The following is a 57,671-nucleotide window of genomic DNA, read 5'->3' as shown; positions in this document are numbered from 1 at the left end:
CATCCTTGGCCAGGAACGCAGCTTCAATGTATTCGACCTTTTCTCCAGCTAACAAACGCTTAAATATCTCCATACAGTGCGCATGACTGTCGGGATGAATGATATCCAACAACGAGAGATCTGGGATTTCTTTCTCATTATACCCAAGAGTTTCTCGCCAGGCACGGTTAACATATACAAACGTACCATCTGGTTTAACGCTCTGAATAAGGTCATTTACGTTCTCCCACAAGTCTCGATACTTCTCTTCGTTTTCCCTTAGCTCCTCCTCCGCCTTCCTGAGCTCGGCGCTTTCAATAATCTCCCATTTACCTGCACGCTGTATGAGAGCGAATTGGTGGTTTTTGACTACATCCAGGACTTTAAATAGATTGCACTTTTCAAGGGAATAGGTGCAGATTGCGAGCATTTTATATTTACCTATAACATTGTTTACCACTTCTTCATAATCAGCAAAACTCTTCCAGTCCTTTTTCTCAAGCCAGAAAGTATTGCCTGTGAGGCGGAGACCGTCAAACCCTTTCTTTATGGCTTCCTTCTCCTTTTTGACCCAGCCCTGTAATACCCTATCCTGTTCGAATTTTCCTGCTTTGGTATACCACTGGCTGTAATCAAGTATTTCTATCTGACCTTTTTTGATATACTTATCCAGGTCTTTTACAGCCTTTCTTAACGATTCCTTTGTTTCTTCAACATTTAGAGGCTCTGAAGTAACCCACATGCAAAATTCATTATTTTCTAATCCCGCTTTAAAATACGGCACCAGAATATCAATTAAATCATTTTTGGTCTGGTAAAATTGGCAGAAGTGTGTACCCCAGGGCTTATTGCCTAAAATATCAATTCCTGTTTTTCTTGCTTCCATTTTTAATTCCCTTCCAAATCCTTTCTTTGGTAGGCAAAGCCATCAGCTAAACCTCGTTAGAAATTTAATTATAACTTATTACTACAAAACAATCTATTATTTTTATTTAATAGAAAATTTTTGACATTGACAACAATATTTTCCATGATATAATTGTCTATGGAGGCACTAATATGATAAAAACTGAAGATGTCGTCAATCGCAAGTTAAACAAAAGAGATATTATGGAACAAATTATCCCATGGTTGTCTGAACGTGAATCTATTATTATCGTTGGTTCCAGACAGGTGGGAAAAAGCTGCCTTATGTTTCTTCTGGCCCAGTATTTACTTAAGACTAAAATAGCAAATCTTGAAAATATAGCTTTTTTCGACTTAGAATCTTCTGCCGACCTGGAAATCTGTAATAGCGGTGTTTCAGCTTTATTAGAACATTTGCGCCTGGCCGGGAAAAAATTTCATTCAAAACGTATTCTTTATCTGTTCATTGACGAAATTCAGTATTTGGACAATCCATCTCAACTGGTAAAACTTCTTGTTGACCACCACCCTGAAATAAAAATAATCGCTTCGGGTTCCTCATCTACCGGATTACGGAAAAAATTCAAGGACACTCTGCCCGGTAGGAAACAGGAATTTCATCTACAGTCTCTTGCATTCAAAGAATTTCTCAATTTTAGGCAGGAGCATCAGTTATCGGAACTCACCGAAAAATTTTGTTTGCGAAATATCTTTGGGAAAAGGATGCCAGAGCCTCCTGCGATACAACCTTTTCTACAGAGACTGATACCGCTTTTTGAAGAATATACTGTTTACGGTGGTCACCCAGCCGTGGTTATGGCCGATTCAGCAGATATTAAGCAGAAACGCCTTCAGAGTATTATCAATGATTATCTGCGCAAGGATATTCACACCCTATTTGATATAGATCATCTGGGCTCTTTTACTCAGTTGATTAAGATTCTGGCCGGTCAAATAGGCAGCCTGACGGTCTATTCTGAACTTACTACTCCCCTTGGAATCACATATCGCACCCTGCAGAGGTATCTGGATATCCTTTCGGTTACATTCGTAGTTGACTTGATACCGCCGTATTTTTCTAATGTGAAGAAAAGAGTTATTAAATCACCTAAAACATATTTTTATGATACAGGCATACGCAATGCACTTATTAATCAGTTCCTTCCGTTATCGGATCGGATAGATAAAGGTCATCTGGTTGAAAACGTAATATTCCAACTACTGGCAGGACTTCAAGATATAGCCAACCCCGTATCCTTTTGGAGGACTTACAGTGGTACCGAAATAGACTTTTTAATCAGGGATATGGCTATTGAAGTTAAATATCAACCGCTTAAATCGGCAAAGGTTCCCAGAGCAATGAAAAGTGGCATGAGTCAGATAAATGCTAAAAATACATTGGTTGTTACAAAAGATTTCCTTGACAGCCGACAGTTAAACGATACTCAAGCCCTGTTTATTCCAGCCTGTTTATTATCCCGGTAAAAACTGGGAAATCCGTGATCATCTGATATTATTGACACACAAAGGAATGTTTGTATACTAATAGAAAAGTAACTATTGATAAAATGTGAGGCTCAGGTAATGGAAACAAAAGAGCTAGGTGAAAACGATTCTTTTTATTCAGGCATAGATCTAATAAGCGACCCTATACATAATTACATCAAATTTACTTCTCCAACTGAGGAAGATAAAACAGAGATTACAGAACGTGATATTATTGATAATCCGTGGGTACAGCGGCTCAGACGCATACATCAACTTCAAAGCGCATTCTGGGTTTTTCCTTCAGCTGAGCACAGCAGATTTCAGCATTCACTTGGAACAATGCATGTAGCAGGCAGGTTTGCCCTGCATCTATATCCGTCAATAAAAAAAGTCTGTCCGGATTGCCCGTCAAGTAATTACCTAGAAGAGCTGATGAGACTTGCAGGCCTGCTTCATGATATAGGGCATGGACCATTCGGACATTTTTTTGATGACAATTATCTCAAACAATTTAATGTTTCCCATGAGACAATATCAAAGACAATAATAAAAGCAAAGCTAGCCTCATTATTAAAGAAAATCAAAAGAAGTCCATCCGGAGATTTTGCTAAAGGTGAGGTTATTGACCCTTTGTACATATCTTTTCTTATTGAAAAGCCTAAAAAAGACAGAACTCGCTCATCTTTCCCAAAGTGGCTTAAATTCTTACTACCTCTTTTTAGTGGAATATATACTGTAGATAATCTTGACTATGTATTAAGAGATTCGTATATAACAGGCTTTTCCAGAGGCATTATTGATCTTGAACGCATTCTGCACTATACATTTATATCATCAAAAGGTTTAACGCTTCATGGAGCTGGGAAGACAGCATTGCTCAATTTTGTTAATGCCAGATTGAGTCTTTATTCTGCTGTTTATTACCACAGAGCTACAAGGTCCATAGATCTGTGTTTAAAGGATATATTCTCTGAAACAATGAAAGTGGTCTTTGAAAATAAAAATCCTATAAATCATCTCAATGATTATTTATATCTTACAGAATGGTCATTGTTTGCGAGTGTAGATAAATGGAAATACAGCCTAAATCAAAGTATCTGCCGGCTTGGCAGAGAATGGGAGAAGATTCTTATGAGACAAAGGCAGTGGAAAATGGTTTATGAGAAATTTGAAAGATTAAAGGATACAGAAAATTATGCAGATATTTTCTATTCAGATGTTGAAAGATTGGAAGCGAAAATAAAGGAAAACCTCTCTCCTGATAAGATAGATTTTCGCATAGATATTCCTGCCCTTGATCCAATGCCTGATAATCCCATGGCTATGGGAGACAAACAGATTTTCTTATACGAGCTTGCGTCTGGAAAGGTCCAGAAAGAAACGTTAAAGGAGCTATTTGAATTTGTGCCTTCCAGAGTCTACCTCTGCAGGATATACGCTCATGACTATAGACATAAAAAGAAACTAGTCAGAGCATTTGAAGAAATATTCAGAACAAGGGAAGCTCTGTCTACAAATATCTAGTAGGGGTCAAGCGTGCTTGACCCGTTAATTTAATTGTCTTCTATTATTTTACTGACAACATGCGGAGGAGCTTTGTCATATCTTTCAAACCGCATAGACTCTGTTGCTCGTCCCTGTGATAGTGATCTCAGCTGTGTAGCGTAACCGAAAAGTTCCATAAGCGGAACCTCAGCCTTTATTAACTGGCTCTTAGCCTTTTTTTCTATCAGGATTATCTTACCTCTTCTTGATGTTATATCAGACATGATTGAACCAAAATACTCTTCCGGAGTAGATATATCTACTGTCATAATCGGCTCAACAAGCCTTGGACCTGCCTTCATAAACGCACTTTTGAATGCATAGTACCCGGCTACCTTAAAAGCTATTTCAGAAGAGTCAACTTCGTGAAATCTTCCGTCAAATAATCTTACTTTTACATCAATTACAGGATATCCCGCAAAAATTCCTGCTTCCATTGCCTCAATACAGCCCTTTTCAACAGCAGGAATAAATTCTCTTGGAATAGCTCCCTGCTTGATATCATTAATAAATTCGAACCCTTCACCTCTCTTTGCAGGAATTAGTTCTATGTGTACTTCTGCAAATTGCCCTCTTCCACCAGTTTGCTTCTGATGTTTGTATTTTTCTTCCTGAATATTGGTTATTGTCTCCTTGAAAGCAACTTTAGGCTTGCCTACATTCGCAGACACTTTAAACTCCCTCTTTAATCTATCTACCAGGATCTCAAGATGCAGTTCACCCATACCAGAAAGAATAGTTTGGGATGTCTCTTCATTAAAAAAGAAATTAAATGTCGGGTCCTCATTAGATAATTTTCTTATGGAATCCGAAAGTTTCTCTTGCTCAATCTTGTTCTTTGCTTCAATTGCCACTGAAATTACAGGTGTTGGAAATTCTATGTTCTCGAGAAAAAGATTAGAATTTTGTTTACATATTGTATCTCCAGTAGTAATGTTCATTGGCCCGATTATTGCTCCTATATCTCCTGCGCTGAGACTATTCACAGCTTCTTTTTTATTAGCGTGCATCTTTACAATACGGGATATTCTTTCTTTCTTTGATGACCCTGCCTTGAAAACATATTCACCTTGTTTTATTGAACCCGAATATATTCTGCAATAAACAAGTTTTCCAATATGAGGGTCAACAGCAATCTTAAAAGCGAGCCCCAATAAATCCTTTTTTTCTCCGAAACTGAACAGGCTCTTTTCTCCTGAATCACTATCTATAACTTCTACAGGGGGGGCCTCTTCTGGACTTGGCAGGTAATCGACAACAGCTTCCATAAGCCTCCTGACTCCCTTGTTCTTGAAAGCTGCGCCGCACAGCACAGGGAATATCTCGGATTTTATAGTTGCTTTGTTAAGAGAATTCTTAATTTCCTCTATTGTAATGGGCTGATTTTCAATATATTTATTCATGAGACTGTCATCTGTGTCAGCAAGTTTTTCTATTAGCTCATTTCTATATTTCTTCGTCATCTTTACATAGTCTTCTGGAATTTCTCGTTCTTTCGGCTCTTCCATAGCGTCTTCCGGATTGAAGAAAAATGCCTTTTCTTCCACAATATCTATAATGCCATGAAAATTATCTTCCTTTCCAATAGGCAACTGAATTGGCACATAGTTAACTCCAAGTTTCTTGTCTATCATCTCAAGTACAGCAAAAAAATCTGCTCCAATTCTATCCATTTTATTAATAAAGACAATCTTGGGAATTTTATATTTTTCCGACTGCCTCCATACAGTTTCAGTTTGCGGCTCTACACCGCCAACTGCGCAAAATATTGCTACTGCACCATCTAAAACCCTTAGACTTCGTTCTACCTCTGCAGTGAAATCTACATGCCCTGGAGTGTCAATGATATTAATATGATGCTTACGCCAGATACATGTTGTGGCCGCAGACGTGATTGTTATTCCCCTCTCTCTTTCCTGTTCCATCCAGTCCATTGTAGCAGCCCCGTCATGAACTTCGCCTATGCGATGTATCCTGCCTGCAAAGAATAGCATTCTTTCTGTTGTTGTCGTTTTACCCGCATCAATATGAGCCATAATGCCGATATTTCTTATCTTTTTAACATCTCCAATTTGCATTACTTCTTCCTATGCTATTAAGTAAGTTACCCTAAATCAGGACACATATCGAGGGGAAACATATCAATTACAGCATGCTATGTCAAGCACAATAAAAGGGACAGATAAATCACACGTCCTGTGACTTACTCTGTCCCTTTAACCATATAAAAAATTTTTATTCGCTTTTCTCTTCTTCCTTTTTCTCCTCTGGTTTTACTTCCTCAGCAGCTGGCTTTTCCTTCTCTTCCTCCTTCTCCTTTTTAGCCGCAATATCATCTTTAATAGAACTGACACCAGCAGCAACAGCAGCTATGCCGCCAAGAACTAATATTGCTGGAACAGTAGCAGCAAGACCTTTCAGAAAAAGCAACCACCATATTTTTAATCCCAGAGCTCCAAGTACTATAGCAGCTATTCCTCCAATTAAACTCCACATATTTCTACACCTCCTTCCAAAGTTAATTTTTCAAACGTTTATCTAATTCTAATTAAGTTTAAAAAAAATACAAGCCCTTTTTTCAAATTATTAAAACAATCCAACAGTTTTCCCTGTACTGTCAATATCTACCTTTGTACCAGCAGGGGTAGTCGGAAGTCCTGGCATTGTTCGCATGTCTCCAAGTAGAGGGTAAAGAAAACCTGCTCCTGCAGATAGTCTAATGTCTTTTATTGGAACTGTGAAACCTTTTGGTCTTCCCTTTAATTTTGGATCATGAGAAAGTGAAAGATGTGTCTTTGCCATACAGATAGGTAGTTTATCAAGCCCATTTTTTTCATACATACGGATCTTCTTTCTAACCACAGGAGAAATATCTATCCCATCAGCTCCGTAAATCTTTTTTGCAATGATAGTCATCTTCTCTTCTATTGATTGTTCTAAATCATATAGAAATTTAAAATTACTGGGTTTCTCTGCAACTTCAACAACTTTCTTTGCAAGTTCTTCTCCTCCCTTACCTCCTTCAGCCCACACAGTACTCTCAACCGCATCTTCCGCGCCAGCCCCTTTAGCTATTTCTCTTATTAATTCTATTTCTTTATCTGTATCAGTAGTGAATCTATTCACAGCAACTACTACAGGAATTCCAAACAATTTTATATTTTCAATATGTTTCTCCAGATTACAAGCTCCACGCTCAATAGCATCCAGATTTTCTTTGATTAATCCCTCATCAAGCGGTTTTCCAGCAACAACTGTAAAATCACCGCTGTGCATCTTAAGTGCCCTAACAGTACATACTATTACAGCCGCATCGGGAATTAGTTTACTATAACGGCATTTGATGTTAAGAAATTTTTCTGCTCCGCAATCTGCTCCAAATCCACTCTCTGTTACTACATAATCAGCAAGTTTTAATCCTATTTTGTCAGCCAGTATAGAACTATTGCCGTGTGCAATATTTGCAAATGGACCTGCATGCACAAACACAGGCGTATTCTCTAATGTCTGCATTAAAGTTGGCTTTATCGCGTCTTTCATCAGAACAGTCATTGCGCCTGCGCATTTAAGATCTTCCGCTGTTACAGGCTCCTCATCTCTCGTGTAACCAATTACTATTCTGCCCAACCTTTTCCTTAAATCTTTTAAGCCTGTTGTTAAAGCAAGGATTGCCATAACTTCTGAAGCTACAGTTATATCAAAACCGGTTTCCCTAGGAACTCCATCTATCTTGCCGCCCAGGCCTATTACAATATTTCTCAGAGCTCTATCGCTGATATCAACAACACGGCGCCATGTAATACTAAATGGATCTATATTTAATGGATTCTTTTTCTGAAGAGAGTTGTCAATAAATGCTGCAAGAAGGTTATGAGCTACTCCTACAGCGTGTATATCCCCTGTAAGATGAAGATTGAAATCCTCCATAGGTACAACTTGTGAATATCCTCCGCCTGCTGCACCACCTTTAATTCCAAATGTGGGACCCATTGAAGGCTGTCTTATTGCAGTAATTGTCTTTTTGCCTATTCTGTTGAGTGCCATACTCAGGCCAATAGTTGTAACAGTTTTTCCTTCACCAAGAGGAGTAGGAGTAATGGCTGTTACATCAATATACTTACCATTTGATTGTGTATGTAACCTATCCTGGACTTCAAGAATAATTTTTGCCTTGTACTTACCATACAATTCTAGTTCATCATCTTTTAGCCCAATATTTTTGGCAATCTCCTGAATTGGTTTAAGTTTTGCGGCTTGTGCAATTTCTAAATCTGTCATCATAGTTAATACTCCTTTTTGAGAGAGTGTATCTTTAACATAACTATATTTCTCAAATTATATTGCCTTAATTTGTAATATCTTGCGTTTTTCTAAAAGTTCTCGCAATTATGAGATTTGGCAGTATAATATACAGATTATGTCTCATAATAATCAAGGCAAAAGATTAATCCGCCAACTGAGGGGTATTGACGTATTTTGCATCGCTGCTGGCGCAATGATTAGTTCAGGACTGTTTATCCTTCCTGGACTGATCTATGCTAAAGTTGGTCCAGCAGTGATTCTAGTCTATATTCTGGCAGGCATACTCATTCTACCAGCGTTATTTTCTGAGGCTGAATTGACTACAGCTATGCCTAAAGCCGGCGGCGATTACTTCTTTATTGAGCGAAGTATGGGCTCAGCGGCAGGCACAATGGGTGGATTCGCCAGTTGGTTTTCGCTCAGTCTTAAAAGCGCGTTCTCATTAGTTGGCATTGGTGTATTTGCAACATTGATCAACCCAAATATCACAGATTGGCAGATTAAACTCATTGCTGTAGGATTCTGTGTGTTTTTTATAATTCTCAACCTGACAAGCGTTAAATTCACAGGAAGGTTTCAGGTTTTCTTTGTAATTCTGCTCATCGGTTTATTGGTTTTATATATATCTCGCGGAACAATGTTTATTGATGTCAACAGATACACTCCTTTTATGCTGTCTGACAAGCACGCGCTGTTTGCAGCAGCCGGTATGGTCTTTATATCGTTTTGTGGATTGACAAAGGTTGCAAGTGTTGCAGAAGAGGTAAAGAATCCAACAAAGAACATCCCGTACGGAATGATACTGGCATTTTGCGTTGTACTGCTTCTTTATGGTTTAGCAATTTTTGTAACAGTGGGCTTGCTCGACAAGCATGAACTGGCGCATTCCCTGACTCCAATATCAACTGGGGGATATAAAATATTTGGTAAAATTGGCAGCTTGGTTATGGCAATCGCTGCAATACTTGCTTTTATTACTACTGCCAACGCGGGTATACTGGCTGCATCACGTTTTCCTATGGCAATGAGTCGTGATCATCTTCTGCCAGGATTTCTTGCAAACATAAACAAACGATCTAACACACCACATTTTTCTATAATATTTACAGGAATTTTCATGATAATAGTGATGCTTTTTCTAAATCTTGAAAATCTTGTAAAAGTAGCCTCCACCATGCAGCTCGTATTATTTATATTTGCGTTCCTAGCATGCATTGTTATGCGTGAAAGCAAAATTCTGAATTATAAGCCAACATTCCGCTCGCCATTGTATCCCTGGTTACAAATAGCAGGAATCATCTGTTATGGGTTTCTAATATATAAGATGGGAACTATAGCAATCCTTGGAACGGGAAGCTTTATCCTTTCCTGTATTTTATGGCATAGGATTTATGTTCGCAAGATATCCATGCGCAAGTCCGCTCTAATACATATTGTTGAGCGTATAACTGCCAAAGAGATTGCAGGTGATTCATTAGGAGCTGAGCTACGCGAAGTTCTAAAAGAACGGGACAAAATAATAGAAGACAGATTTGACGAATTAGTAAAAAGATGCAAAGTAATTGATATAACAAAACAAGTTACACTTAAAGAATTCTTCGCAATTATTGCAGAAAAACTCGCTAGCAGATTAAACATGGACGCAAAGCAAGTGCTCGATTCTTTAATTGCGCGGGAGAAAACTTCAACAACAGTAATAAAGCCAGGATTGGCAATTCCACATATAATTATTGACGGCAAGCACAAATTCGAACTGGTTATAGTAAGATGTGAAGCTGGCATTAACTTTATAGAATCGTCAACTCCTGTTTATGCTGTATTCATATTAGTTGGCACACGTGATGAAAGGAATTTTCATCTGCGCGCTTTATCAGCAATTGCACAAATTACTCAAGATGCAAACTTTGACAAAGACTGGTTACATGCTAAAAGTATCGAAGGACTACGAGATATTATGCTTCTTGGAAAAAGGCACCGTGAATGAAAGAAGCTGAAAGAAACCGGCGGAGAGAGAGGGATTTGAACCCTCGAACCCTTTCAGGTTACACGCTTTCCAAGCGTGCGCGCTAAGCCAGGCTACGCGATCTCTCCATTGCGGCATGCCTGAGAGGATTTGAACCTCCGACCTTTGGGTCCGCAACCCAACGCTCTATCCAACTGAGCTACAGGCACATGTTAGTTTGAGGATAAAAGATTAGAAAAGCTTATGTTCTGTTAATTTTGAAACAAGTTTATCTACAACTTCTGAAGATGTCCCATCCAGAATTTCACCTTCATGTTTTGTCTGTGGAGTGAATATTTTAACTACCTGAGTAGGAGAACCATCCAGCCCTATCTTGTCCTTATCAACATCCAAGTCCTCAGCGCTCCAAACATGAATCTGCTTTTTCCTTGCCATAAGAAGCCCCTTCATCGAAGCATAACGTGGTTCATTAATCTCTTTTGTAACTGTCACCGCGCATGGAAGCTTTACCTCTACAACCTCAAAAGAATTCTCTAATGCTCTCTCAGCCCTTAATATATTGTCATTAATCTCTATTTTTCGGGCATATGTTATTTGCGCTATACCGAGCTGTTCTGCAACACCAGGTCCAACCTGGGCAGTATCACCATCTATAGCCTGTTTACCAAATAATACAATGTCAAACTTCCCTATTTTATTTATGGCTTGAGCCAATGTGTATGATGTAGCAAGTGTATCTGAACCAGCAAATGCTCTATCGCAAATAAGTATCGCTTCATCTGCACCCATTGCCAGAGCAGATTTAAGCGCAGCCTCTACCTGTGGAGGCCCCATGCTGATAACAGTGACCTTGCCTCCATATTTTTCTCTTAACTTAAGAGCTTCCTCAATTGCGTTCTCATCAAAGGGATTTATAACATTCTTTATCCCTTCTCTAATCATTGTGTTTGTCTGGGAATCTATTTTAACATTGTTTATCTCTTCAGTATCAGGAACTTGTTTTATACAAACAATGAACTGCATGATTTAACGTCCCTTTAATAAAAAGTTTGCAATAACACTGCGTTGGATTTCAGAGGTGCCTTCTATTATTTCAAACAGTTTGGCTTCTCTCATATACCTCTGCACAGGATATTCCTTCATATATCCGTATCCGCCAAAAACCTGCACAGCTTTTGTAGATACGTGCATAGCAACTTCTGAAGCCTTTAGTTTTCCCATTGAAGCATATTTTTCAAAAGGCTGATTCTGGTCCTTAAGCCATGCTGATTTATAAAGTATCAATTTTACTGCCTCAATCTCTGTTGCCATATCAGCCAAAATATGTTGAATCGCCTGAAAAGAGGCTATCGGCTTTCCAAATTGCACTCTTTCCTTTGCGTATTTGAGAGCGGCTTCGAACGCTGCCTCAGCAATGCCAAGCGCGCCTATGCCAACTCCGATTCTGCCTGCATCAAATGTTTCCATTGCAACTCGAAAACCACGTCTTTCTTTTAATAATAGATTTTCTTTTGGCACCTTACAATCATCAAAAACAAGTTCTACATTCGGAAGTGCACTGAACCCCATCTTGTTAAACTTTTGCCCTATTGTAAATCCAGGAGTGTCTTCCTCGACTATGAACGCACTCAGACCGCGAGGCCCCTGAGCCGGATGTGTACTTGCAATAATAATATAGATGCTTGCTTCTCCACCATTCGTATTAAAGATCTTTCTGCCATTTATTATATATTGATCTCCTTCAAGCTTTGCGGTTGTCTTGACGTTTCCAGCGTCAGAGCCTGCTTCCGGCTCAGTGAGAGCAAACGCTGCGAGCTTATCCTTTGCCAGAGACGGCAGATATTTTTTCTTTTGCTCTTCTGTGCCAAAAGTCATCAGTGGATACACACAAAGCAAATTAGCTCCAAAAATAAGACCTGTTGTTCCACATGCTTTTGAAATCTCCTCAGCAACAAGAGCCCATGTTAAAAAACCCATGCCAAGACCGCCATATTCCTCAGGGATAACAAGCCCAAGTAAATCCATATTGGCCAAAAGATCAATGTTCTCTTTCGGGAATTCACCTTTTTCGTCAACCTCCTCTGCTCTTGGAGCTATTTTTTCTTTACAAACTTTCTTAACTTCCTCAAGCATCATCTGCTGTTCTTCTGTTAAACTAAAATCCATATGTCTATCTCCTTAGGTTAATTATTCCTATCCTGCCAAGTCATTGCGAGTGTTAGCGTTGTAATGGGTTATGCCTCCAATTTTCTTTACCACGGAACTTCTCCATAATCTGTCCAGCTATTTGTTATGGGATTAAAGCTCATTATTCTTGTCATATCTTCATCAGGATGTTGCCAACTACTTACTATCGCAATAACTTCATTCCCACTGTTACGATAGAAACTTATGCCGCTAAACTCATATCCGTTATATTGAGGCAAAGAGTAAGTGCCACTATTTTTTACAGCATCAATATAATACTCATATTGACGTTGAGAAGTGCTTTTAATTCGCAAACAACCATTAGACAAAGCGTGATAAGAGCCATAATAAGGAGGTATATGACCTATCCTCTCTAAGGTTATTATTCCATCTGGTCTAGCAAGACCATAATCAGCCCGTGCATAATAAGAAGTAGCTCTTGCATAAACTAAATTGGGACAAACTGTAAGACCAATTCCACGATATGAGAATAAACTTGTACCTAAATAAACCCCATTTTTACAATACATAGCATAAGTACCATGAGAAGTACCATGTGCCGCTAAATAACATATATCATTGCCCCATTTCCATGCACCTTGTACTCCTCCACTAGCGTACGCCCATCCCTCTTCATAGCACTGTCCATCATAAACATAACCACCTATATGGTCAGTATAACTCCATACTCCACCAGAAAGAAGCCAAATGCGCGCTTTAAAATAATATCTGTTTTCGCCATCGACGTTTATCTCTTTACCTAATTTAGTTATTTTACCATAAGGTTCATTACCTGTGGTTTGTATAGAGCTTGTCCCTCTATCACTCCAATCCCCTTCACCCCAGTCTGGCTCATAGATCTCATTCCAACTATCACCATCATAATACCATTTATCACTTAAGTAATTACCACGTAAAGGCAACAACTCTGGACACTCTATATCTATTAGCTCATAATTTGGATGTTTATAAATCATAGGCGGTTCATAGGCATTTTTATGGATAAAGGCAAAACTACCATTCCAATATCCGCAATCTAATCCTGTGCTACTGTCAAAAAACGTTACTTTTAAAGATTTTACCTCTGATTTCAAGCCTGCTGGGTTTTCAACGAAGACTTTTGCTTCATATATTCCAGGTTCTGGTTTATCTGGGTCTTTAAAATTAAATTCTACCTTATATCTGAATCCTGCTGGTGCTGGTATCTGATTTGCATAAGGCTTTAAACATCTAGTCTCTTTTGCTTCTTCAAGATTACTCCATTTCTTTGTTACATAGCCAAAATCATCAGATTCATACCCCCAGTATTCTAATTCATCTTCATCATAAGTGGCTGATTGATTTTTATCCCTTTTAAAAACTGCTATCTTTACTTCACTTGTTGCAGGAAGATATTCGTTGTCAACTTTACCTTCGATGTAAACCTTGCCATATTTCAATATATCCAGTTCTATTACACTTCCACCTGCTGAGTGCTGTCTCCAGTCAGTGTCTTCATTGTCCCAATCTCCTTCCGGCCTTTCAGGAAGCGTTGAAAGATTTATGTCTTTTGATTCTAAAACTCGGACTAAGTCAAGGACTGGTTCTGTATCATCAAGGAATCCTAAAAGAGTTTTACAATCATTCTCCGCTAAAGTGGCTCCTTCGTTTGAATGATATGTATAAATCCTCTTCATTTCCTTCCATGGAATTCCCACTCCATCGGCTCTCTGGCTGGCTACAGGAACTACCATATCTCCACCTATCGCATTGACTCCAATATGAATATATGGAATTGCAGAATACTGCCCGTAAACGCAGTAATATTTCGGACCGCCAGGAACAGAACTATTTAGCTGATTTAAAAATTCACATCCGGGTACCAAATCGCTTACTGCGTCTCCCTGAATATCAATATCTGCTAAATCAGGAAGATTAACGCGTGTGTTTTTTATACCTGAAACATAGGAAGTAAAAGTGGATTTTCTGATGCCTATCTTAATCTTTGGCGGCCATAATGAGGCTCCCTCAATCTTTGGAATTAGAATTTTTGATAGTCTTGGAATATAGAATGTAGATGCAATTGCCTTGGCTATAAGCTGAGTTCCCACATATCCACCATGCGCCGCTGCAGCAAGAGGAGAGCCTAAATGAGGAGTGCCCACGGTTATCAGCTTCGCCACATTTTCATCCCCATACTGTTTCAAAAACTGCCTTGCAGACAATCCTCCCAGACTGTGGCAAATCATGTTTACCTTTGGCTTTTCACTGTCAACTGTATAAGTCCCAATTATTGGAGTGGATTCCTTATCAAGAAAAGATAATCTGTCATTAACACCATCTGGAACACGTTTGTGCAGCCAATAGTAAACCTTATTAGCTCCACCCGGATCATTTATATCCCTCAAGCCTCTGTCCACATAACAGTCTCCCGCTTTGTATGTATCTACGGAGTTGTTCTTGCCTACCACCGGTTCATCAGCTTCATTGAAGAATTGAATAGATTCTAGATACGGACTAACTTTATTACCAAAACTGTGTCCATACTTCTCTCCCCTATAATAGAAATCAAAATGATGAGTTTTAAGGTTATCTACTACCTTTTGCCATGTTTCCGGCGAACCTGCTGCAAAACCGTGAAGGAATAATACAGGACAAGGACGGTAAACATCCAGATTATCCTCCCAAGCAGTTTCCGTTGTGTATAATTGGTCTGCCTCTATTGAAAAAGATGTGAACAAAAACATCGTACACAATAATATTATTAGAAAATTAAATCTCTTATTTCTCATCTTTCTCTCCCGTATTTAATATTCCTTTGAATAATCTTTAAGCAATACCGTTTCTTTTTCGTCTCCAATTTTGGAGAAAGTTATGCCTAAACTTTCTCCAACCATTTTGAGTCCATCAGGTGAAAATTTTCCATATGAGGGAATACTTTTAAAACCTGTCTTCATTCTCTTTCCTTGCATATCGAGAAATCTTCCCACAGTGTTTATATACCCACCATCAGGCGACCAATCACATGGATAACAATTTGCTTTGAACTCGGCTTTTTTATTCGTTCCATCAACATTTACTGTCCAGAAATCTATTTTATCTTTTTCTCTGTGATATCCTATTTTCTCTCCGCTTGGATGCCAGATGCCATGTGTAGCATTTTCAACCAATAATCTGTCATTTTCTCCATCTACATCTATCAGTCTTAAATCGTCTTTCTTGCATACATATTTTCCTTCATGTGTTCTTACATCACTAGAAACACCGTAAAGTATTCTTTTGCCATCCGGGGAAAATTTGGGGATGCCACCAGCTACAGGCAGTTTTTTTAATATCTTTCCGTCTGCGCTTAAAAGATGCAACGTCCCCGAATTAAAACATATCCATTTCCCGTCTTTAGAACAATCTATCTTAAAAGATTCCATTTTATATGGAAATCTCTTTGCTTTTCCGTTCTCGTCAACAAAATACTCATACTTAGACTTTATCTGATCTACCTTTGAAAAATATTTTTTAATTATCTCTTCTTTTTTCGTCTCTACATTCATCTTGTAGATATAATAATCGTTTCCCACCCATAAATCTCCGCTCTTGCTCACCGCAGCCAGCCAGCCATAACGATACTTGTGATGACTTATATGTTTTATGTACACGATATGTTTTGAATCAGGCATCCAGCAGGGACTATGATAACTTACATAATCACATCCTTTTAGCCTTTTTGCGTAAGAAGGTATAGTTACAGCTAAACATATTGTGAGTATAAATAGTAATAAACTAATTTTTTTCATAACTGCTTTCCCGGATCAAATGCGTCATTAGGAATATCAACATTTATTTCAATGTTACTGTATGTTTGAATAACCTGCATCCCTTCTAACGCAGGTGTTTCAATTACTTTCTTTGGAACCCAGATACCGTCAATCTCTACAGCTTCAACTACCTCAAATCCGCTTATATATTCATCATCATTGTCATAAAAAGACATTCCTACGATAATCTCTTTGGGATAATCTATTTTTAACTTTATCTTGGAATAGGTATCATTGGCATTCTCAGGGACTGCTGTTATTTCTCCTATGCCACTCATTCCATCTATTGTCTCACTGGTTACGTCATGAGATTCAAAAAACAGTTCTGTATCACCGTATGCTTCAAACTCAATTCCAAGCCCCTCTGCTTCAAAAGTATTTACTTCGTCTATATCTCCTGTGTTTGGATCTACATCGTATATGCTTGTATCATCCATTATTAATATACTCAGCTTGTTTGTCATATCTGAATCTTCATAAGTATATAACTTCGTTTTTGAAGGGTCTTTGTAAAAACACCTTACATACTGCGTCTCAAGAACAGGCTCTGAATTTAACAACGATTCAACAGTATAGTCTGTCTTCATACTGGTAATTGAGTCGTGATTATTCTTTACTGCCTGCAAAAGATCTTCCGCTGTCAATATCTTTATCTCAAAACTAAATTCCTTCGTTGCTAGATTCCCTGCCTTGTCTTTCACCTCTATATTTACTGTTACTCCGCCTTCTGTGAGTTCTTCTGTAGGTTTGTACGAAATACCTTCATCTGTAATTATACTGCTTGCTGTTACATCTACTGCGTTTACCAACATCTTTACTGTGGTTTTATCTATACCTGATTTATCATCAGAATATTTTACTGAGATTTTTGGCGTTGTGTAGTAGATTGTGGAAGCGTCTTTTGGAGATAAATCAGTTATGCTTGGCGGTGTTGTGTCTGTTTCCACTCTAAATGTTGAGCTTGCACTTGCTTCATTTTCCGCTCTATCCTTTACCTCAATAGAAACTGTATGAATTCCGTCTTCAAGCGCTGTTTCTGGTGTATAACTTAGTTCCCCTGTTACCTCATCATAAGCTGAAGTCACTTCTGCATCATCAAGTTTCAATATGATTGTCTCTTTGCCAATCCCGCTTGTAGCATCCGACAACACTGCTGAGATCTCTGGCTGGTTGTTGTTAATTAAAGCGTTATCTTCTGGTAATAGAGCTGAAATTACAGGGGAGGTGTTATCTAACACGAATGTTATCTCTTTAGACTCTGCTTTGTAGCCTTTTCTCATGTGTGATCTGTATGCTATTGCTTTGAGCTTGTGCTCTCCATCTTGTTGAACTGAAATGTCTATTTTAAATGTATGAATTCCTGTTCTATGCCACCAGCGCCATGTTCTGTAGCTTCCAGCTAAACTATTATCTAAATATAAGTCTATTATTCCTGCTCTGCCCTGCCATGCTACTTTTACATCTAAGCTTGACCCGCTTATGTATGAATTGTCTTCAGGGGAAGTTATCTTGACTAATATTAGCGGTTTTTTGGGTCTTAATCTGAAGTTTAATGTGTATGTTCTTCCTGCTCTCACATATATCCATTTAGAACTTGAGTAATATCCATTTGCTGATGCGCTTACTCTATATATTCTTCCCCAGAACCATACATTAATATTTTTTATTACATACTGCCCATTTGCATTTGTACTGGCTCTGTAACTGCCTGCTCGGACTGCTGCGCCGGATATGGCTTGATTTGTTAGGGAATTTGTTACTCTGCCTTGGATTGTTGCTGTTTTGGGCGGAAGCGGACGACGATTTCTGGACCACGGCCAACTATATGCAGGAGTTACACTGGTTAAGATTACTGAAAATATTAATAAGAATATTGAAAGTTTTTTCATAACTATTGTCTCCTTGAAATTTTAGAAATCATCATTATTCAAATTTCTTTACAACTAAAGCTGAATTATGACCGCCAAAACCAAATGAATTTGACATCGCATATTGAACCTTGCATTCTCTCGCAGTATTAGGCACATAATCAAGATCACATTCAGGATCCGGATTTTCATAGTTTATAGTTGGAGTAATAATGCCATGCTTTATGCTTAAGACACATGTTATCAATTCAACCCCTCCACTCGCTCCTAAAAGATGACCCGTCATAGATTTCGTTGAACTCACAGGTATGTTTTTTGCATACTTGCCGAATACAGTTTTAATAGCCTTTGTCTCACATCTGTCATTGAAAGGGGTTGAAGTGCCATGTGCATTAATGTAATCAATATCTTCAGGATTTAGCGTCGCATCGTCCAAAGCCAATTTCATTGCTTGCGCAGCTCCCTCACCCTCAGGAGATGGAGATGTTATATGATATGCATCAGCAGTCATACCAAAACCTGCTAATTCTGCATAAATGTATGCACCTCTCCTTGTTGCATGATCCAAATCTTCAAGAAGCAGAATACCTGCTCCTTCCCCAATTACAAAACCATCTCTATCCCTGTCAAATGGTCTGCTTGCTTTCTCAGGCTTATCATTTCTTGTAGAAAGAGCCTTCATCTTACAGAAGCCGGCAACACCAATAGGAGTTATTGCAGTCTCTGTTCCCCCTGCTATCATTATATCTGCTTCTCCTCTTTGAATAATCCTAAAAGCCTCTCCTATTGCATGAGAGCCGGAAGCGCACGCAGTAGCAATCGCAAAATTCGGACCTTTAAGACCAAATTGAATTGCAACTTGTCCACTAGCCATGTCTATTATCAACATCGGAATAAGAAAAGGAGATACCCTTGAAGGGCCTTTCTGCAAGAGCACATTGTGCTGATCTTCAATTACCTTTAATCCGCCAATCCCAGAACCTATAAGAACACCTATTCTGCTCTTATCCTCTTTATCTGTATCTAATCCACTATTCTCTAAAGCCATTTTACTACAGGCAACAGCAAATTGCACAAAACGATCCATCCTTTTTATATCTTTTTGGCTAAGATACATAGAAGAATCAAAATCTTTAATCTGTCCAGCTATCTTGCTATCAAAATCTGATGGATCAAACAAGCTGATGCGATCTACCCCGCTCTTTCCATCGCATATGTTTTTCCAAAAAATATCAGGATTATTACCAACAGGCGTTACCGCCCCTATACCTGTTATAACAACCCTATTTTTCTCCATGACTATAACCGAAATGCTCTTATTGGACGTGCTTATCTATGTAGTTTGTCGCATCGACAACTGTAACAATCTTTTCTGCATCTTCATCGGGTATTTCAATGTCAAATTCCTCTTCAAGTGCCATAACAAGTTCTACTGTATCTAATGAATCTGCGCCTAAATCATCAACAAAAGATGCCTCATTAGTAACCTCTTCCGGCTTTACACCAAGCTGTTCAACAATAATCTCTTTCACTCTTTTTTCACTTGACATACTCAATCTCCTCCTTTTTTTGAAAACTTCAAGTTACCATTCCACCGTCTACATTAATTACCTGTCCTGTGATGTAATTTGCTTCATCAGAGACAAGAAATAAAACAAGATTTGCAACATCAGTGGGTAAGCCAAATCTACCTAGAGGAATATTGCCCAGCATTTTTTGTTTTGTATCTTCTTTAAGCACTTCTGTCATTCTTGTGCTTATAAAACCAGGTGCTATAGCATTAACAGTTATTCCTCTTGAGCCGAATTCTTTGGCAGCGGACTTGGTTAGGGCAATTACACCTGCTTTAGAGGCAGCATAATTCGCCTGCCCAGCATTGCCTATTAATCCTATAATGGATGCCATGTTTACTATTTTGCCTTTTCTTTGCTTTAACATAACTTTTGCAGCCGCTTTAATACAGTTAAATGTCCCCTTAAGATTTATTGCTAACACCTTATCCCAGTCCTCATCCTTCATGCGTAAAATAAAGTTGTCCCTGGTTATTCCAGCATTGTTGATGAGTATATCCAGGCTTCCTAATTTGTCAATCGTTTTTTCTATAATGTTTGCAGCTTCCTCTGGCATAGAAACATCAGCTTTTATAACCAGCGTTTCTCTTCCCATTTTTCTTATCTCGGCTGCTGTTTGTTCTGCAAGTTCAAGATCTATATCGGAAACTACAACATTTGCGCCCTCCTTTGCCAGACTACACGCTATTTCCTTTCCAATACCCTGAGCTGAACCAGTTACAACTGCTGTTTTTCCACCAAGCTTCATGCTTCCTCCCAATTTCTTAATTCATCGCTGGCATTATAGTTATTGGCTATTGATTGTCAAGTTATTATGTGACAAACGTCACATCTCCATAACTATAGAACCTGTACTCCTTTTTAATTGCCTCTTTGTATGTCTTTGTTATAAGTTTTCTGCCCGCAAAAGCATGTATTAAAATTAATAGCGTTGACTTTGGAAGATGAAAGTTTGTAATAATAGCGTTCACTACTTTAAATTTATATCCGGGATATATAAAAAGGTCTGTCCATGCTGAAAGATTTTTCTTTGGATTATCAGCATCAAAATTCACTGATTCAAGAACTCTCACACTTGTTGTTCCAACTGCTATTATTCTCTTTTGCTCCTGTATAGCTTTTTTTACTGTGAAAAATGCCTCTTTTGTTATCTCATAGTATTCTGACTGCATCCTGTGTTTTTCTATTTCTGTCTCCGTAACAGGCTTGAATGTGTCAACGCTCACATGAAGTGTTACCTCAGCAATTTGAATTCCCTTTTCTTTAATCTTTTTTAACAAACTCTTTGTAAAATGCAGTCCTGCAGTTGGCGCAGCAATAGATCCGGCTTCTTTAGCATAAACTGTCTGATATCTTCTGGTGTCATAGGATTTGATACTTGCCCTTTTTATATATGGAGGAAGAGGAACCTGGCCAATTTTAGATATAATTTCCATGAAATTACCTGTGAAACTGAACTTAATCCTTACTACACCGTCATTATTCTTTTCTATGACTTCGGCAGAAAGATTCTTACTGCAATTAATAATTGTTCCTATCTTTAGCCTTTTTGACGGCTTTGCAAGTACATTCCATATATTATTACCCAAATCTCTGATTAGCAGTATTTCTATGCGAGCTCCTGTGGCTTCTTTTATCCCTCTCAATCTGGCATGTATCACCTTTGTGTTGTTTATGACTAACAAATCATCTTTGGAAAGATAATCAACTATATTAGAAAAAGACCTATGAGTAATATCTCCAGTTTCTCTGTTAATAATCATTAACCTGGATTTGTCACGTTGAGAGGCAGGATATTGCGCAACCAGTTTCTCCGGAAGAGAATAATCAAAAAGAGAAATATGCATTTAAAACATTCTTTTTAGATCAAGGTTAGGATAATAATGCTGCAGAATCTGCTCACAGCTATATCCTTTAAGAGCCATTCCGTGTGCCCCCCACTGGCATAACCCTACACAATGGCCCCATCCGTTTCCTTTGAACTTCACTCTAAACCATCCGACTTTAACTCTAAAATTACTACTTCTAACTATCTCAGACCCAACAAGCATTCTAAATTTAGCTACATTCAATACTTGCGATTTTCCATATTTATCTTCTATGAAAATCCTATAAGGTTTGCCTTTTTCAAGTCTTATCTTTTTTATTTTACCTATCTTGAACCCTTTTTTGCTCAGAATTTTTCCGAGTTTTCTCCTTCCCATTGATTTTTTCCATTTATAATGAGGTGAGTCCTTACAGAACTTGCAATCAACGCCCTCTATGGAATCCAACGCCTTTTCCCATATATTGTCCGCATTGATCGTATTACCGCCGCATGTTGAATGAAAATAAGTGGGAACCAGTTTCTTATTGTCATACAGGCACATTTTTTCTGTTAAATACACAGCCATATTAGAGTTGCTGCTCTCGGAACATACACCTTTATACATCTGAGATTTTGCCTCTGAACATAAGTCATACTCTTTGCTCGGGCCAGCCATGTGATAAAGCGCATATGTGCGTGCTACAACCGCCTGTGCTTTTAAGGCCTCCATAGGCCATGCGGAAAACATCTCGGACGGGACAACACTCTTTAAATAGCTCTCTATATCAACATAATTGACTACGAGAAGCTGTTTTTGGTGAACACTTATTCTAATATCCCCTCTATACGCTCTGTTATTCACTGATATGGGGAAGCCTTTTGATATAAAATCTAATGTTTTGTATTCGTCTCTTCCAAACCTTACGGCATTATTTTTGCGTTTTAAAACGATTTCTTCCAATCTCTTTTCTCTTTTCAAGACATTATCCCCCGCTTTTATAACAACAGGTCCTTGAGAAGAAAGTGTGAGCGAAGTGCTGGATTTAAAGATCAATACTCTCACAATTTTAGATTGAGCAAATCCGCAGGTACTGGCTAATAGCAAGAATGAAAATAAGAAAATCTGGAATATTGAACAAGGGGTTTCAACCCCTTGTTTAAGCATTTTTGTCATTGCTCCACTCAATTGTTCTTTTTAGTCCTTCATCCAAATCAATTTCTGCTTCAAAACCCAGCTCAGCTTTAGCCAATGCAGGATCGCCTTTAGAATCTATTATATTCCCCTCTGGTAAAGGCAGATATTCTCTGGATGAATCAGTTTTCATAAACTTGGAAATCTTATTATGAAGCTCTGCTATTGATATAGACTTGCCTGTGCAAATATTATATGCAACCCCTTTTGAATCAGACTGTTTTTCCATTGCAAGAATGTTTGCATTTACTATATTCCCAACATAAATCATATCCCGCGTTTGCATTCCGTCACCCTGCAATTGAGAAGAGCCAGTTTTACGAATTTGATTGATTACAATAGTCACTCCTCCTGGATGAGGAAGATCAGGATTTTGACGCGGTCCAAACACATTAAAATACCTTAAAGACACAGTATCGATGTCGTATAATTCTGCAAACAACCTCATATAGTTTTCTCCTGTTACTTTTTCTAAAGCATATGGAGATGCAGGAGCTACCGGCATTGTCTCCTTTACAGGAAGAATTTTAGCATACCCGTAAACAGAAGCGCTTGAAGAAAATATCACTCGCCTTACCTTGTGCCTTACTGCAGTCTCCAACAGTCTGATCGTAGTCATTATATTTAATTCTGCGCTCCATGATGGTTTCTCAAGACTTTTGTTTATAGATGTGTTTGCAGCTAAATGAAAGATGTATTCCTTGCCCCCAGTAACCTTTTGTAAGACATCAGGATTAAGAATATCTTCGTTAAGTAAGTTAATCTTTTTAGCAACTGATTCAAGATTCTCCAGATTTCCATGCGATAGATTGTCAATAACTGTTACTTCATGGCCTAATTCAACAAGCTTCTCAGTTAAATGAGACCCTATAAATCCTCCACCTCCTGTAACAAGTACCCTGGCCATTCTTTATTTCTCCTGTATCTTTCAGTTTTGCTTATATGATAAAATTCAGTTATGTATTCTACATCGTGAAACAAGTTTGTGCAAAGAGTTTATATTGTGTATACTTCAAAAAGAATGATGAGTAAGAGAAAATACCTTTCGTGGGAACTTGTTTTCCTCATACTTGTTCTTGCCCTGCATTGTTTCATATTTGAAGACGGGCTTGGTGGAAATGATGGCTGGGGGCATTTTGCAAATCTTGAATCTATTATTGAAGATAGAGACCTTGACCTCGGCAACAATATGTATGGCTGGAATGGGAATGGAACTCAATACTGCGAGAAAACAGGAAGATGGGTAACTGGTTATCCCCTTGGCATGACTCTTCTTGACGCGCCTTTTTATTTAGTTTCGCAAGTTGTGGCAAAATTCATTAAATTCAATCCCCCTTCCTTCAATAATACCCCACGCACACTACCTTATAAGGGACTGAGTTCCCGAAAATTCCTGAATATATTGTCTGTAATCCTTGCTCACAACATATATGCAATTCTCGCTATGTTAATTCTATTTAAGATTCTTATTGAATTAAATTTCCCAAGAGATATCAGCCTGTTTACAACACTTGTATGCTTTTTTGCAAGCCCTCTCCTTTATTATGCAACAAACGGTTTCAGCCACGCAGGAAGCACCTTCTTAGTCACGCTGTCTTTTTATGTGTTCATAATATTGCAGAAAAAGATAGCCAAAGGAGGAAAAAGTACGTTCTTAACATTTGCACTTGGACTTTGTGTTGCCCTTTCCGCATGGACAAGATATGTAAATGGCTTGCTATTCTTACCATATCTTTTTGCGCTTATTCTCTGTTATAAAGGATTGAGAATATCAGCAATCATAAAGAATATAGCTATTTATACAGCTCCTCTGGTTGTAGTGTTTTTTCTCTCCATATATCAGTGCCATACGCAGTTTGGCTCATGGTTTGAGGCAGGATACGGCGGTTATGGGTGGATAAGCATACTAAAAATACCTCCGCCTGTTATAAACCTTTTGTTTTCGGTTGATCACGGCTTTTTGCTGTGGTTCCCGTGTTTTACACTTTCCTTTATCGGGCTTGCATTTCTTATTAAACATAGAGATAAAAAGTTATCTTTAGCAGGTATAATAGCTCTGGTTAATTTCTTATTAATAGCTCTTATTTATGGACTGAGAACAGAATATAATGCTGGTGGATGCTATGCGCAGAGATATTTAACATGCACAATTCCATTTTTAGGACTCGGCTTATGCGCATTCCTGAATAGATATAAAAAAATCCGTTTAACCAAAACCATTGTAGGTCTCTCAGCTATATATTCATACTGTCTTTTTTTGCTGACAAAGGCGAATCTGGTATATTATAATAAGCAGTGTAACTCATACGAGGGACAGTATATATGGGACTATTTGTATATATTCAGGGAGCATATTCCTTTCAAAACTGTCATAGAAAGAATATGGCACAGTTCATTTGTGTTACCCCTTATGGGCAAATATATCTGGATATTTATGGCGATAGTAATTGTGGGCAGCATATTGACCTGGACGTACTGGAAGTATAAGATACATTGCAGGGAGCAAAGGCTATGAAGCTATCAGTTGTTATTCCATGCTATAATGAAAAGGATACTATCAGAGAGATCGTAAAAAGAGTAGATGCGCTAAACATTAATAAAGAGATTATAATTGTGGACAATGTATCCACTGATGGAACACGTGAAATACTTAAAGAGCTGGTTTCTCAATATGCAAATCTCAGGGTTTTCTTCCATAAACAGCATAAGGGTAAGGGAGCTGCGCTTAGAACAGGATTTAAATATGTTGATGGAGACATTATAGTTGTGCAGGATGCTGATCTGGAGTATTCTCCGCAGGAATATTGCAAATTACTAAAACAGATAAATAACGGCGCTGTGATTGTATACGGCTCAAGAATCAAGGGCAGAAACAAGATGATGTATTTTCAGTATTATCTGGGGAATATATTAGTAAGCCTGATAGCAAATATTCTTTACCTCCCATTCGTTACAGATGTATTAACATGCTACAAAATGTTCAGAAAAGAGGTGCTGAATAATATTAATTTAAGATGTTTTGGATTTGAGTTCTGTACGGAATTCACTGCAAAAGTCAGAAAAAAAGGATATAAAATCTGTGAAGTGCCGATCAAGTACAATCCTCGCACATATGAAGAAGGCAAAAAAATAAAGAAAAAAGATGGAGTGATAGCAATTTGGTCTCTTCTGAAATATCGTTTCGTAGATTAATTACCGGACTAACCTCCCAGAATCAGAATAAAAATTTATTACTGATAATAATTCTTATTCTTGGGGCTTTATTGCGTATAAGTGTGTTTGGATTAGGAGATTTTCATGGAGATGAAGCCTTATACAGTTTTAGAGGAGCTGAGATTGCTCTTAGAGGAGACTGGTTCTTTCAAGCTGAAGATGTTGATAAGCCCCCTTTACTTCCTTATCTTGCAGCATTATCTTTCAGAATATTCGGATTCGGAGATAACACTGCCAGACTTCCGAATTTCTTTGCAAGCCTGATTAGCATCTGGCTTGTTTATCAAATATGCTGCAAATGTTTTGATAAAAACACCGGACTAATAGCCGCCTTTCTTATGGCAATTTCTCCGTATAACATACTTTACGGGTCAACGGTTTTTGAAGACACTCTGTTTGCCTGCCTGCTTCTTTTCTCTATATATTTTCTGTGTATCTATAGGGAATTCTGGGCTGGAATTTTTCTTGGCCTGTGTTTTTGCGCAAAACAATTCGGCGTTCTTGCCATGCCGATTATTGGAGCATTTTTCATAATATTAAGATATATGAAATGGGTGCAAACAAAGCATTCTGAATTTAGTTTTTATATAAAGAAGCCTTTAATGAAACTTATTTTTGGGTTCTCTATAGTGTTTGCAGTCCTGCTTATATGGGCAGTATTCTTTGAAGATCCAAGGCTTGGTATTATATTTCAGGTAAACGCAACAGGTGGAGTTTTTAAAATTATGGCTGGAGAATTTACATCAAGACTTTTTCACTGGCTAAGTTTATTTTCAAAGTTTACTAACAGCTCAGTAGTGAATGTGTTCTTTCTTATCAGTGCTCCTGCATTAATTGCTTACGAAATTATGAATCTCAAAAACAAGCACAGATTTGAGAATATCATAAGCTTATGTGTGGCTGGATATATCGTACTTATGCTTGGAACTTTCAGCTTGTTCAGGTTTGGATTCTCTCCTCATTATCTGATATTTATTATCCCTTTCGTATTCATATTGTTAGCCAGATATCTATCTCTGCTTTTGCAATTTTTCACTAAAACAAAATACTCTGCTTTGGCAGCAATATTTGCTCTTAGTTTGGGACTTGTCTTGCTTATTAATCTTCTTTCAGGAACACTGGACGGCATGAAGAATCTGAAACTTGGTGCAAGATGGGATAATGAAGACGGGTTTCAAAATGCAGTAGAATATTTTTCTGCAAACGCAGAGAAATCTTCAACCATTTATTATACCAGGTCATTATGGCCAAACGCACATTACTACTTCTTTGATAAAGGCTTTAAGATTAGACCAGTGGAGTTCAGCAACGATATACCTATTGGGAAGTTCTCAGAGGAGATATGGGACCGTGTAGATGAGGGAGTTTATTTACTGCTTGAACATACAGGTCAGATTAAGAAAGTTCAGGATGCATTCACTAAAAATCCCCAAATGACGTATTATGAAATTAGCAATGTTTATAATGCTTATGGACATAAAAAATTAAATTTCAAATTATATAAAGTAAATCTCAAACCATCTATAACCCTTGCTTCTGCAAATATTAATTCATACAAAAATTCTAAAAAACTTGAAACTTATCTGAAATCAATATTTGCAAGAACGTGGCGCAATCCCAAAGAGTTCCAGATAACATTGGCATCCGGGAACAAACTTGATTTAAACGAAGGAAAGCTGGGAGATATTATCTGCGCTGCCTCTGGAATAAAACTTGGCAGGAAATTTAAAGGATTAATAAGGCTTATATGGAAAGATGCCCGCGTAAATCCGGAGGCTCTTTTCTTATATCATAAACTTGTACCTGCGCAGAGCAATAATATATATGCAGAGGTCTCTATTGAGGATATTACAAATCATATTTTAAGTACAAATAAGCAGGTAAGCGCTTGTCAGCTAACTGGTTCCGGAAAAAATCTGAGATTAGATGGCACTGCGCATTTATTAGGCAGAGATATTAATTTTCAGATGAGCGGAACACTTAATATCAAGGATGGGGCTGCTGTAGAGATAACTCTGGTAAATGCAAGACTTGGTAATATAAAAATTCCTTCATGGTCACTGCCTTTGATATCAAAAAAACTAAATCCTTTATTTAATTTAAAGAGCCTATTTCTAGGAGTTCCCCTAAGACATGTTAGTATTGAAAAATCAAAGATTGTGTTTGGGACATGAATACAAAATTCATAAGCAAGCTTAGGGACGTCTGGAACAATAGGGATTGGAATGTTCCATTAATTGCAATCATATTGCTTGGTGTGGCGTTCAGGCTGAGTGTGTTTTCAACTCATGATTTTCATTGTGATGAAGGGTTGCACGGCTCCTATATTTTAGATATTGCAACAAAAGGCGACTGGCTCTTTCGTTCAACTGATGTGGACAGACCTCCTGTTTTCTTCTATGTAACAGCTCCATTTGTTAAAGTTTTAGGCAATCATGTTAATGTTCTCAGACTTCCGAATCTCATGGGAAGTATAGCCGGCATATTCTTAATATATCTTATCTGCATAAGACTTTTTAATAGAGAAACTGCTCTCTGGGCATCATTTCTGCTCGCTGTCTCTCCTTACAATATCGTATTTGGTCCAACAGTATTTATAGATGTGCTTATGTCGTTTTTTATTTTGTGGAGTTTCTATCTTTTATGCATTGATAAAGCCTTTTTATCAGGTATTGTTTTTGGCCTGGCGCTTGGCACGAAACAACCTGCTGTTATGGCTATTCCAGTATTTATATGTTTTTCAATATTGCTTTTTTGGAAGAGCAACAACGCTTTTAATATAAAACCGTATCTAAAAAAATATTCTAAGTGGATCTATGGCTGCCTAATTATCCTAGCGCTGGTTTTTGCATGGTCTGCTCTATGCCAGAGGCCAAGATTCGGGATGCTGGGAAAGGCATATTCACACCAGAGCGGCGTGTTTACACTTGATCTTGGAAGTTTCCTTGAGCGAATCAGGCAATGGTGGCAGTATATAAAACTTACGTTCAACTCCATACCCTTAAATATCCTGTTTATCCTGTCAATCCCTTTACTCATTTATAACTCTATAAGACTTTTCTTTAATATTAAATTTAGAAGGAAATTTAAGATTATTGCCGATATTATTCTGACACTTTTTGTATATACCCACATACTTCTTTTTGTTGTGTTTCAATTCAAAGTATATGACAGATACCTGCTTCTAATATCCCCTTTTATGATCATAGTGCTTGCCAGAATCCTGAATTATATTATCAAACCTCCTGTAATGAGAAACAAGTTTATAAGAACAAGTTTTATTTTAGTAATAATATTATCAGGTCTTTGCTCCACAAAGAATATCGGGAAATTGGACATGGGAGCAGTTTATTCAAAAAGTGATGGTATGAGTGATGTATCTGTATATCTAAAGGATAACGTACTCCCGAATAGTATTATTTATTTCACGCGGGAGGTTCCATGGGAGATGTGGTATTACTGCTATGGTAAAGAATGGCGCATGAAAACACTCCTGTACGGAGGTATTGAAAAATTCGCGGAAGATACACGCGACAAGTTTTATAACGGCATCTATGTCGTTGCATACAAAGATGCCCTGAATATGATACCCATGCTCAATGATACGCTGAAGAAGGATTGGAAAACAGCATGGTATCAAGCCGCTTCTGCGCATAAAATATACAAAAGAGGAGACGAGCAATTTGGTGTGTATAGGGTTGTTTTGAGAAAAGATATTGAAATCGAGGATATCAAAAAGGAATTAGATGCATCTAAAATACAGGAATTATTAGAATATAGATTTAAGAGTAGAATCTCTTCTGATGTCAATTTAAACATGCGCATAAATCCATCACGGAATTTCAGAAATGGCTATTTTGATGAGATAGTTATAATGACTGATAATCTAAGGTTGAAACGCGGTATAAATGCAAAGATTCGTCTCAACTGGAGCAAGGTCAAACTTAATATGGATGATCTACTGTTTCATTCTACTATTAGTGTGGAATCAGGCAATGCTCAGCAGCCAAAATTAATAATATCTAAAGATTGTTTCAGGGAATTTCTGAAAAAGAAATTAAAAAAGATATATGCGCAACAGGTTAATTTTGAGGATAATAATGTCATTATAGGGGGCAGGACAAAATTCATAAAAGAACTGCACATCAAGACGATATGTGAGCTTGGAACAGAAGATGAAAAGAGATTTATATTCCGGATCAAGGACATCGTCTTAGAAAATACTTATTTGCCTGATTATCTTATAAGACTTATCAATAAAAAAGCTAAAGCAAAACAAGTTTGGGAACTTCCTCAACTTATAAAGGCAGATAGTGTATATTTTACAGAAAATGATATCGTAATAGAATGAAGCAACGCATAAACATACTTCAGGTATCAAACTCAAGAGTATTCGGCGGAAATGAGGAGCATATAAGAGCGCTTATAAAATATCTTGATAAGGAGAAATTCAGCGTGCTTACTGCAGTTCCTGAGAATAGTGAGTTTGGAGCAGTATTAAAGAATGAAGGCTTTGAAATAGCATACAATGAAATTACATCTAAGTTCAGTTTCCGCTCATTAAAGAATATAACGAGAATCATCCGTGAGAACAACATCCACATTATTCACACACACAATAGAAGAGAGGATCTGTTGGGCGCAGTCGCATCTCTAATCCAGGGAATCCCACATATTGTGACGATTCATGACCGTATCAACATGAATCAGGAAGGTGAAAGAGTTAATAACTTTAATGCCAGGTTTTATAAATTTGTCCTGAAGCATATATCAGGAAAGATTATCGCTGTTTCTGATGCAACAAAAAAAGACCTGCTTCAAGAAATTAAAATAACTGGACGCAAAGTAATCCATATTATTAATGGAACTGATTTTGAGAGGTTGAATGTTGATATAGATACTCATAAAGAGAGAGAGAAACTGGTTGGTATAATTGCAAGAGTTAGAAATAGAGAGATTGGTAAAAAAGGACATCTGTATTTTCTTCAAGCTTGCAAAATAGTATTAGAGGAACACAAAAATATTGCATTTCTAATATGTGGAGAAGATAACATAACAAGAGAATATCTTGAGAGTATTTGCAGAAAGTTAAATATTCATAAACATGTAAGGTTTCTTGGATACAGAAAAGACATTGCAAATGTTATATTCATGTGTGACATAATTGTTCAGCCTTCATTGTTTGAAGGACTGCCAAGAGTACTTGTTGAGGCAATGTATCTCGGGAAACCAGTTGTAGGAACGGATGTAGATGGGATAAGAGAAATTATAGAACATGGAAAGACCGGTTTATTAATCCCTTCCAAAGACGCAGAATCGTTAGCAAAAGCTGTAATACAACTTCTTGATAATGAAGGTCTTGCAAATGAACTGGGCAGAAATGCAAGCAAGTTTATTAAATCAAACTATGATGCACGAATAATGGCGCAGCAAACAGAATTATTGTATCAGAAGCTGCTCGTTGCATAATCCAGATGTTTACCTAAGTGGGTTTCAAGCATCTCATAATGCTCATTCTCGTAAATATTTAAGGTCTTATAGATCTCCTCTTTCATATCTTTCAAGATGCTCCCGTATGTAATATGCAGAAGCTGCCTGGAATTATTTTCATTAAGAAGCCCGGGAAGCTCCTCATCGGAGAGTTTACTAAGCGCGGGAATTCTGGATAGATCAGTGGTAACATGATAAGATTTACGATCTTTTTCAAAATTACTAAGTGCGATCTGGTGCATGCGCCGGTATAGAGCAGGGTTCTTATGACTGATAAGACGGACTGCCTCCAGCCAGTTTGTTCCGGCTGTCTTGATGTGAAATACTCCTTCAGTAGATTCTGCGATTGTCGGATAAATGGAAAATTTATCACTGCCGCTATGAATGCTTAACTTATATCTGCCAAAGTGACGGCATATATCAGCATGAGCTAAGAAATCTTTTTTAAATATCTCTATGTCACCAATATAATCAATCCCTTTTTCAAATTCCCCGATAAACCTTAAGGCAAGACTTGTAAAATTGACTCCGTTTCGCCTGAGTTCCTCTACAATAAATATGTGAGCCAAAAGAGTGGTCGGAGTGTCAGTTTCATCTACTGATGCCTCAAAATCAAAACCGTTTAAAATCCTCTCTTTTACAATATTATAACAATTCACAATATGCTCTAATGCCTTGGCATAGACAGAAATAATATTCATCAGCTCAGTCTTGGTCATCTTGTATGTGTTTGCACCTATTTTATAGTTCTTTCCTAAATAAAGCTTTTCGTAGAAGTCTGTGTTTGGAATGCTTTCATACGTTGATGTAAGTTCCTCATGAGACATATCCTTTACGTTGTCATTAATATAATCTGAAGGGTCTATGGTGTACATAGTATAACCATGTTCACATGCTTTAATAACATCATCCTGCTCTTTGACATGGTCAATATCTGCTCCATAGCCTTTCCTGTATCCTTCCTGAAAAACTCCCCACATAGCATCATCCAAGACAATTTCCATACTGCGACCTGTGCGTTCCATTTCTCGTATAGACTGCTGGGAAAGAATCGGAAATATATCCCTGCCTTTAATGGTCTTAATATGGCCCGGAGTAGCTAATCCCAATCTGTCTCCAAAACCAAAACTTCTTTTAATTCCGCAAGCAGCGGGTTTTAGATGTTTAAATAAATTGCATAATCTAAGAGCATTGAGGTGAGTTTTTTCATAGACACTATATGTAGATACCTTTTCTACAGACTTCTCAAATTTCGTATCATTTGAAATCAGATATTTCTTGATATCTTTACTGACGAGAAAATAGATTTTCCCATCTTTCTCTATCTTAGATTCGTGGTAAATCTTATAACCTTCTGCAATAAGAGATTTCATTTAAGCAACTCCTTAATTTTAGGTGTTCATCTTCTAGCTTACTATATATCTTAAATTGGTCGAGACTATTTTTAGATACATCTAATTCTGGTCAGTTACCCGTCTTATTAGAGTAACTTCTTATATCAAAAAGCTACTATCATGACAATGGATATCTTGTGGAATATTTGCTATTATAAATTAATTATGGATATCTCAGAGTTTAAGAATGTTTTAATAGTGGACCTCTTGCGCATAGGGGATACAGTTGTAACATTCCCTGCAATAAGAGCAGTTAGGGAAAATTTACCTGAGGCGCATATAACTTTGGCTGTTTCCCCTAATCTCAAATCAATTGTTGAAGATCAGGAGCTTGCTGATAATATTGTTTATTTTGACTGTAAAAAAAATGGGAGAAATCCATTTCTAATATGGAAGTTTTCTAAGACTTTACCTGCTCATATCTATGACCTTGCAATAGTTCTGGATACAAGGCTTACCAGCAATCTTATAGCATTTTGGGCTAATTCAAAGAGGCGTATAGGCTATAACTATCGCTGCAGAGGATTCTTATTGACAGACAAGGTAAAAGCGCCTCTTTACTGGAATAAACCTATGTGGGAATACTCGGACTCAATAAAAGTATCTCATGAAGTAGATAGCTGGTTAAAACTCATAGAAAAGGCAGGATTCCCTCTTAAAGAGCAGCGCCCCTATATTAGAGAATCACATGAAAGTCAAAAAAGGTGTGAAAGTTTTCTAAAAGAGCACAATGTAGCGCAAACAGATACTCTTGTATGCATACATCCCGGAAGCAATACATCTTATCAGTGGCAAGCAGATAGATTTGCGCAAGTTGGGGATTTTATAATAGAAAAACTTAAAGCAAAAGTCTGCATATCAGGAGGACCTGATGATGCTGATTTAATAAAAGAAATAGAGAACAATATGCACGCTAAGCCGATAGCCTCAAATTGCGGAATGAACCTTGGTCAATATGCAGAGGTTCTGAGAAGGGCAGATCTGCTTGTAAGTGTTGACACCTGCGCAACTCATATAGCTTCTGCAGTTAACACACCTGTTATTGCCTTATTTGGACCGGGTGATCCCAGAATATGGCGGCCATACGGAGAGGAGCATATAGTCATACAGAAAGAAGACGCCTTTTGTCTGGGCTGCAAGAAACCTGTTTGCAAGCAGGATAAACACTATTGTATGGATGCAATAACTGTTGAGGAAGTATGCAAAGCGGTTTACAATAAACTACAAGAAATAACGAAGGGGGATGTATGAAAAACGTAAGAATAGGAGTGATTGGTGCTGGATGTATGGCAAGTCTGCATATGAATAATATTAAAAAAACAGAAAATGCCGAATTAACATGTGTCTGTGATGTTGATCTGGAACGAGCTAAAGCTGCCGGGCAAAAATATAACTGCAGGGTATTTAACGATCATAAAGAACTTCTTAAGGGAAAAGTGTCTGACGCAGTGATGATCGTTACTCCGCACTACTTCCATACTACGACTGGCATTGACGCGCTTAATGCTGGTCACCATGTTCTGGTTGAGAAACCAATTTCAGTGCACAAGGCTGACTGCGAGCGTCTTATTGCTGCGCATAAAAAGAATAACAAACTGGTTTTTGCAGCCATGTTCAATATGCGTACAGACCCTCATTACAAAAAAATTAAACAGCTTATTGATTCTGGAGAGCTTGGGGCGCTTATCAGAGTTACATGGATTATCACAAACTGGTTTCGCACTAATGCATACTTTGCCTCCGGCTCCTGGCGCGCAACGTGGAAGGGTGAAGGAGGAGGAGTGCTGCTGAACCAGTGCCCGCATCAGCTGGACTTGTTTCAGTGGTTGTGCGGAATGCCAAAAAAAGTGCACGGTTTTTGCGGTATTGGGAAAAGGCATAATATTGAGGTAGAAGATGAAGTTACTGCATACATGGAATACAAAAACGGAGCTACGGGTGTTTTTATTACGTCTACCGGTGAAGCACCTGGAACAAACCGTCTGGAGATTGCCGGAGAATGCGGGAAAGTGGTTCTTGAGGGCGATGTATTAACCTTTACTCGTAATGAAGTCCCAGCAAATAAATTTATCAAGACCTCAAAACAGATTTTTGCAACACCTGATGTATGGAATATTACCATTCCTGTAAACGGCAATGGTGGGCAGCATGCTGAGATACTCCAGAATTTTGTGAATGCTATTCTTAAAGGAGAAAAACTAATTGCTCCAGCTGAAGAAGGCATACATTCAGTGGAACTTGGCAATGCTATACTCTATTCTTCTATGACTGCTAAACCTGTTGAAATGCCTCTCGACAGCAGAGCATACGAGAAAATGCTCAATGAGCTTATCAGAAAATCAAAATTTACCAAAAAAACAGCAAAGAAAATAGACGGGGATCTCAGTAAATCCTTTAACAAATGAATAATAGTCGGAGAATAACAAACAATAATTGTTCGGTGAAATCAAAATTCGTAGGGGCACAGCGTGCTGTGCCCTTTATGCTTTATGTATGGTGTGGTATAATTGGAATTTGAAAGAAGAATAAAAACTATGCAGAAAGAAGCCAAAGCACGCATACGAATAAACAAATATCTTGAAGACGCAGGCTGGCGCTTTTTTGATACAGATACCGGATCCGCCAACATTTGCTTGGAGACAAATGTTAAAATCACAGAACAAGCGCTTACTGACCTTGGCGAAGATTTTGAGAAAACAAAAAACGGGTTTGCAGATTATATTCTTTTAGATGATAAAGGATTTCCTTTTGTTGTTTTAGAGGCAAAAAGGGAAGATAAAGATCCTTTAGGCGGGAAAGAACAGGCTCGTACATATGCGAAAAATCTTAATGTTCGTTTTGTAATTCTATCAAATGGTAATCTGCATTATTTTTGGGACATTGAAACAGGTAATCCTCATATCATAACCGCATTCCCAACGTGTGAGTCTTTAACTTATAAAAAATCTTTCAAGCCTAATCCGAACAATTTAGTTCGTGAATACATTGAGTCAGATTATATCGTCATTTCTCAAAAGCCGGATTATAAAAGCGACCCCAATTGGATTAATGAGACAAAAAGAGAAGATTTTATTAACGATGACAGTCTTAAATTCTTGAGGGATTATCAGATAAATGCCATTAAATCTTTGCAGGAAGCAGTAAAGGAAAGAAAAAGCAGATTCTTATTTGAAATGGCAACAGGCACAGGAAAGACTCTTGTTGCAGCAGGCGTCATTAAATTATTCTTAAGAACAGGAAACGCAAAAAGGGTGCTTTTTCTTGTTGATAGATTAGAGTTAGAGGATCAAGCGTGGAAGAACTTTGTTAAGTATATGAAAAGTGATTATAAATCGGTAATTTATAAAGAAAATAAGGACGATTGGAAAAAAGCGGAAATTGTTATATCAACAGTTCAGTCGTTTCTTTTTGACAATAAATATAAGGATTTGTTTTCTCCGACAGATTTTGATTTGGTTATATCGGATGAGGCACACAGATCAATCGGGGGCAACAGCCGTGCGGTCTTTGAGTATTTTACCGGATATAAATTGGGACTTACTGCAACGCCAAAGGACTACTTGAAAAAGATTGATGAAAAGAAATTGGCAGAAAGAGATCCTCGTAAATTAGAAAGGCGTCAATTATTGGATACTTATAAAACTTTTGGATGCGAAGCGAGTAATCCAACATTCAGATATACTCTTCTGAATGGAGTAAAGGAAGGATATCTGGTAAACCCTATTGTTGTTGATGCTAGGACGGATATAACAACGGAATTGCTTTCAGAAATGGGTTATTCTGTATTGCTGAAAAATGAAGAAGGAGAAGAAGAGGAAAAGACATATTTCCAAAAAGACTTTGAAAGAAAGTTCTATTCTGAAAAGACTAACAGGACATTATGCAAGACATTCTTAGAAAATGCGTTAAAAGATCCGCTGACAGGAGAGATAGGTAAAAGTATTATCTTCTGCGTAAGCCAGAATCACGCCTCGAAAATCACACAGATACTTAATGCGCTGGCGCACAAAATATATCCCGATAAATACAAATCTGATTTTGCGGTACAAGTAACATCGCGTATTGACGGCGCACAACAGATGGCAATTAATTTTTCAAATAACATTCTTAATGGACACACAGCCTTTAAGGACGGCTATAATTCCAGTAGAACCCGCGTATGTGTTACCGTAGGGATGATGACCACAGGATACGATTGTGAAGATATTCTCAATCTATGTTTAATGCGCCCTATTTTTTCGCCGACAGATTTTATTCAAATGAAAGGTAGAGGGACTCGGAAATTTGATTTCAACTTTAGCGAAAAAGATGAGTTAGGTGAGATAGAGAAATATGCAGCTAAAAAAGAACGATTTAAACTTTTTGATTTCTTTGCCAATTGCGAATATTTTGAAGAAAAATTTAATTATGATGAAGTAATTGAATTGCCGCATGGAACAGGAGGGGGCACTGGTCCATTTCCGCCGCCACCTCCGCCATTGAAAGAATACGAAAGCGTCCGTCCTGATCCCATAAAGGAGATTGCAGAAACCATTATTGGCTTTGGCGGCATGAAAATTGACAGAAAGATATTTGAAACATTTGAGGAAACGGTTAAAGCTGATGAATATATAAAAGGCAAGATTGACGAAGGCAAATACGAAGAAGCTGAAGCATACATAAAAAAAGAAGTTTTTGACAAACCGGAAAAATATTTCAACATTGATAAGTTACGCAAGTCCGTTAAACTTGACCGAAGATTAGGTTTGCGTGAAATCTTAGAAAAAATATTCGGACGAATTAAAAAATTCAAGAGCAAAGATGAGCTACTTGAAGAAGAAATCGGGAAATTTATTTCTATTTATCATCCTGAAAACAAGTTTATCCATATCATACGCCAGTTTATGAAAGCATATATTATAGATGCCGAATTACGGGAAATTTTGAACTCGCAGGAATACAGCAGACTTGCAACTAATTCAAGATTTGATATGAGTGACTTAAAAGAACTGGACGGATGGAGAGACCCTGTTGTTGAATATATAAAAGATTATGTCCCGATAAATGCTTTTGTTGCTTAAAAGAGAATTGAGATATGTTGACTAATGGAACAAAAAGACGAATTGATACAGCAAGGGATATTCTTGTTGGTAAGCTGCCTGACCCGAAATCACAGGTTGAACAGATTACCATAGCCTTGATTTACAAGTTTATGGATGATATGGATAAGCAGGCTGAAGAATTGGGAGGTAGATCCAAGTTTTTCACAGGGGAATACGCAAAATATGCATGGAGTAAAATATTTGACCCTCGTGTAAGCGGTCATGAACTTGTCGGGTTGTATGGAGAAGCAATTCAACGGATGAACCATAATCCAAATATCCCGCAATTATTTCGGGATATTTTTAAGAATGCCTATTTGCCGTATCGTGATCCTGAAACTTTAAAAAGTTTTCTTAAAGTTATTGGCGAGTTTGAATATGACCATAGCGAAAAATTAGGCGATGCGTTTGAATATCTGCTTTCTATTATGGGTTCGCAGGGTGATGCCGGTCAGTTTAGAACACCCAGGCATATTATAGATTTTATTGTAAAAGTAGTTGATCCTAAAAAGAATGAAACTATTTTAGACCCTGCCTGTGGTACGGCCGGATTCTTAATTTCTTCATATAAACATATTTTAGAAAAAAACAAAAAAGACGACAGGGTACATTTAACTCCTGATGAAAAAAAGAGGCTGATTGAAAACTTCTCCGGCTATGATATTTCTCCTGATATGGTGAGATTATCTCTAGCCAATATGTATCTGCATAAATTCCAAAATCCCAAAATATACGAATATGACACATTAAGCTCAGAAGAAAAATGGCAAGAGGTCTTTGACGTTATCTTAGCAAATCCTCCGTTCATGAGCCCGAAAGGTGGAATCAAACCGCACAAGAGGTTTAGCGTGCAGGCAAAACGCTCAGAGGTGCTTTTTGTTGATTATATTGCAGAGCATTTAAATCCTAATGGCCGCGCAGGGATTATTGTCCCTGAAGGTATAATTTTTAAGACAGAGACAGCTTATAAAAAACTTCGCAAGATGCTCATTGAATATTCACTTTATGCTGTTGTGTCTCTACCTCCAGGGGTTTTCAATCCTTATGCTGGAGTTAAGACATCAATATTGTTGTTGGATAAAAATCTGGCAAAAAAGACAGATAAAATTCTGTTTGTAAAAATAAACAATGACGGCTTTGGATTAGGCGCGCAGAGAAGAGAAATAAAAGAAAATGATTTGCCGATGGCATTAGAAATTTTGCAGAGATGGCAAAAAACTGTAGGGGCTGAAAATTTTCAGCCCAATGAGAAAATCGCTTATGCAGTGGGAAAAACAAAAATCGCAGAAAGCGGAGATTATAACTTGAGCGGAGATAGGTATCGTGAAGCAGTTATTTATAGCGGGAAGTGGGATTTTGTGGAAGTTGAAGATGCTATTGAGAAGATCGAGTATTCAACAAAAATAAAAAAGGAAAAATTTCTGAATGAGGGAAAATATCCAATCGTTGATCAATCCGAGAAATTTATTGCAGGATATTGGAATGGAGAAGAAGATGTCTTTAGAGTTAGTGAGCCTCTTGTAATTTTTGGAGATCATACAAAATGTTTTAAATATATTGACTTTGATTTTGTCTTAGGTGCTGACGGAGTAAAAATATTAAAACCCACTGATGAATATATCCCGAGATTTTTCTATTTTATTTTAGAAAATTTAAAAATAAAGAATTTAGGTTATAGCCGGCATTTTAAAGAATTAAAAAGAATTAAAATTCCTCTCCCGCCGCTTGAAGTTCAGGAACAGATTGTTGCCGAATTAGACAATTATCAAAAAATTATTGACGGCGCAAAACAGGTAGTTGAAAATTATAAGCCTGCTTTCAAAATTGATCCTGATTGGGAGATGGTGGAGTTGGGGAATGTGCTCGCAGTAAATGCAGATACTGTTGATCCCAAAAAGAAATACGGAGAAAATAAATTTGTTTATATAGATATTACATCTGTTGAAAATGGAACAGGTATCGTATCATTTAACAATCGCATAAAAGGGATAGATGCACCAAGTAGAGCAAGACGAGTTGTTAGAAATGGAGACGTTCTTCTTTCAACAGTAAGGCCAAACCTAAAAGCTTTCTGCTATTTGTCAGAACTCCCTAAAAGCACAATTGCTTCGACGGGTTTTGCAGTATTGACTGCATCCAGCAAAGTCGTTCCCCAATTTGTATATTATCAGCTTTTCGGAGAATATCTTCAAAAACAAATGATTGATAGGATGGGAAAAGGAGCATATCCGAGTATTAATCAAAAGGATGTGCAAGAGCTAAAGATTTTTTTGCCTTCTCTTGAAATTCAAGAAGAAGTGGTTTCTCGCATCAGGAAGGAATGGAAAGCAGTTGAAGCTAATAAAGAATTAATCACGATCTTTGGACAAAATATAAAAGATAAAATCAAGGAAGTATGGGGAGAATAGGTTAAAATACCAGAAAATGGGATGTGTCTCTAATTTCACTAATTTCAAAAAGGAGAATCATGAAAATGGAAAATATAAAGGATAATGAGTTTTGTATAGGGAAAACGGAATACTCATTTAAGGATAATGGACTAGGTTTTCGTCTCAATAAGAGGGAGTCCTCCTATTATGAATTTTTTAAAATCCTTAAAGACAATGAAGATTGGTCTGTAGTTGATATGGGAATTGCTAACAAAGTGCTTGTAAGATGGAATATAAATGAGAAACAAATAGACCAAGACAAATTCCTTTTACAAATATTTTCTCACATTATTAAGATTGGTATTTACCACAACGAAATTAGTAAAATTGAAGAAGGAGAAGAAGTAAAGAGTTATCTTCTCTGTTTTCCTATGTCTAAAAATTCTAACAAAAACAAAATACGAGTATTTTCTACACCGGATGAGACACTGGAATATTGGAAAAACCAAGCGAATGAAATTGATAATCCGAGGATAGGATTCAGATAAAAGAAAAAAATGAGGGATAATGACACAGCGACCTTTAAAAAACAATGTCAAACCTTAACCATCTGGATTCCCAGATCAATTCGGAGAATGACAAACGAGATTGCTCCGCCTTTGGCTCGCAATGACAGAAAGGGAGTATTTTAAATGAATAATGGAGATAAACATGGGAAATGCGTTAAGTAAAGAATATAGGAATTTTTTTAAGGAAATTAAATCACGTATCCTTTCGTCCAGGATTAAGGTCGTCCGAAAAATTAATAAGGAGCTTATTAATCTATATTGGGATATCGGCAAAACGATTGTAGAAAGACAGGAAAAATATAAATGGGGGAACGCAGTCGTTGAAAAACTTGCAAATGATTTGCAGAAAGATTTTAAAACCACATTTGGGTTTTCAGCTCAAAACCTCTGGTATATGCGTCAATTTTATCTTGAGTACAAAGATGATCCAATTCTCCAACAGGCTGTTGGAGAATTGCCATGGGGGCACAACATTCTTATTTTTTCTAAGATCAAAAACAAAAAAGAAAGAGCGTATTATTTAAAAGCATCGGTCGAGATGAGCTGGTCGCGAAATGTTCTTCTTAATCAAATAAAAGCGGACGCTTACGCTTTAAGCCTTAGGCGAAAAACCCACAATTTTCCTAAAGCCCTTCCAAAACATCTTGCTGAACAGGCTGATGAGTCAATAAAGAGCGTCTATAATTTAGACTTCCTTGGTATTGCAAAACCTGTTTTAGAACGAGAATTAGAAAAAAGGCTGGTGGATAGACTGAAACGGTTTATGCTTGAGCTCGGCAAGGGGTTTTCGTTCATCGGCAATCAATACAGGCTGAGGCTGGGGCATAACGAGTATTTTATCGATCTTCTCTTCTTTAACCGCGAACTAAAATGTCTCGTGGCGATTGAACTTAAAACCGGTAAATTTGAGCCGGAATATACTGGTAAGATGGATTTTTATCTGCATCTGTTGGACGAACAGGTAAGATTAAAAGATGAGAATCCGCCGATAGGCATTATTCTTTGTGCGGATAAAGACAATATTGTTGTTGAGTACGCTTTACGAAGTGTTAAAAAACCCGTAGGAGTGGCTGAATATTACCTAACCAAAAGATTGCCAAAAGAGTTTAAAGAAAAACTTCCTGACGCGAAAACCCTAAAAAAGTCTATGAGGAAAGAACTGAAAATAGAAAAGGAAAAACAAAGATGACAGAAGGGATTTCAAGGTGAAAAATAAAATAGCAAAGCCTGACTATCTGGGACACAGACAGAGAATTAGAGAAAAGTACCTAAAGAGCGGATTTGGCAATTGGCATGATTATGAAATTCTTGAATTGATACTTACCTATGCAATATCTCGTAAGGATACAAAACCAATCGCTAAAGCATTGCTTAAAAAGTTTAAAAGCGTTAGAGGGGTCTTTGATGCAGAAATAGAAGCGCTAAGTACAGTAAATGGGATGGGCACAAATGCAGCTACTCTTATTAATCTATTTAGAGAGGCTGTTCCCTTGTACTTGTTAGAGAATCTTTTGGAACAGGAGAATATAATATCTTCACCAAAAGCAGTCTATGATTACTTACAAGCCTCATTAAGAGGAGCTAAGGATGAAATTTTTAAGGTTATTTTCCTTAATACAGCCAACAGACCTGTTAAAGTAGAGACAATACACGTTGGTACTGTAAATAAAGCAGTGGTTTACCCTCGCAAGGTAGTGGAACATGCTTTAGGGAACAAAGCTGTATCTGTTATTCTTGCACATAATCATCCAGGAGGAAGTCTTACAGCCTCAGAGGATGATAAGAACATAACACAGGTATTGATTAAAGCGCTCGGTACTGTAGATGTTAATGTGCTGGATCACATTATTATAGGACTTGAAGGCTATTTCAGTTTTAAGGAACACAGGTTAATATGAGCATTAAGGTGTTATACATAACAGGAGAGACTGTCCCCGGGAATAACGGCGGATCAGTACATGTTTGGGAGGTTGCTTCAAATCTATCCAGACTCGGATATGAAGTAACTTTAATCTCACAAAAGCAAGGAACATCAGCGCATTCTGAATACTTAAAAGGGGTGAAACTCCTTCGCACTAACATGCAATATTTAAATAAAATTCTCTCTATTGCAGGTCTTAAACTGCTTCCGGAACTACTGATGAGAAGGTTTGATATAATCATTGAAAGATATGTTACCTTTGGCGGAGTGGGAACTATATATTCAAAGCTTAAGAAAATTCCGCTTATACTTGAGGTAAACAGCCCTCATACTGAAGAGCTTATATGGAGATATAACATTACATGTAAAACAACTATTAATCTTCTTAGAACCTGGAGAGATATTCAATTCAGACAGGCAAAAAAGGTTATAGCTACTTCACTTACAGTTGTCCCTAAGCATGCCCGCCTAAAAATAGAGCAGGTTAGATGGGCGGCAAACACAGACATGTTTGCACCTGAACTGCGAAACACAGACAAAGCAAATAAAATCAGAAAAATGTACAATCTGGAAAACAAGTTTACAGTAGTGTTTGCAGGCACATTCAGAAAGTGGCATGGTGCACTTGACCTTCCAGAACTTGTTAAAGCTGTGGTCAGCAAAGCTAAGAATGTGCGGTTTCTCTTTGTTGGAGGAGGAGAGTGCATGGATGAAGTAAAAGCTAAAATCAGAGATATGCATTTGAGCCAGTATGCAGTTTTTACCGGCACACAAAAATATGAAATGATGCCGTACTTTATGGCGGTATCCGATGTAGGCATTGCGCCTTACAATGCAGCATATTATAAGCCATTAAAAGATTTCGGATTCTTCTGGTCTCCTCTCAAGATATTTGAATACATGGCATCAGGACTTCCTGTTATTACTGTTTCTTATGATCCGCTTCCTGAAATCGTTATTAACGGGGAAACAGGTTTTATAACACCTGCTGAAGACCCCTCTAAAATAGCAGAGGCAATCATTAATCTTGCTAAGAATCCTCTTAATGCTTCCCGCATGGGAAAAAAAGCAAGAGAATTTGTGGAAAATAATTACACATGGAAGCTCCATGTTGACAATCTGGATAAAATAATAAAAGACACTCTAAGAAAGGATTAGTCTTGCGTATTGCAATAGATGCCAGAATGATTTTGCATTCGGGTATTGGTACTTATACAAAAAATCTGCTTACAAATATCTTTGATATTGATAAGTCCAACGCCTATATTTTGTTAGGCAAAAAGGAAGCGCTTTCTAAATATACTCAAAAGCCTAATGTTTTCATAAAGGAGTTTTATTCGCCAATTTATAGTATAAGTGAACAAGTTATTGAGCCTTTAAAGCTCTGGAATGTAGAATTTCTGCATTGCCCGCATTACAATATCCCTGTTATATATGAGGGAGAAATGATAGTTACTGTTCATGATCTAATACATCTTATTTTCCCTCAGTTTCTCAAATCCAGACCTGCATATTTCTATGCCAGGTCATTGTTTAAGCTGATGGCAATAAGAGCAAAAAAGATAATAGCTGTATCTGAAAATACAAAAATTGATATAGTGAATTATTTAGGTGTGAAAGAAGATAAGGTTGTTGTAATTCATAATGGAGTCTCTGAAATCTTTAAGAGAGATGCGTCTCAAGAAGAATGTGAAAAGTTGAGAGACAAATTAAATCTACACGCAAAATACATACTTAATATAAGCAATATGAAGAAACATAAAAATATTGAAGCGCTTATTGAAGCATATTCAAAACTCAGAAAAAAAGGTATAGAGCAAAAACTTCTTTTGGTTGGAGGGAAAAAGGAGAGAATTGGAGAACTGAAAATTTATGCAGAACAGTTTAATGTGGATAAAGACATAGTTTTCCTCCAGAACATAGATTTTGAGGATTTACCATCTCTTTACCAGATATGTGATGTATTTGTTTTTCCCTCTCTTTATGAGGGGTTTGGTTTGCCGCTTGTAGAAGCGATGGCAAGCAGAGTGCCTGTTGTGACATCCAATGTATCCTCAATGCCTGAAGTTGTTGGTAATGCAGGCATAACTGTAGAGCCTAAGGATGCAGATTCTCTGGCTGAAGCAATAGAAAAAATTATTTCTGATAGCAAATTGAGAGAGGATATGATAAAGATGGGCATAAAGCAAATAGAGAAATTCAACTGGCAAGATACTGCAAAAAAAACATTAGAAGTCTACAAAAAAGAATTTGTTTAACAGATAAAAGGAGAAAATACTATGGCAATAGACAAGGAACTTCTGGATATCCTGGCGTGTCCAAAATGCAAAGGGGATATAAGGCTTGAAGGCGAGGATAAGCTTGTATGCGACGCCTGCAAGAAATACTATCCAATAAGAGAAGGTATCCCTGTTATGTTGATTGATGAAACAGTGGATTACGTGCCAAAAGAGAATTGATTAAAGGGAAGATGTTATTCCTCCATCAATTACGAAAACGGCTCCTACAACATAGGATGCTTCGTCTGATGCCAGGAATAACGCCATATTAGCAACCTCTTCCGGTTTTCCAAATCTTCTTGCTGGAATTTTAGATAAGTGCTTTTTTTCGTCCCAGTCTGGTTTTTTTCTGCTTTCATCGAGCATTGGAGTATCAATCCCACACGGAATAATGCAATTTACGCAAACTTTCTGCGGAGCGTATTCAGCAGCCATAGACCGTGTTAGAGAAATAATTGCTCCCTTAGTCGCAGTATAACTGTCAACGTTTTTAGATGCAATTATACCAGCGCTTGAAGAAACATTAATTACAGAACCTCCTCCGCTTTTTATTATTTTTGGAATGCCATACTTAGAGCAAAGAAATACGCTTTTCAAGTTAACATCCATAAATCTATCCCATGTTTCTTCTGAAACCTCAGTTACACAGTTATCAATTCCCCTGAGGAAGATTCCAGCATTGTTATAGAGAATGTGCAATGCTCCATATTTTTCAATAGTTACCTTGAACATATTTTTTACTTCTTTTGTTTTGGAAACATCAGCTTTGATAAAAATCGCATCATTTCCAGCTTTTGTAATAGAGACTACTGTGTCTTTCCCATTTTTCTCGTTGATATCAACTACAACAACTTTTGCCCCTTCTTTACTAAAGCGGAGAGCTACAGCTCTTCCCATTCCAGCACCAGCCCCAGTGATAACAGCAACTTTATCTTTTAATCGCATACCTTACTCCCTTTAATGTTTCAATTTTAATATTCCTGCCATATTAAGACCTAATATCTTTGCCTTATCCTCGTCACTTATCTTCGCATAGAGAATAATACCCAGCGAGTACTTGAAATCCAGATAACAGGCATCGGATTCAAACAAGATTTTATCTGCACCAATTTGTTTAACTGTATATTCTAATATTCCGTTATATGCAAACACAATATCAGATGTCCCAAGATAGACATTATCCCTTTTTTTGGCAATTTCGATACAAATATTCAGCCCCTCCAGATTATCTCCAGAATGACCGAGTAAAAATATTCCTTTTGGATACTTCCCGGATATGTGTTCAAATGCTTCAGGACTGCTTCCGAATTGACCTTCTCCAGTATGCGAAAGTATAGGGATTCCGTATTTTTCAGAAGCTTCCCAAACAGGTTTATATTTTTTATCAGAAAGCTTACACTGATGAATCCTCGGATGAATTTTTATTCCTTTTAATCCCAATGTTTCAATGCATCTCTTGATTTCATCCTCAGTATCATTGAAATTAGGGTTAATTACGGCAAACCCAATAAATCTCTCAGGATATTTTTTGCATATAGACCCGATATAATTATTTCCATCATAGTGAGTTGCACCATTAACCGCACTTGTGGAATTTATGCATAGTTTATTTACTCCTATAATATCCATAGTTTTAATTATTGAGCCTACATCAGTCCCCGATTTGTACTTATATGCAATATCACCCAGATGAAAATGAGAATCAATGATGGGGCAGGGAAGTTTCGGAAGCGGCTTATGTTTAATTAACGGGCAGGAAGATATTTTTAATAATTTTTTCAAATTACCGCTTGCTATCATTTGTTTTTCTTCATCAGTAATATTGGCATACTCAACCATAGCCTTTGTTGGACCGGATACCCAGTTAGCTGAAACATTAGAATGAGTGTCATATGGATCCTTCTGCCTTGTTCCAAATACAAGTCTGTGTGCTCCAAAACGCCTGCATATGTCCTCTACCAGATTGTTATCAGGATAGTATTCCAGAGAAGCGTATAAATTGTCGAATTTTTCAAGAAGAGGATAAAGTTCTCTTAATGGAGCTAATCCCACAATATTAAGCTCTTTATGCTTTTTGCAGATGTCATATAACTTATCCGTAGGACAGTGAACAATAGCAAGGATATTGTTCTTTTCCAGTTCTTTCAGCAGAGGACCTATTGACCATTCTTCCATACTGAAATTATGAAATATAGGGAATAATCTCACTGCTCTGACATTTTTGGAGATCATTTCTTTAATGAGTTTCTTCGGTTCAGGCATTTCTCCTGTGTGATGAGGGATAACAAACCAGCATGGAAACAATCTATTATGCCCTTTAATCTCCTCTATCAATTTTGCATTGCCGCTAGATGGATGATCATTGACTGCATCCCAGTGAGATACAAGAGTACAATCAATACCGAAATGATCCATTTCTTTTATAAGTTTCTCAGAACCGAGATAAGATTCGAATTTGCCTGTAGAACTTGAAAATACAGGCTGTCCCAAAATTCCGTTGGAATCAAAAAAGTTTAAGGGTTTCATTGTTTCTTTCAAATAAAACTATCCAGGCACTTTAGATAAGAATTTACAGTCAGAGCTGAAACACTTTCTGTTAAAGGCATATCCTCGTCCGTCAAGGAAACAATTTTGCCAGAGCTGACATTTAGCTTTGAAAATATCTTTTTAAACCTCTCAATAGGTGCCGCAATACCCATACTTGGAGTCTTGGTTAGCTTGATTTCAAATGGAAACAGCTGCATATCTTTCTCTATAATCAAATCCACCTCCATACCGTTATGAGTTCGCAAATAAAAAAGATTTGGTCTTATTCCTTTACCAGAGAAATATTTAACTGTTTCCTGAATAACAAAATTCTCAAATAATGCCCCTGCCAAAGGACCGTTGAACAAGTGTTCTTTAGTCTTTAGTCCTGTTAAATAACAAACTAATCCGACATCTAGAAAATAAACCTTTGGGTTCTTTGTAATCCTTTTCCCCAAATTTCGATAATAAGGTGATAAAATGTATATAATCTGACTCGCTTCCAGTACAGAAATCCATTTTTTGATCGTATTAACACTCACTCCTAAATCATTGGCAAAGTTATTCAAATTTAATATTTGAGCGCAACGGCCTGCCAATAAACGCAGAAACTGCTGAAATTCCCTCAAAAGACCAATATTATAAATTGTACGAATATCTCTTTCTAAATAAGTTTGAAGATAGCTGCCATACCATATATCAGAATCCATCTCCGAATGAATAGTAATCTCAGGAAACGAACCTCGAAGACAACAGTGTTCAAAATTACCTTGTGCATCAGATAATTCATTCTTCAAGAAAGATACACATTTTTTCTCTTCTATACTAAATGGTAGCAGGTCAAGCAAGGCGATTCTGCCTGCCAAAGTATCTCCTAAGTTCCTGATAAGACTGAACTTCTGCGAGCCTGTAATGATAAACCTTCCATACTTATGACGATCATTATCAATGAGTATTTTGATGTATGAAAGAATCTGAGGAACATGCTGAATTTCATCAAAGATTATTTTTTCTCCAGCGCTCTTTATAAGTGATTTGGGATCAGAAATTGCTCTTTCCCTTGTGATTGGATCATCAAAGGAAATAATAGTATAAGTTCCTCCAAAAATATTTTTAAGCAGAGTAGATTTACCAGATTGCCGTGGGCCGGTTAGTGCTACAGCAGGAAAATGTTCGACAACTTTTTTTAAAACGCTCTCAAGCTCTCTATGAACATATTTATTTTCATGTACTGTCATAATCTACTTGTATCATTAATGTTAGGCTATGTCAAGACAAATTTGCATTACCAACGCAAATTTGTCTTACTTTTGTAAAATTTTACTTCACAGAATCCATCATTGCGAATCCGATAAAATTTTCTCTGCAGATGGATGATCATTGACTGCATCTCAGTGAGATACAAGAGTACAATCAATTCCAAAATGATCCATTTCTTTTATAAGTTTCTCAGAACTGAGATAAGATTCGAATTTGCCCGTAGAACTTGAAAACACAGGCTGTCCCAAAATTCCATTGGAATCAAAGAAGTTTAAGGCTTTCATGCGAAATATTACTCTCTGTTTTCCGCATTATACCTAATTTCAACACAAAGTTCTAATTTTTTTAGTAGTGGGAGTGACTGATATGAATTCTTTTTTTTAAATCCAAAAAGTCTCAATTGACTGGACGGCTTTCTTTTTGATTGATTCATTTGCAGCTTGCGCCATTGCAGTTGCTCTTGCGCCATCTCTTTCATCAACAGGTGACGGTTTATCATTCAACAGGGCATCAGCATAAACATCGAGTTCAGCATAGTGTCCTTTATCCGGCTGAAATTTTCTCTTCCAATATAGATTATTTTTAGCAATAAATTCATATTTCCTATAAATATCTTCACTTGTCATATTAGGACTTTCGCAAACAATCTCAGGGATTTCGTCCCGCTTCATTGGATAATTAATTCGCCTATATTCTCCGTCTTTTGAAAAACGGATCTCCGAAAACCAATCAATTGCAAGAGTTGTGTATCCTGAAAAAACCTCCATGTATTCTTTTGGATAGTTCAGGGTTCCTCTGGTACTGTTTATGATAGTAGCAACAGAACCTTTAATGAATGTAATGGTGACATTTTGGTTTGATTTTAGATCTCCTGCAGCATATATCTCCCTTGGCTCTTCTTCAAGAAACCACGATAAAAGGTCAAATATGTGGCAAACTTCTGTAACCAGATGTCCTCCGAATTTATCCACGTCAAAGCCATAATAATCCATATCTTTATTTTCATCAGCCATGCGGTAATATACATTGGTTGCGGTTGATTTATTTTCCTGGAATATTTTTTTTGCATCAATCATTGCCTGAGAAAACCGTCTATTATAACCAACCATAAGTCTTATGTTTGATTTATCCACACAATCAATTATTTTTCTCGATTCTTCATTTGTTGTAGCCATTGGTTTCTCAACCATTACGTTTTTACCCACTTTAGCGCATTCCTCTATAAAAAAAGCGTGTTTATCGTGGCGTGAGCCAATAAAAACCATGTCGATTTCCGGGTCTTTTAAAATATCATGGTAATCAGTTGTTGTTTTTATTGGTTTATACTGTTTTTCTCTCTCTTTTAATAAATCTTTATTTAAATCGCATAAAGTGTGAATCCTGTATTTTGGATTAGCGAGTGTGTGAGGAAGATGCATTCTATCTGTAAAAGCCCCAACCCCTATAAACCCAGCATTGATTTTGTTTGTCATTCTTATGCTCCCGCTGATTTGTTGGTAATGTAAAAATTCACAGTATTTTTAGTTTCCATGCAGTTCAAAATTCCATATATCCTGATCTATCTTGCATCCGGCTGTAGTTTGAATCTCCCTGAAAAAATCACTCCAGGCGGGTTCAAAGACAGCCCGAGGAATAAAAGGATTTACCGCAAAGTATATTACCCTGCCTTTACCATACTTATTCTCAACTACCCCCGGTATCCCATTTTCCAAATAGCCTGTTACTTTTGCCTTAGAGCCAACTACTTCTATTTTATAAACTGGATAGCTCCGGTAAAAGTTACTACTGCTTGCATCGTTATCCATATAAACAGGTAACTTCTTTCCATTTACAATCATTTCCTTTGATTGTATTTTATTTCTCACCTTAACACCAAATATTCTCTCCCGGTAGTTGGCTAAACTTTCTCCATTGATATTCCAGTTGAATATTCCTGGGTCACCAGCTACTACAATACCGCCGTTCCTAACGTAATCTTCTATTTTCTTTGCTATCTCCTCGGTTAAATAATCTCCTCTGGGAATGTAAATCACTTTGTAATCAGAAAGCTTCTTTTGTCCTTTTTCTATCTGGAAATCGCTTATGAATGTGAACCACGAGCCAATCCTTTCCCCCAGAAGAGAATAGGCTGTATATACCTCGTCAGCATTTGTAAAGCGGCCATCAGCAAAAGAGGAATAATAAGGATAAAGAATAGCCGTATCAGAATCTTTAGGAATTCTTATTTTGTTCATTTTTGTGATAATACCAGCTAATCTCAACATCTCCTGATAGAGAGGCTTATTGCTGAGACAATCATCGTCTTCTAGGTAGTCAATTACTTTTGCGCCATTCTTTAGAGATTGAGAAACCCATTCCCTCAATCTATCCGGAGTAGCCTTAAATCCGTAATGAGTAAATGCTTGAATGATTGTCCAAACGTCTTTTCCATTTGATAAATCATACGTAAGCTTAGTGGCAAAACCATGATTGAACGTCCCTCTTCCTCTACCTCCTGCTTCAGCGGAAGCATAAGGGTCGTTCATCATAATATCGCTATATTCCGCTATTCCGATATGGTCAAAGGTGTCAATACCGTGGATAGTACCCAAGTTCCCGGCGCAAAACTTAATATTAGGAGTAATCCTTTTTGCTATTTGATAGAGTTCTTTATTCCGTTCTAGATACTTCTGAGCTGCCCATCTATTATAGGCAATATAACTAAAAACCTCTCCAGCCATAGGTCTTGCCCATCGGCTCTTTTTCCACTTTGGCATTTCATACTTACCAAATCCATAATTATTTTTTACTTCCTTATTCCACTTCTTTATCAAGTCAGGAGCAGTATTGATATCGCCTCGATATAGAGGGAAGGTAGGTTCATCCTCTCCTTCCCAGGCATAGAGATAAGGCAGGTCTTTGTATTTATAGGCATAGTCAGTCAGGCTTTTCTTTAGTAATTTTACATAGACCGGGTCGAGAATAGAACATGACTCATGGACATGATATGGCTCTCCTTGATTTTGTAAGACCGCTCCCTCTTTTAATGCTTTTTGCCGGAGACACCAGCCATCCTGACTAGCAAATTGAGCATTTACCATTGCGCCATATTTCTGGTGAAGTTCCAAGCGTGTTTTATGAGTATCACAAGGAGTTCTACCTCGGAGTGACCAGGGTAAACACGTTCCCATCATCCCAATCTTAGCTTCTTCCTCCATTCGCTCAAACCTCATCTTTATCCATTCATCCATGGTTAATTTATACTTCTTCATAGCGCTCTCACTACCCCAATGCTGCCAGTTATGAACTATATAACTACCCGGTTTATCAGTAAGCAATTCTTTATAGAGCGGCCGTTCTCTTTTTACTGTCAAGGTATCAAAAAACTGCTTCTTGGCTCTGGTTAGAATAGCTATATTATCTTCAAAATCTATTCTGGAGAAATGTTTGGGTTGATGAAAACCTCCTACTAATGAGGAGAATGTACTTAATTCACCTGACTGGGTCTCTTCTCTGGCAAGATTTAAGCGCCACTTATCACCTGGTTTAGGAATCCCTCCAAGCTCAGAAAAAGGTATGGCTATCTCTGCTGACCAGTAATCTTGCCCGCTATAAATGGCGCTTTTGAGACCTTTGCAGTTCCATGAAGAATCAAATTCATAGAAAGGATTATCCCAGTGTTCGACATTCCATGCTATCTTCTGGTCAAATAAAGCATTATTGGTGTTCAGGATAAACTGGTAGTAAACATAATCATCTTCTCCTTTTGGAGAGACAAAAAATTCTACGCAGTCATCCCTCGAGACAGGACCATCATGATCAGCTATATGTGCTTTTATTCCTGCCATTTGCGGCTCCTGACACCTGTATCCCACGTATATATTCTTATCATCGTAGGTCAGATATGCAGTCGTCTGTTTTTTGGCTAATTCGATACCAATATTATTTAAATAAAAATTGGTTAATGGTCTTTGGTTCTGCCAGCAGGTATCAGTAAGTTTGCCGTCTATAACCGGCTTGTCCGACGTCTTCCTGAGGGATATTCCCCTATATTTTTTCTTTTCTTCCTCAAAGAGAATTTTGATTTCCTCTTTAGTCATGGCTCTTTTGAGAATGAATGCCTCTCCAATCATTCCCTGATAATACGCCTTAGCCCATCTCCCCATAACCAGAGAGAGAGCCGTGTTCTCGCTGTGCAGGACACTCAGCTCTTCCGGATACTCTCTCTCCCCCTTTAACTCTCCGTCAATAAACAATTTTATCTTACCTTTTTCTACCGTTCCTATTACAAAATGCCATATATCATCAGCAAAGGTTTCATTCTCTTCTTTTAAAACATGCGCAATATTATAAACCTTATCATCCGTTGCCCGCATATTATTACTCAAGTATTTGGATTGGCGGGTGATGAAAAGACAATAGGCATACCCCCTGGATTTACCAATAAGAAACATCCCATCATTCGAGCTGGTAGTCTTAAACCATACACCCATGGTATAAGGAGGCTGAAGCCTTAAGGAGGGAGCGTCCTGAACTTCCACAGAGTCGTCCCTGCCATCAAAACTTAATGCCCACCCAGAACCTTCCTTCACCCATGTTGCTCCTTTAATAGTTCCATTGTTACCGTTTCCTGAGCTATCCTTTAAGGTTGTTCCTTCACCTTTATCTATCTTCCATATTCCTACAGCATCTTTATTAATATCCGTACCCCAGACAGGACTTACCAACAATAGACCAAATCCGCAGATAATACACGCTAACATCCTTATTCTCTTCATCATTTTTTTCTCCTGATTTTTAACACTATCTTATTTTGGTATTTTACGGCAGACTAAACGGAAGCTGTAAAATACGGAACTATCTTCCTTTTATAAAGATTCTCCTTACTTCTGTTGCTGTCAACGCCTTATTGTAAATCCTGACTTCGTCGATTGTGCCGTCAAAGTCCCATTGAGGATAACTTGCAGACATCCTTCCAATAATCACACTCGCATCTAAATCCCTCACAGCAACAAATGTTCCCTTGCTCGCATCTACGCCATTAATCTGAACGCCATCCTTATATAGTTTCATACTAGCCCCTGTTGTTCCACCGTCCCATGTTCCAACAAGATGATGCCACTTCCCATTAAATAAACCTGCGCTATGTGCAAGTCTGCCTATATATCCCCCCTCACTTTCATCATACAAATAGAAAGTACACTGATCTTTCGCCGGTCTTCCGTCTATATACCATTCTCTGTCTCCTCCACCATATTTGCCAACAAAGCCCTGATAGATAGCATTGCTTTCACTTTTCATCCATAACGCAATACTCAATGCTGTTAAAGCAGAGAGACTCGCATTATCAGGGACATCAACATAATCATTCGCACCCTTAAATTTTAATGCATTTACTGCCCATGTAGCTCCATAGATCGCTCCGTCATTTCCGTTATTTGTTGCATCTTTGACTATACCCCCTTTACCCTCATCAAACTTCCAGTAAGCTACTAAGCCCTCTTCTCCTGCCCAACCATAGTTAGCAAGTCCGAAGAACAAAGCTAAAACGAATACTACGCCTAATACCATCGTCTTCTTTAACATTTTCCTTCCTCCTATAATATTATAATATACCAGCCTTTTTTGCCTGGCTAAAAGCAGATTTTCCGCGTTGTTCAATTCCCTACCCAAAGAAGCAGGTCTTGAATAAGCACGTTACGCTCACTACCAGGCGTTAGTGATATCTCAAAACGATTGACACCTTTTAAAACTCTACTTGGATTACTCACGGGGAACTCTGCATAAGTTCCGTTCGATCCTCTTACCCCAGTCCCTAATTGTGTCCCATTCAGCTTTACCAAAACAGTCTTGCAATCCATTTGCGCTGGAATCTGAAGAAGCAGTTTTACTTTAGACATTATAACAGGCAAACGATTCTTTCCCCACAGTGTATCTATCCTTTCTCCAACGGTAAGCTCTATAGTAACAGGTCTGCTCGGGGTTAATTGCACCGGTTGTTCAATGGATACCAATTGTCTATTAAGAAATCGTTTTTTGCCGTTAGGAATCCATTCTTTTAAAATTTTAATCGCTTGGGCACCGGTGGTATAAATTTTATCTCTCTTCTGGGTAAGATACGGACACCCCAATTCCCGGTAAAGAGGATCGGTTGGTAGATGCTTAATAAAAAAGTTAAACAGGTAAATACCATCTGCCCCGGAGGCCCATATGTTCATGGCCTGGCCGCGCACCCCCAAAGATGAGTTGCGCATGTCAGTGCCTTTTCCCAGATATCGCGAGCCGACTATACCCGGATAGACCGGAACACCATACTTGTGTCCCAGTTTTACGCTCACTTCCAAAGGATTCGATTGCCAATAACCACTCGGTACTAAAATATCTATCAAATCTTCTTCCAGCCAACGAACCAGGTCTAGTCCGATGGTCTTACAACATTCAACTGAATCAGGAACACGCACCGCAATAAGCAAAGGACGACCTCTCTTGATAGCCTCTTTCTCGGTCATATCCCGAACCTGTCTCATCAGACTGGTCATTAAGTCACACTCTTGCTGTTCTACCGTTTGTCCCATGCTATGAGACTTGAAAAATATCGGATGCCGGAAAAAGTCCAATTCGATTCCATCAACATCGTAGTTCTGACACACTTCCTGTATAAACTTAAAAGCCAGATCTCTGATTTCTTTCAGTCCATAATTCGCGGCTGACCATGCTCCATACCTAAGTTTTTGACCTGGCCCGCTCGCAAGAAGATACTCAGTATGTTCTTTCAAAAAATTCAAAAGCATACCCTCGGTATATTCAGGACTAGCATTATGCGTATCATTCATCCTCATCGACCAGAAGATTTCTATTTCGTTCTTGTGGCAAAAATCCACCATGATCTTCAGCGGGTCGGTTCCTTGTTCAATAAGCTTTTTCGAAATGCTGTCCGTAAACAGAACTTCTGGACTGACTACCTGGCCTACCTTGGTGTTATGGGAGTACACCCCAAAACCACCCGAACAGGTGCTATAGAAAATCGTATCCACCTGCGAGCCCGCCAGTCCGGTTGTTCGAAGTCTCAGAAGTTCTTCCGGTGTCGCCACCTTACAGTACCATGATGCATCATCTCCGTCGTTGTTAAAAATAAGCCGGCGTTGACGATGGGCCGCCTCTTTCCTTCTTTGTTTCATTTCTGCCAGACCCTCCTCAGCATTAGCCAAAGAGAGGGAATATGGCAGGAATAACATCATTCCTAATAAAATCACAACTATACAATAGCCTAATTTCTTTCTCTTTTTTGCCAATTCCATCTTTATTCCTCCTTATTTTGGTATTTGTCTATACTTGTCTCATTATACCTAATTTACTCAGACTAGTAAGAACCAGTGATAGCAGGCGTAAGAGTTGCGAGCCCGCTCTCATCATGACCTTCTACATGTCCATCCACAAACCAGAGATTCGCTCTTCCGTTATGATGGCGAGCAACCCCGGGATTCGTACCATCAAGTGTAACACGATAATATTGCCTGATATCCTGCTGTCGGGAATCGACATAAAACCAGCTGGTGGTAGAAAAAGTGATATAGTCACCTGCCAATATACGTCTGTGTGTATCGATAGTTTCCACACCGTAAGTTTGCACACTCCACTCACCGCTGGTTGGTATGTCTATCGGCTTATAACTTGGGCACTGTAGATGGTTATTTCGCGTAGTGTATCCCCCATTCACCAAAACCTGAACCCACGTATTTGAACCATCATAGCGACACGGAGCATATCCATCCCAGTCATCAGCATAAAGCAGCGTAGCCAATCCTAACTGCTTTAAGTTACTGACACACTTAATTCCTCTTGCCATCCCTCTTGCCTTTTGTAGTGCCGGTAAAAGCATTGAGGCAAGCAGAGCGATTATCGCTATTACAACCAAAAGTTCTATTAAAGTAAAGGACGCCCTGTTTAGAAGCCATGCCTTCACCTCATAGACCAAACCGTGCGTGCGGTTTTCCCTCACACGGCTTTCCCCCTGAGTTTCTTTATGTAGCATTCGTTGAGTACTAAAGTAAGTTTGGAACATAACATACCCCCTTTTCATAAAAGTAAGCATTCGACCATTTCCGAGTGCCAGATATACCTTTTCGTTGTTTTCGTCGTCTCCAAAATATACGAAGTTGCGCACATACATAATCATTCAGACTAATTGCTGCTGCATATGCATTGCCTATACGAAAATAATTAGCCCATCCTCTTAGCTTCCTGTTGATTTCTGCTATAACTTCTTTTAGCTGTGTTCCCAATGGAAAGCCTTTGATGACTTCCTTTATCCTCTGCCTGATAGACTTCATCGTTTTCTTTCTTGGGTATTTTACCCGCACTTTTCTCTTCCACCTTGCTGAATACCCTTCCCGATAGGTAAATCCCAGAAAATCAAACCCTTCCCGCACATGACAAATCTTCGTCTTCTCTTGGTTCATTTCCAATCCCAACTTCTCTATTATCGCTGTTGCTCTCCGTAAAGCTTGTTTCGCTGCTTCCTGTGTTCTGCAAAGTATCACCATATCATCCGCATAACGCACCAGCTTTCCGTATTGCTCATTCCATTGTCTATCAAACTCATGCAGATAGATATTGCTGAGCAACGGGCTTAACACTCCGCCCTGCGGACTACCGCTTGTTACATACTTCACCTTACCTTCTTCCAATATTCCTGCTTTAAGCCACTTCCTAATAAGGTGCAATATCTTACGGTCTGTTACCCGCTTTCGCACGCATTCCATTAGCTGTCCATGCGGAATTGTATCAAAGTAGCTCTTCAGGTCTATATCCACTATCCACTTACGATAGTTGACCTGTTTATGCACTTCCTTTACTGCTTGATGTGCACTCCGCTTTGGTCGAAATCCGTAGGAACATTGGAGAAAATCTGCCTCATACAACGGTTCTATTATCAGCTTTACCGCCATTTGCACCACCCTATCCTTTACTGTTGGTATTCCCAGCGGTCTT

43 protein-coding genes and 2 tRNA genes (1 of these 45 running past the window's edge) are annotated in these 57,671 nt (G+C 37.9%); 18 read left to right on the top strand and 27 right to left on the bottom strand.

The genetic code is table 11. The features are described 5' to 3' along the window. Positions 1 to 865, bottom strand: partial view of an MEDS domain-containing protein gene (locus Q7J67_01435; GenBank protein MDO9463950.1) — the 5' portion only. It extends 833 nt beyond the left edge of the window; 865 of the gene's 1,698 nt are visible here — the first part of the coding sequence; it begins with the start codon at positions 863 to 865; the stop codon falls past the left edge of the window. 173 nt (positions 866 to 1,038) lie between these two features. Between Q7J67_01435 and Q7J67_01430 the strand changes: the two genes are divergently transcribed. Beyond that, on the top strand, positions 1,039 to 2,370 hold the full coding sequence (locus tag Q7J67_01430) for an ATP-binding protein (GenBank protein MDO9463949.1): 1,332 nt from the start codon (positions 1,039 to 1,041) through the stop codon (positions 2,368 to 2,370). Positions 2,371 to 2,445: 75 nt separating this feature from the next. After that, the gene (locus Q7J67_01425) at positions 2,446 to 3,897 is read left to right on the top strand and encodes an HD domain-containing protein (GenBank protein ID MDO9463948.1); all 1,452 of its coding nucleotides are present in this window, start codon (positions 2,446 to 2,448) and stop codon (positions 3,895 to 3,897) included. Positions 3,898 to 3,926: 29 nt separating this feature from the next. On the opposite strand, the gene fusA is transcribed toward Q7J67_01425, so the two are convergent. The 3 genes from fusA to Q7J67_01410 form a co-directional block, all read right to left on the bottom strand. Beyond that, a complete protein-coding gene (gene fusA, locus Q7J67_01420; protein MDO9463947.1) occupies positions 3,927 to 5,996 on the bottom strand; it encodes an elongation factor G in 2,070 nt (689 codons plus the stop codon). Positions 5,997 to 6,153: 157 nt separating this feature from the next. Continuing rightward, complete coding sequence (locus Q7J67_01415) at positions 6,154 to 6,414, bottom strand: hypothetical protein (GenBank protein MDO9463946.1); 261 nt, start codon at positions 6,412 to 6,414, stop codon at positions 6,154 to 6,156. Between the two features lie 90 nt (positions 6,415 to 6,504). Further along, positions 6,505 to 8,199 carry a formate--tetrahydrofolate ligase gene (locus tag Q7J67_01410; protein MDO9463945.1) on the bottom strand — a complete coding sequence of 565 codons (1,695 nt, stop codon included), beginning with the start codon at positions 8,197 to 8,199 and terminating at the stop codon, positions 6,505 to 6,507. Positions 8,200 to 8,335: 136 nt separating this feature from the next. Between Q7J67_01410 and Q7J67_01405 the strand changes: the two genes are divergently transcribed. After that, entirely contained in the window at positions 8,336 to 10,204 is a 1,869-nt protein-coding gene (locus Q7J67_01405) for an amino acid permease (protein MDO9463944.1), read from the top strand. Positions 10,205 to 10,224: 20 nt separating this feature from the next. On the opposite strand, the gene Q7J67_01400 is transcribed toward Q7J67_01405, so the two are convergent. The 13 genes from Q7J67_01400 to Q7J67_01340 form a co-directional block, all read right to left on the bottom strand. Next, positions 10,225 to 10,311, bottom strand: a tRNA-Ser gene (locus tag Q7J67_01400). Positions 10,312 to 10,318: 7 nt separating this feature from the next. Next, positions 10,319 to 10,392 (bottom strand) — tRNA-Arg (locus tag Q7J67_01395). Between the two features lie 22 nt (positions 10,393 to 10,414). After that, the gene (locus Q7J67_01390) at positions 10,415 to 11,206 is read right to left on the bottom strand and encodes an electron transfer flavoprotein subunit beta/FixA family protein (GenBank protein MDO9463943.1); all 792 of its coding nucleotides are present in this window, start codon (positions 11,204 to 11,206) and stop codon (positions 10,415 to 10,417) included. A gap of 3 nt (positions 11,207 to 11,209) precedes the next feature. Beyond that, complete coding sequence (locus tag Q7J67_01385; protein ID MDO9463942.1) at positions 11,210 to 12,349, bottom strand: acyl-CoA dehydrogenase family protein; 1,140 nt, start codon at positions 12,347 to 12,349, stop codon at positions 11,210 to 11,212. 86 nt (positions 12,350 to 12,435) lie between these two features. Next, the gene (locus Q7J67_01380; GenBank protein MDO9463941.1) at positions 12,436 to 15,141 is read right to left on the bottom strand and encodes a hypothetical protein; all 2,706 of its coding nucleotides are present in this window, start codon (positions 15,139 to 15,141) and stop codon (positions 12,436 to 12,438) included. 15 nt (positions 15,142 to 15,156) lie between these two features. Continuing rightward, on the bottom strand, positions 15,157 to 16,140 hold the full coding sequence (locus Q7J67_01375; GenBank protein MDO9463940.1) for a hypothetical protein: 984 nt from the start codon (positions 16,138 to 16,140) through the stop codon (positions 15,157 to 15,159). After that, complete coding sequence (locus Q7J67_01370) at positions 16,137 to 18,050, bottom strand: Ig-like domain-containing protein (protein ID MDO9463939.1); 1,914 nt, start codon at positions 18,048 to 18,050, stop codon at positions 16,137 to 16,139. The genes Q7J67_01375 and Q7J67_01370 overlap by 4 nt, the downstream gene beginning before the upstream one ends. A 34-nt stretch (positions 18,051 to 18,084) precedes the next feature. Next, positions 18,085 to 19,326, bottom strand: a complete 1,242-nt coding sequence (gene fabF / locus Q7J67_01365; protein ID MDO9463938.1) for a beta-ketoacyl-ACP synthase II — start codon at positions 19,324 to 19,326, stop codon at positions 18,085 to 18,087. 19 nt (positions 19,327 to 19,345) lie between these two features. Next, positions 19,346 to 19,579 (bottom strand): acyl carrier protein, encoded by a 234-nt coding sequence (acpP, locus tag Q7J67_01360; protein ID MDO9463937.1) that lies wholly within the window; start codon positions 19,577 to 19,579, stop codon positions 19,346 to 19,348. Positions 19,580 to 19,607: 28 nt separating this feature from the next. Next, positions 19,608 to 20,348, bottom strand: coding sequence for a 3-oxoacyl-[acyl-carrier-protein] reductase (gene fabG, locus Q7J67_01355; protein ID MDO9463936.1), 741 nt, complete (start codon positions 20,346 to 20,348; stop codon positions 19,608 to 19,610). Positions 20,349 to 20,412: 64 nt separating this feature from the next. After that, the gene (gene queA, locus Q7J67_01350; GenBank protein ID MDO9463935.1) at positions 20,413 to 21,447 is read right to left on the bottom strand and encodes a tRNA preQ1(34) S-adenosylmethionine ribosyltransferase-isomerase QueA; all 1,035 of its coding nucleotides are present in this window, start codon (positions 21,445 to 21,447) and stop codon (positions 20,413 to 20,415) included. Beyond that, on the bottom strand, positions 21,448 to 22,386 hold the full coding sequence (locus tag Q7J67_01345; protein ID MDO9463934.1) for a SpoIID/LytB domain-containing protein: 939 nt from the start codon (positions 22,384 to 22,386) through the stop codon (positions 21,448 to 21,450). Between the two features lie 178 nt (positions 22,387 to 22,564). Then, the gene (locus Q7J67_01340) at positions 22,565 to 23,506 is read right to left on the bottom strand and encodes an NAD-dependent epimerase/dehydratase family protein (protein ID MDO9463933.1); all 942 of its coding nucleotides are present in this window, start codon (positions 23,504 to 23,506) and stop codon (positions 22,565 to 22,567) included. 96 nt (positions 23,507 to 23,602) lie between these two features. Between Q7J67_01340 and Q7J67_01335 the strand changes: the two genes are divergently transcribed. Genes Q7J67_01335 through Q7J67_01315 form a run of 5 tightly spaced genes read left to right on the top strand, consistent with a single transcriptional unit; the run spans position 23,603 to position 31,281 of the window. Then, positions 23,603 to 25,114, top strand: a complete 1,512-nt coding sequence (locus Q7J67_01335; protein ID MDO9463932.1) for a hypothetical protein — start codon at positions 23,603 to 23,605, stop codon at positions 25,112 to 25,114. After that, positions 25,111 to 25,791 carry a glycosyltransferase family 2 protein gene (locus tag Q7J67_01330; protein MDO9463931.1) on the top strand — a complete coding sequence of 227 codons (681 nt, stop codon included), beginning with the start codon at positions 25,111 to 25,113 and terminating at the stop codon, positions 25,789 to 25,791. The genes Q7J67_01335 and Q7J67_01330 overlap by 4 nt, the downstream gene beginning before the upstream one ends. Continuing rightward, positions 25,758 to 27,986 carry a glycosyltransferase family 39 protein gene (locus tag Q7J67_01325; GenBank protein ID MDO9463930.1) on the top strand — a complete coding sequence of 743 codons (2,229 nt, stop codon included), beginning with the start codon at positions 25,758 to 25,760 and terminating at the stop codon, positions 27,984 to 27,986. Before Q7J67_01330 ends, Q7J67_01325 begins: the two co-directional genes overlap by 34 nt. Beyond that, complete coding sequence (locus Q7J67_01320) at positions 27,983 to 30,163, top strand: glycosyltransferase family 39 protein (protein ID MDO9463929.1); 2,181 nt, start codon at positions 27,983 to 27,985, stop codon at positions 30,161 to 30,163. Before Q7J67_01325 ends, Q7J67_01320 begins: the two co-directional genes overlap by 4 nt. After that, a complete protein-coding gene (locus tag Q7J67_01315) occupies positions 30,160 to 31,281 on the top strand; it encodes a glycosyltransferase family 4 protein (GenBank protein ID MDO9463928.1) in 1,122 nt (373 codons plus the stop codon). The genes Q7J67_01320 and Q7J67_01315 overlap by 4 nt, the downstream gene beginning before the upstream one ends. Here the strand turns inward: Q7J67_01315 and Q7J67_01310 are convergent. After that, the gene (locus Q7J67_01310) at positions 31,260 to 32,675 is read right to left on the bottom strand and encodes a tagaturonate epimerase family protein (GenBank protein MDO9463927.1); all 1,416 of its coding nucleotides are present in this window, start codon (positions 32,673 to 32,675) and stop codon (positions 31,260 to 31,262) included. The genes Q7J67_01315 and Q7J67_01310 overlap by 22 nt on opposite strands. Positions 32,676 to 32,822: 147 nt before the next feature. Here Q7J67_01310 and Q7J67_01305 point away from each other — a divergent pair, with 147 nt between their 5' ends. From Q7J67_01305 to Q7J67_01260, 10 genes are all read left to right on the top strand, one after another. Next, the gene (locus Q7J67_01305; protein ID MDO9463926.1) at positions 32,823 to 33,947 is read left to right on the top strand and encodes a glycosyltransferase family 9 protein; all 1,125 of its coding nucleotides are present in this window, start codon (positions 32,823 to 32,825) and stop codon (positions 33,945 to 33,947) included. After that, a complete protein-coding gene (locus Q7J67_01300; GenBank protein MDO9463925.1) occupies positions 33,944 to 35,101 on the top strand; it encodes a Gfo/Idh/MocA family oxidoreductase in 1,158 nt (385 codons plus the stop codon). Before Q7J67_01305 ends, Q7J67_01300 begins: the two co-directional genes overlap by 4 nt. Positions 35,102 to 35,230: 129 nt before the next feature. Next, positions 35,231 to 37,756 (top strand): DEAD/DEAH box helicase family protein, encoded by a 2,526-nt coding sequence (locus tag Q7J67_01295; GenBank protein ID MDO9463924.1) that lies wholly within the window; start codon positions 35,231 to 35,233, stop codon positions 37,754 to 37,756. A 14-nt stretch (positions 37,757 to 37,770) separates the two neighbouring features. Then, positions 37,771 to 40,185 (top strand): N-6 DNA methylase, encoded by a 2,415-nt coding sequence (locus tag Q7J67_01290; GenBank protein MDO9463923.1) that lies wholly within the window; start codon positions 37,771 to 37,773, stop codon positions 40,183 to 40,185. A gap of 65 nt (positions 40,186 to 40,250) precedes the next feature. Continuing rightward, the gene (locus Q7J67_01285; protein ID MDO9463922.1) at positions 40,251 to 40,694 is read left to right on the top strand and encodes a hypothetical protein; all 444 of its coding nucleotides are present in this window, start codon (positions 40,251 to 40,253) and stop codon (positions 40,692 to 40,694) included. Positions 40,695 to 40,857: 163 nt separating this feature from the next. After that, on the top strand, positions 40,858 to 41,904 hold the full coding sequence (locus tag Q7J67_01280) for a PDDEXK nuclease domain-containing protein (protein ID MDO9463921.1): 1,047 nt from the start codon (positions 40,858 to 40,860) through the stop codon (positions 41,902 to 41,904). A 16-nt stretch (positions 41,905 to 41,920) separates the two neighbouring features. Then, positions 41,921 to 42,613: a DNA repair protein RadC gene (gene radC / locus Q7J67_01275; GenBank protein ID MDO9463920.1), complete on the top strand. Its 693-nt coding sequence runs from the start codon at positions 41,921 to 41,923 to the stop codon at positions 42,611 to 42,613. Then, on the top strand, positions 42,610 to 43,794 hold the full coding sequence (locus Q7J67_01270) for a glycosyltransferase family 4 protein (GenBank protein MDO9463919.1): 1,185 nt from the start codon (positions 42,610 to 42,612) through the stop codon (positions 43,792 to 43,794). Before radC ends, Q7J67_01270 begins: the two co-directional genes overlap by 4 nt. Before the next feature lie 2 nt (positions 43,795 to 43,796). Next, positions 43,797 to 44,894, top strand: a complete 1,098-nt coding sequence (locus tag Q7J67_01265; GenBank protein MDO9463918.1) for a glycosyltransferase family 1 protein — start codon at positions 43,797 to 43,799, stop codon at positions 44,892 to 44,894. A 21-nt stretch (positions 44,895 to 44,915) separates the two neighbouring features. After that, positions 44,916 to 45,095, top strand: a complete 180-nt coding sequence (locus Q7J67_01260) for a Trm112 family protein (GenBank protein ID MDO9463917.1) — start codon at positions 44,916 to 44,918, stop codon at positions 45,093 to 45,095. Here Q7J67_01260 and Q7J67_01255 read toward each other — a convergent pair whose 3' ends face one another. The 9 genes from Q7J67_01255 to ltrA all read right to left on the bottom strand — a co-directional run. Then, on the bottom strand, positions 45,096 to 45,860 hold the full coding sequence (locus Q7J67_01255) for a glucose 1-dehydrogenase (protein MDO9463916.1): 765 nt from the start codon (positions 45,858 to 45,860) through the stop codon (positions 45,096 to 45,098). A 12-nt stretch (positions 45,861 to 45,872) separates the two neighbouring features. Then, positions 45,873 to 47,441: an amidohydrolase family protein gene (locus tag Q7J67_01250; protein MDO9463915.1), complete on the bottom strand. Its 1,569-nt coding sequence runs from the start codon at positions 47,439 to 47,441 to the stop codon at positions 45,873 to 45,875. Between the two features lie 8 nt (positions 47,442 to 47,449). Beyond that, positions 47,450 to 48,679: an ATP-binding protein gene (locus Q7J67_01245; protein MDO9463914.1), complete on the bottom strand. Its 1,230-nt coding sequence runs from the start codon at positions 48,677 to 48,679 to the stop codon at positions 47,450 to 47,452. A gap of 402 nt (positions 48,680 to 49,081) precedes the next feature. Next, positions 49,082 to 50,173 carry a Gfo/Idh/MocA family oxidoreductase gene (locus Q7J67_01240; GenBank protein ID MDO9463913.1) on the bottom strand — a complete coding sequence of 364 codons (1,092 nt, stop codon included), beginning with the start codon at positions 50,171 to 50,173 and terminating at the stop codon, positions 49,082 to 49,084. A gap of 48 nt (positions 50,174 to 50,221) precedes the next feature. Further along, complete coding sequence (locus tag Q7J67_01235) at positions 50,222 to 53,461, bottom strand: LamG-like jellyroll fold domain-containing protein (protein ID MDO9463912.1); 3,240 nt, start codon at positions 53,459 to 53,461, stop codon at positions 50,222 to 50,224. Positions 53,462 to 53,537: 76 nt separating this feature from the next. Continuing rightward, on the bottom strand, positions 53,538 to 54,266 hold the full coding sequence (locus Q7J67_01230; protein ID MDO9463911.1) for a LamG domain-containing protein: 729 nt from the start codon (positions 54,264 to 54,266) through the stop codon (positions 53,538 to 53,540). A gap of 71 nt (positions 54,267 to 54,337) precedes the next feature. Then, positions 54,338 to 55,978, bottom strand: a complete 1,641-nt coding sequence (locus Q7J67_01225) for a family 10 glycosylhydrolase (protein ID MDO9463910.1) — start codon at positions 55,976 to 55,978, stop codon at positions 54,338 to 54,340. 62 nt (positions 55,979 to 56,040) lie between these two features. Further along, positions 56,041 to 56,712, bottom strand: coding sequence for a prepilin-type N-terminal cleavage/methylation domain-containing protein (locus Q7J67_01220; GenBank protein MDO9463909.1), 672 nt, complete (start codon positions 56,710 to 56,712; stop codon positions 56,041 to 56,043). A 10-nt stretch (positions 56,713 to 56,722) separates the two neighbouring features. Then, positions 56,723 to 57,671, bottom strand: a 949-nt coding sequence (gene ltrA, locus Q7J67_01215) for a group II intron reverse transcriptase/maturase (protein ID MDO9463908.1), incomplete at its 5' end; no start/stop codon positions are given.

The organism is bacterium, from assembly GCA_030652805.1.
Taxonomy (GTDB): domain Bacteria; phylum JAHJDO01; class JAHJDO01; order JAHJDO01; family JAHJDO01; genus JAHJDO01.
Note: the sequence above shows the minus strand (reverse complement) of the source record. Positions and strands in the feature narration are given on the sequence as shown.

Coding starts and splice junctions, on each gene's coding strand:
- Q7J67_01410 (MDO9463945.1), bottom strand. CDS start 8,199: ATGATGACAGATTTAGAAATTGCACAAGCCGCAAAACTTAAACCAATT.
- fabG (MDO9463936.1), bottom strand. CDS start 20,348: ATGAAGCTTGGTGGAAAAACAGCAGTTGTAACTGGTTCAGCTCAGGGT.
- Q7J67_01280 (MDO9463921.1), top strand. CDS start 40,858: ATGGGAAATGCGTTAAGTAAAGAATATAGGAATTTTTTTAAGGAAATT.
- acpP (MDO9463937.1), bottom strand. CDS start 19,579: ATGTCAAGTGAAAAAAGAGTGAAAGAGATTATTGTTGAACAGCTTGGT.
- Q7J67_01250 (MDO9463915.1), bottom strand. CDS start 47,441: ATGAAACCCTTAAACTTTTTTGATTCCAACGGAATTTTGGGACAGCCT.
- Q7J67_01380 (MDO9463941.1), bottom strand. CDS start 15,141: ATGAGAAATAAGAGATTTAATTTTCTAATAATATTATTGTGTACGATG.
- Q7J67_01220 (MDO9463909.1), bottom strand. CDS start 56,712: ATGCTACATAAAGAAACTCAGGGGGAAAGCCGTGTGAGGGAAAACCGC.
- Q7J67_01370 (MDO9463939.1), bottom strand. CDS start 18,050: ATGAAAAAACTTTCAATATTCTTATTAATATTTTCAGTAATCTTAACC.
- Q7J67_01295 (MDO9463924.1), top strand. CDS start 35,231: ATGCAGAAAGAAGCCAAAGCACGCATACGAATAAACAAATATCTTGAA.
- Q7J67_01245 (MDO9463914.1), bottom strand. CDS start 48,679: ATGACAGTACATGAAAATAAATATGTTCATAGAGAGCTTGAGAGCGTT.
- Q7J67_01285 (MDO9463922.1), top strand. CDS start 40,251: ATGGAAAATATAAAGGATAATGAGTTTTGTATAGGGAAAACGGAATAC.
- Q7J67_01320 (MDO9463929.1), top strand. CDS start 27,983: ATGAATACAAAATTCATAAGCAAGCTTAGGGACGTCTGGAACAATAGG.
- fusA (MDO9463947.1), bottom strand. CDS start 5,996: ATGCAAATTGGAGATGTTAAAAAGATAAGAAATATCGGCATTATGGCT.
- Q7J67_01300 (MDO9463925.1), top strand. CDS start 33,944: ATGAAAAACGTAAGAATAGGAGTGATTGGTGCTGGATGTATGGCAAGT.
- Q7J67_01375 (MDO9463940.1), bottom strand. CDS start 16,140: ATGAAAAAAATTAGTTTATTACTATTTATACTCACAATATGTTTAGCT.
- Q7J67_01340 (MDO9463933.1), bottom strand. CDS start 23,506: ATGGCCAGGGTACTTGTTACAGGAGGTGGAGGATTTATAGGGTCTCAT.
- Q7J67_01230 (MDO9463911.1), bottom strand. CDS start 54,266: ATGTTAAAGAAGACGATGGTATTAGGCGTAGTATTCGTTTTAGCTTTG.
- Q7J67_01390 (MDO9463943.1), bottom strand. CDS start 11,206: ATGCAGTTCATTGTTTGTATAAAACAAGTTCCTGATACTGAAGAGATA.
- Q7J67_01305 (MDO9463926.1), top strand. CDS start 32,823: ATGGATATCTTGTGGAATATTTGCTATTATAAATTAATTATGGATATC.
- Q7J67_01315 (MDO9463928.1), top strand. CDS start 30,160: ATGAAGCAACGCATAAACATACTTCAGGTATCAAACTCAAGAGTATTC.
- Q7J67_01240 (MDO9463913.1), bottom strand. CDS start 50,173: ATGACAAACAAAATCAATGCTGGGTTTATAGGGGTTGGGGCTTTTACA.
- Q7J67_01255 (MDO9463916.1), bottom strand. CDS start 45,860: ATGCGATTAAAAGATAAAGTTGCTGTTATCACTGGGGCTGGTGCTGGA.
- Q7J67_01235 (MDO9463912.1), bottom strand. CDS start 53,461: ATGATGAAGAGAATAAGGATGTTAGCGTGTATTATCTGCGGATTTGGT.
- Q7J67_01405 (MDO9463944.1), top strand. CDS start 8,336: ATGTCTCATAATAATCAAGGCAAAAGATTAATCCGCCAACTGAGGGGT.
- Q7J67_01415 (MDO9463946.1), bottom strand. CDS start 6,414: ATGTGGAGTTTAATTGGAGGAATAGCTGCTATAGTACTTGGAGCTCTG.
- queA (MDO9463935.1), bottom strand. CDS start 21,447: ATGCATATTTCTCTTTTTGATTATTCTCTTCCGGAGAAACTGGTTGCG.
- Q7J67_01430 (MDO9463949.1), top strand. CDS start 1,039: ATGATAAAAACTGAAGATGTCGTCAATCGCAAGTTAAACAAAAGAGAT.
- Q7J67_01225 (MDO9463910.1), bottom strand. CDS start 55,978: ATGGAATTGGCAAAAAAGAGAAAGAAATTAGGCTATTGTATAGTTGTG.
- Q7J67_01310 (MDO9463927.1), bottom strand. CDS start 32,675: ATGAAATCTCTTATTGCAGAAGGTTATAAGATTTACCACGAATCTAAG.
- Q7J67_01260 (MDO9463917.1), top strand. CDS start 44,916: ATGGCAATAGACAAGGAACTTCTGGATATCCTGGCGTGTCCAAAATGC.
- Q7J67_01270 (MDO9463919.1), top strand. CDS start 42,610: ATGAGCATTAAGGTGTTATACATAACAGGAGAGACTGTCCCCGGGAAT.
- Q7J67_01290 (MDO9463923.1), top strand. CDS start 37,771: ATGTTGACTAATGGAACAAAAAGACGAATTGATACAGCAAGGGATATT.
- fabF (MDO9463938.1), bottom strand. CDS start 19,326: ATGGAGAAAAATAGGGTTGTTATAACAGGTATAGGGGCGGTAACGCCT.
- Q7J67_01330 (MDO9463931.1), top strand. CDS start 25,111: ATGAAGCTATCAGTTGTTATTCCATGCTATAATGAAAAGGATACTATC.
- Q7J67_01385 (MDO9463942.1), bottom strand. CDS start 12,349: ATGGATTTTAGTTTAACAGAAGAACAGCAGATGATGCTTGAGGAAGTT.